This window comes from Streptosporangium sp. NPDC049046 (assembly GCF_040649155.1).
Taxonomy (GTDB): Bacteria; Actinomycetota; Actinomycetes; order Streptosporangiales; family Streptosporangiaceae; genus Streptosporangium.
This window is the reverse complement of sequence record NZ_JBEZEZ010000024.1, coordinates 1-57,671: the sequence shown is the minus strand read 5'-3', so window position 1 is coordinate 57,671 and position 57,671 is coordinate 1. Positions and strand designations below refer to the sequence as shown.

The 57,671-nt window shown below is 69.8% G+C and carries 45 protein-coding genes and 1 tRNA gene (1 of these 46 running past the window's edge); 19 read left to right on the top strand and 27 right to left on the bottom strand.

Annotated elements, in window-relative coordinates; genetic code table 11:
* On the top strand, positions 1-385 hold the end of the coding sequence (hisC, locus tag AB0B96_RS29590) for a histidinol-phosphate transaminase (protein ID WP_350942408.1). 677 nt of this gene lie to the left of the window's left edge; 385 of the gene's 1,062 nt are visible here — the last part of the coding sequence; its start codon lies off the left edge, out of view; it ends in the stop codon at positions 383-385.
* 164 nt (positions 386-549) lie between these two features.
* On the opposite strand, the gene AB0B96_RS29585 is transcribed toward hisC, so the two are convergent.
* The 5 genes from AB0B96_RS29585 to purD all read right to left on the bottom strand — a co-directional run bounded on the left by AB0B96_RS29585 (position 550) and on the right by purD (position 7,477).
* Positions 550-1,500 carry an EamA family transporter gene (locus tag AB0B96_RS29585; RefSeq protein ID WP_362903851.1) on the bottom strand — a complete coding sequence of 317 codons (951 nt, stop codon included), beginning with the start codon at positions 1,498-1,500 and terminating at the stop codon, positions 550-552.
* 507 nt (positions 1,501-2,007) lie between these two features.
* Positions 2,008-3,297, bottom strand: a complete 1,290-nt coding sequence (locus AB0B96_RS29580) for a GTP cyclohydrolase IIa (RefSeq protein ID WP_362903849.1) — start codon at positions 3,295-3,297, stop codon at positions 2,008-2,010.
* Between the two features lie 225 nt (positions 3,298-3,522).
* On the bottom strand, positions 3,523-4,791 hold the full coding sequence (murA, locus tag AB0B96_RS29575; RefSeq protein ID WP_350942413.1) for a UDP-N-acetylglucosamine 1-carboxyvinyltransferase: 1,269 nt from the start codon (positions 4,789-4,791) through the stop codon (positions 3,523-3,525).
* 177 nt (positions 4,792-4,968) lie between these two features.
* Positions 4,969-6,003: a hypothetical protein gene (locus tag AB0B96_RS29570; RefSeq protein ID WP_350942415.1), complete on the bottom strand. Its 1,035-nt coding sequence runs from the start codon at positions 6,001-6,003 to the stop codon at positions 4,969-4,971.
* Between the two features lie 238 nt (positions 6,004-6,241).
* Positions 6,242-7,477: a phosphoribosylamine--glycine ligase gene (gene purD / locus AB0B96_RS29565; protein WP_362903846.1), complete on the bottom strand. Its 1,236-nt coding sequence runs from the start codon at positions 7,475-7,477 to the stop codon at positions 6,242-6,244.
* 562 nt (positions 7,478-8,039) lie between these two features.
* Here purD and corA point away from each other — a divergent pair.
* Positions 8,040-9,194 carry a magnesium/cobalt transporter CorA gene (gene corA / locus AB0B96_RS29560; protein ID WP_362903844.1) on the top strand — a complete coding sequence of 385 codons (1,155 nt, stop codon included), beginning with the start codon at positions 8,040-8,042 and terminating at the stop codon, positions 9,192-9,194.
* A 108-nt stretch (positions 9,195-9,302) separates the two neighbouring features.
* Here corA and AB0B96_RS29555 read toward each other — a convergent pair whose 3' ends face one another.
* The 4 genes from AB0B96_RS29555 to fbaA form a co-directional block, all read right to left on the bottom strand.
* On the bottom strand, positions 9,303-10,229 hold the full coding sequence (locus AB0B96_RS29555; protein WP_362903842.1) for a glycerophosphodiester phosphodiesterase family protein: 927 nt from the start codon (positions 10,227-10,229) through the stop codon (positions 9,303-9,305).
* An 85-nt stretch (positions 10,230-10,314) separates the two neighbouring features.
* The gene (locus AB0B96_RS29550) at positions 10,315-11,598 is read right to left on the bottom strand and encodes an adenylosuccinate synthase (RefSeq protein ID WP_350942422.1); all 1,284 of its coding nucleotides are present in this window, start codon (positions 11,596-11,598) and stop codon (positions 10,315-10,317) included.
* 207 nt (positions 11,599-11,805) lie between these two features.
* Positions 11,806-12,225: a DUF3151 domain-containing protein gene (locus AB0B96_RS29545; RefSeq protein ID WP_362903839.1), complete on the bottom strand. Its 420-nt coding sequence runs from the start codon at positions 12,223-12,225 to the stop codon at positions 11,806-11,808.
* Positions 12,226-12,326: 101 nt separating this feature from the next.
* Positions 12,327-13,349 (bottom strand): class II fructose-bisphosphate aldolase, encoded by a 1,023-nt coding sequence (gene fbaA / locus AB0B96_RS29540; RefSeq protein ID WP_350942425.1) that lies wholly within the window; start codon positions 13,347-13,349, stop codon positions 12,327-12,329.
* Positions 13,350-13,751: 402 nt separating this feature from the next.
* Between fbaA and AB0B96_RS29535 the strand changes: the two genes are divergently transcribed.
* Positions 13,752-14,171: a hypothetical protein gene (locus AB0B96_RS29535; RefSeq protein WP_362903836.1), complete on the top strand. Its 420-nt coding sequence runs from the start codon at positions 13,752-13,754 to the stop codon at positions 14,169-14,171.
* A gap of 156 nt (positions 14,172-14,327) precedes the next feature.
* Here the strand turns inward: AB0B96_RS29535 and pyrE are convergent, their stop codons facing one another.
* Positions 14,328-14,864 carry an orotate phosphoribosyltransferase gene (gene pyrE / locus AB0B96_RS29530; RefSeq protein ID WP_350942429.1) on the bottom strand — a complete coding sequence of 179 codons (537 nt, stop codon included), beginning with the start codon at positions 14,862-14,864 and terminating at the stop codon, positions 14,328-14,330.
* A gap of 170 nt (positions 14,865-15,034) precedes the next feature.
* Here pyrE and AB0B96_RS29525 point away from each other — a divergent pair, with 170 nt between their 5' ends.
* Complete coding sequence (locus AB0B96_RS29525; protein ID WP_362903833.1) at positions 15,035-17,866, top strand: zf-HC2 domain-containing protein; 2,832 nt, start codon at positions 15,035-15,037, stop codon at positions 17,864-17,866.
* 457 nt (positions 17,867-18,323) lie between these two features.
* The gene (locus AB0B96_RS29520; protein ID WP_362903831.1) at positions 18,324-19,565 is read left to right on the top strand and encodes an NYN domain-containing protein; all 1,242 of its coding nucleotides are present in this window, start codon (positions 18,324-18,326) and stop codon (positions 19,563-19,565) included.
* Positions 19,566-19,810: 245 nt separating this feature from the next.
* On the opposite strand, the gene AB0B96_RS29515 is transcribed toward AB0B96_RS29520, so the two are convergent.
* Both AB0B96_RS29515 and AB0B96_RS29510 read right to left on the bottom strand, forming a co-directional pair.
* Positions 19,811-20,443 (bottom strand): response regulator, encoded by a 633-nt coding sequence (locus AB0B96_RS29515; protein WP_362903829.1) that lies wholly within the window; start codon positions 20,441-20,443, stop codon positions 19,811-19,813.
* Between the two features lie 3 nt (positions 20,444-20,446).
* A complete protein-coding gene (locus AB0B96_RS29510) occupies positions 20,447-24,619 on the bottom strand; it encodes a HAMP domain-containing protein (RefSeq protein ID WP_350942435.1) in 4,173 nt (1,390 codons plus the stop codon).
* A 120-nt stretch (positions 24,620-24,739) separates the two neighbouring features.
* Between AB0B96_RS29510 and AB0B96_RS29505 the strand changes: the two genes are divergently transcribed.
* Positions 24,740-26,278, top strand: a complete 1,539-nt coding sequence (locus AB0B96_RS29505; RefSeq protein ID WP_362903827.1) for a PP2C family protein-serine/threonine phosphatase — start codon at positions 24,740-24,742, stop codon at positions 26,276-26,278.
* A 217-nt stretch (positions 26,279-26,495) separates the two neighbouring features.
* Here the strand turns inward: AB0B96_RS29505 and AB0B96_RS29500 are convergent, their stop codons facing one another.
* The 3 genes from AB0B96_RS29500 to rho form a co-directional block, all read right to left on the bottom strand.
* Positions 26,496-28,262: a prolyl oligopeptidase family serine peptidase gene (locus AB0B96_RS29500; RefSeq protein ID WP_362903825.1), complete on the bottom strand. Its 1,767-nt coding sequence runs from the start codon at positions 28,260-28,262 to the stop codon at positions 26,496-26,498.
* Positions 28,263-28,438: 176 nt separating this feature from the next.
* Positions 28,439-29,269: a putative RNA methyltransferase gene (locus AB0B96_RS29495; RefSeq protein ID WP_362903823.1), complete on the bottom strand. Its 831-nt coding sequence runs from the start codon at positions 29,267-29,269 to the stop codon at positions 28,439-28,441.
* 63 nt (positions 29,270-29,332) lie between these two features.
* Positions 29,333-30,556: a transcription termination factor Rho gene (rho, locus tag AB0B96_RS29490; protein WP_362903821.1), complete on the bottom strand. Its 1,224-nt coding sequence runs from the start codon at positions 30,554-30,556 to the stop codon at positions 29,333-29,335.
* A 178-nt stretch (positions 30,557-30,734) separates the two neighbouring features.
* Here rho and AB0B96_RS29485 point away from each other — a divergent pair, with 178 nt between their 5' ends.
* Positions 30,735-31,481 carry an MBL fold metallo-hydrolase gene (locus tag AB0B96_RS29485; protein ID WP_362903819.1) on the top strand — a complete coding sequence of 249 codons (747 nt, stop codon included), beginning with the start codon at positions 30,735-30,737 and terminating at the stop codon, positions 31,479-31,481.
* Positions 31,482-31,581: 100 nt separating this feature from the next.
* On the opposite strand, the gene AB0B96_RS29480 is transcribed toward AB0B96_RS29485, so the two are convergent.
* Entirely contained in the window at positions 31,582-32,805 is a 1,224-nt protein-coding gene (locus AB0B96_RS29480) for an MFS transporter (RefSeq protein ID WP_362903817.1), read from the bottom strand.
* 170 nt (positions 32,806-32,975) lie between these two features.
* Complete coding sequence (locus tag AB0B96_RS29475) at positions 32,976-33,491, bottom strand: hypothetical protein (protein ID WP_362903815.1); 516 nt, start codon at positions 33,489-33,491, stop codon at positions 32,976-32,978.
* Positions 33,492-33,836: 345 nt separating this feature from the next.
* On the opposite strand from AB0B96_RS29475, the gene AB0B96_RS29470 reads away from it, so the two are divergent.
* Together AB0B96_RS29470 and AB0B96_RS29465 are read left to right on the top strand one after the other, a co-directional pair.
* A complete protein-coding gene (locus tag AB0B96_RS29470) occupies positions 33,837-34,505 on the top strand; it encodes a response regulator (protein ID WP_362903813.1) in 669 nt (222 codons plus the stop codon).
* A 109-nt stretch (positions 34,506-34,614) separates the two neighbouring features.
* Positions 34,615-35,340, top strand: coding sequence for an HNH endonuclease family protein (locus AB0B96_RS29465; protein WP_362903811.1), 726 nt, complete (start codon positions 34,615-34,617; stop codon positions 35,338-35,340).
* A gap of 22 nt (positions 35,341-35,362) precedes the next feature.
* Here AB0B96_RS29465 and AB0B96_RS29460 read toward each other — a convergent pair whose 3' ends face one another.
* A complete protein-coding gene (locus AB0B96_RS29460) occupies positions 35,363-36,247 on the bottom strand; it encodes a DUF4429 domain-containing protein (RefSeq protein WP_362903809.1) in 885 nt (294 codons plus the stop codon).
* A gap of 319 nt (positions 36,248-36,566) precedes the next feature.
* Here AB0B96_RS29460 and AB0B96_RS29455 point away from each other — a divergent pair, with 319 nt between their 5' ends.
* On the top strand, positions 36,567-36,971 hold the full coding sequence (locus AB0B96_RS29455) for a hypothetical protein (protein WP_362903807.1): 405 nt from the start codon (positions 36,567-36,569) through the stop codon (positions 36,969-36,971).
* A gap of 177 nt (positions 36,972-37,148) precedes the next feature.
* Here AB0B96_RS29455 and AB0B96_RS29450 read toward each other — a convergent pair whose 3' ends face one another.
* Both AB0B96_RS29450 and AB0B96_RS29445 read right to left on the bottom strand, forming a co-directional pair.
* Positions 37,149-37,490, bottom strand: coding sequence for a hypothetical protein (locus AB0B96_RS29450; RefSeq protein ID WP_362903805.1), 342 nt, complete (start codon positions 37,488-37,490; stop codon positions 37,149-37,151).
* Between the two features lie 1,608 nt (positions 37,491-39,098).
* Complete coding sequence (locus AB0B96_RS29445) at positions 39,099-39,968, bottom strand: hypothetical protein (protein ID WP_362903803.1); 870 nt, start codon at positions 39,966-39,968, stop codon at positions 39,099-39,101.
* Positions 39,969-40,698: 730 nt separating this feature from the next.
* Between AB0B96_RS29445 and iscB the strand changes: the two genes are divergently transcribed.
* The 5 genes from iscB to AB0B96_RS29420 all read left to right on the top strand — a co-directional run bounded on the left by iscB (position 40,699) and on the right by AB0B96_RS29420 (position 45,352).
* Complete coding sequence (gene iscB, locus AB0B96_RS29440; RefSeq protein ID WP_362903801.1) at positions 40,699-42,102, top strand: RNA-guided endonuclease IscB; 1,404 nt, start codon at positions 40,699-40,701, stop codon at positions 42,100-42,102.
* A gap of 35 nt (positions 42,103-42,137) precedes the next feature.
* Positions 42,138-42,902, top strand: coding sequence for a 2,3-dihydro-2,3-dihydroxybenzoate dehydrogenase (locus tag AB0B96_RS29435; RefSeq protein WP_362903799.1), 765 nt, complete (start codon positions 42,138-42,140; stop codon positions 42,900-42,902).
* Between the two features lie 51 nt (positions 42,903-42,953).
* Positions 42,954-44,135, top strand: coding sequence for an isochorismate synthase DhbC (gene dhbC / locus AB0B96_RS29430; RefSeq protein WP_362903797.1), 1,182 nt, complete (start codon positions 42,954-42,956; stop codon positions 44,133-44,135).
* Positions 44,136-44,322: 187 nt separating this feature from the next.
* Positions 44,323-44,991, top strand: a complete 669-nt coding sequence (locus AB0B96_RS29425) for an isochorismatase family protein (protein ID WP_362903795.1) — start codon at positions 44,323-44,325, stop codon at positions 44,989-44,991.
* A gap of 79 nt (positions 44,992-45,070) precedes the next feature.
* Entirely contained in the window at positions 45,071-45,352 is a 282-nt protein-coding gene (locus tag AB0B96_RS29420) for a metal-sensitive transcriptional regulator (protein WP_350942464.1), read from the top strand.
* A gap of 235 nt (positions 45,353-45,587) precedes the next feature.
* Here the strand turns inward: AB0B96_RS29420 and AB0B96_RS29415 are convergent, their stop codons facing one another.
* From AB0B96_RS29415 to modA, 4 genes are all read right to left on the bottom strand, one after another.
* Positions 45,588-46,865: an MFS transporter gene (locus AB0B96_RS29415; protein WP_362903793.1), complete on the bottom strand. Its 1,278-nt coding sequence runs from the start codon at positions 46,863-46,865 to the stop codon at positions 45,588-45,590.
* The gene (locus AB0B96_RS29410) at positions 46,862-48,169 is read right to left on the bottom strand and encodes a PLP-dependent cysteine synthase family protein (RefSeq protein ID WP_362903791.1); all 1,308 of its coding nucleotides are present in this window, start codon (positions 48,167-48,169) and stop codon (positions 46,862-46,864) included. The genes AB0B96_RS29415 and AB0B96_RS29410 overlap by 4 nt, the downstream gene beginning before the upstream one ends.
* Positions 48,170-48,305: 136 nt before the next feature.
* The gene (locus AB0B96_RS29405) at positions 48,306-48,776 is read right to left on the bottom strand and encodes a hypothetical protein (RefSeq protein WP_362903789.1); all 471 of its coding nucleotides are present in this window, start codon (positions 48,774-48,776) and stop codon (positions 48,306-48,308) included.
* 275 nt (positions 48,777-49,051) lie between these two features.
* Positions 49,052-49,843, bottom strand: coding sequence for a molybdate ABC transporter substrate-binding protein (gene modA / locus AB0B96_RS29400; protein WP_362903787.1), 792 nt, complete (start codon positions 49,841-49,843; stop codon positions 49,052-49,054).
* A gap of 402 nt (positions 49,844-50,245) precedes the next feature.
* Here modA and AB0B96_RS29395 point away from each other — a divergent pair, with 402 nt between their 5' ends.
* Together AB0B96_RS29395 and AB0B96_RS29390 are read left to right on the top strand one after the other, a co-directional pair.
* Positions 50,246-51,817, top strand: coding sequence for an aldehyde dehydrogenase (locus tag AB0B96_RS29395; RefSeq protein ID WP_362903785.1), 1,572 nt, complete (start codon positions 50,246-50,248; stop codon positions 51,815-51,817).
* Between the two features lie 15 nt (positions 51,818-51,832).
* Positions 51,833-52,339, top strand: a complete 507-nt coding sequence (locus AB0B96_RS29390) for an SRPBCC family protein (RefSeq protein ID WP_362903783.1) — start codon at positions 51,833-51,835, stop codon at positions 52,337-52,339.
* 324 nt (positions 52,340-52,663) lie between these two features.
* Here AB0B96_RS29390 and AB0B96_RS29385 read toward each other — a convergent pair.
* Together AB0B96_RS29385 and AB0B96_RS29380 are read right to left on the bottom strand one after the other, a co-directional pair.
* A tRNA-Pro gene (locus tag AB0B96_RS29385) sits at positions 52,664-52,737 on the bottom strand.
* Between the two features lie 35 nt (positions 52,738-52,772).
* Positions 52,773-53,696 carry a metallophosphoesterase gene (locus AB0B96_RS29380; RefSeq protein WP_350942472.1) on the bottom strand — a complete coding sequence of 308 codons (924 nt, stop codon included), beginning with the start codon at positions 53,694-53,696 and terminating at the stop codon, positions 52,773-52,775.
* Between the two features lie 80 nt (positions 53,697-53,776).
* On the opposite strand from AB0B96_RS29380, the gene AB0B96_RS29375 reads away from it, so the two are divergent.
* Positions 53,777-54,235, top strand: a complete 459-nt coding sequence (locus AB0B96_RS29375; RefSeq protein WP_350942474.1) for a GatB/YqeY domain-containing protein — start codon at positions 53,777-53,779, stop codon at positions 54,233-54,235.
* A gap of 227 nt (positions 54,236-54,462) precedes the next feature.
* Here AB0B96_RS29375 and AB0B96_RS29370 read toward each other — a convergent pair whose 3' ends face one another.
* The gene (locus tag AB0B96_RS29370) at positions 54,463-56,748 is read right to left on the bottom strand and encodes a transglycosylase domain-containing protein (protein ID WP_362903780.1); all 2,286 of its coding nucleotides are present in this window, start codon (positions 56,746-56,748) and stop codon (positions 54,463-54,465) included.
* A gap of 266 nt (positions 56,749-57,014) precedes the next feature.
* On the opposite strand from AB0B96_RS29370, the gene AB0B96_RS29365 reads away from it, so the two are divergent.
* Positions 57,015-57,311: a WhiB family transcriptional regulator gene (locus tag AB0B96_RS29365; protein WP_012887233.1), complete on the top strand. Its 297-nt coding sequence runs from the start codon at positions 57,015-57,017 to the stop codon at positions 57,309-57,311.
* Positions 57,312-57,671 lie beyond the last annotated feature (360 nt).

The following is a 57,671-nucleotide window of genomic DNA, read 5'->3' as shown; positions in this document are numbered from 1 at the left end:
GGTGGGCTACCTGATCGCGAACGAGCCGGTGGCGTCCACCGTCCGCAAGACGATCGTGCCGTTCGCGGTGAACCACCTCGCCCAGGCGGCGGCGATCGCCTCGCTCGCCGCCGAGGACGAGCTGATGGAGCGGGTCGACGTGGTGGTCAAGGAGCGCGACCGGGTCCGTGAGGCGCTGATCGGCCAGGGCTGGGAGGTGCCGGTGAGCGAGGCCAACTTCGTCTGGCTGCGGCTGGGGGAGCGCACGCTCGAATTCGCCGGGGCGTGCGCGACCGAGGGTGTCGCGGTACGGCCCTTCGCCGGGGAGGGCGCCCGCGTCTCCATCGGCGATTCCGAGGCCAACGACACCTTCCTCGCCGCCGCGGCCGCCTTCAGAGGCGCCTGACCCGCCCGTCTTCCCCGGTCCACTCGGCCCGACCCGCTTCGTCAGCTCCGCATGCCCCATGACCAGCGGGTCCGCGTGACCACCCTGACCTGTCGAATCCACGTGGCCCGCGTGACCGGCTCGACGTACCGATTCCGGCCGATCCCGCGCCGGGCGCCCGCGGCCTACACGGCCGCGGGCTCCGGCTCCGGCCTCGGCTCCGCGGGCTCCGGCTTCTTCCGCCGTTCCGTGGAGACCACCAGGGCCACGCCGACGACGATCACCACGCCGGCCGCGACCATCGAGCCGGTGACCGGCTCGCTCAGCACGAGGGCGCCCAGCACGACCGCCACGACCGGGTTGACGTAGGCGTAGGTGGAGACCAGCGAGATCGGGGCGTTGCCCAGCAGCCACACGTACGCCGTGAAGCCGACCAGCGACCCGACCATGATCAGATAGATCAGCGCGGCCCACGACCGTGCGGAGACGGCGGCGACGTCGAGGCGCTCGCCCATCGCGGCGGCGGTGAGGGCGAGCCCGACACTGCCCGCCGCCATCTCGACGACGCTCGCGGCGAAGGGGTTCGCGGGCATCGGGATGCGGGAGGCGAGGAACGAGCCGACCGCCCACGACAGCGACGCTAGCAGGATGATCACGACTCCGACGCCGTCGGCCACGTTGCTCCCGCCGCTCAGCGACAGCACCGCCACGCCGCCGAACCCGATGAGCACTCCCACGAGCGTCAGCGCCCGCGGCCGGTCCCTGAACATGATCCTGAAGATGACGAGCCAGAGCGGGGTCGAGGCCACCAGCAGCGCGGCCAGGCCGCTGGAGATGTGCTGCTCGGCCACGGCGACCATGCCGTTGCCGCCGTTCAGCAGCAGCAGGCCGACCAGCGTCGCCCCGCCCGCCTCCCTCCAGGTCATCCGGAAGGCGTCGCGCCCCTTCACCAGGAGCACCACGAGGCCCAGCACGAGCGCGGCCGTGACGAACCGGACGGCTCCGCTGAGCAGCGGCGGGATCGTCTCGATCGTGATCATGATCGCCAGGTACGTGGAACCCCACACCACGTACACGATCGCCAGCGCTCCCCAGACGAGGAGCGTCTTACGGCTGTAAGCACCGTCTTTGCTCATAGCTCATGACAATAGTGGTTGACACCGACAATCCGCTCGCGAGTTTCGGACCTTGAGACGCGCTTCCGCGGGGCGTGATCCGAAGGGCTTTCCTTGACGCTGCGCCGACGCCGCGCCGACGCCGCGCCGACGCCGCGCCGACGCCGCGCCGACGGATCCGCGCCGGGGGGATCGCGGCACCGGGGCCCTCGCCGTGTCCTCGGCGTGCCGGGGGGACCGTAATTCCCGGGCCGTAATGAACGCCGTAATGAACAGGATGCTGTGAACAGGCAAAAACAAACAGGCCGGAATGAACAAGTCGCAGTGAACACGTCCCGGTGAACGAGCCGCGGTGAACAAGATTTAGTGAACACACGGCGACGGGTCGATGACACTACGTCACACCGTGCCACGTCGGACGGTCCGGGCCCGCCAGGTCACGCCACGCCGGGATCGACGTGCCGTGACCTGGGAGGTTCCGCCGCCCGGGCGCGGCGGAAACCCTCCGTGCCGATGGAGGCGCAGGGCTCAGCGGGCGCCGAGCTTCTCCACGATCAGCCGGTACAGCTGACGGGGACGCCCCGGCTGGGGTGTCCGGTTCGGCGGAAGCGGCCACGCGAGTCCCTCGTCTACCAGCGTGCGCAACAACCGTCGTGCCGTACGCGGGGTGACGCCGAGCATCTTGCCCGCGCCCTCCGCGTCCACCACCGTGTCCCCACCCTCCAGTTTGGCCGCGAGCCGGGCCAGGACCTCCACGCCCTTCGGCTTCAGCGCTCCCGCGCCCTGAGGAGGCATCCTGGGGGCCGGGATGAGCGCCCTGCCCTCACGGTCCACCGCGAAGCCTTGGGCCTGCTTGCCCGCCTGTGTGCGCGCGAGCGCGGCCCTGGCGTGCGACTCGGCGTCGTGGGTGGTGCGGCCCATGCCGACCCCCACCTCGACCGCGAGGCCTAGCTCGTCGCGGACCCGCGCGGCGAACGGCAGCACCCGGAAGCCCTCGGTGGCCGCGGCCACCGAACCGCGGGTCGCGGTGACCATGTAGCTGTGGTCGTCGACCGCGGTGACCGACGCGTTGATCCGGTTGGCCTCCTGCACCAGCAACCGGTGCAGGGACAGCCGGAGCTCGTCGCGCCAGTAGCGTGGCGCGGCACGGCGAACCGGCTCGCGCAGCGTGGGCACCTCCACCAGGACCACGGTGAGCTGCGACTCCTCCAGCCTGTGGTGCGCTCCCAGCAGGGCCGCCGTGTGCAGCGCCGTGCGCACCGCGGCGGAGGTGGGGCGGATCCTGACCACGGGCACCCCGGCCGTCTGAAGGCGGTCGGCGACCGCGGGCAGGCAGGTGAGCGCCCCGCTCGTGCTGCCCTGGCGGGCGAGGCGTTCATGGAAGGCCGCGATCGTACCGGTGGCGCCCGGTTCGTCGCGGCTGTGCACATCCACTGCGGGAAGACTCAAATCGTGGTACGCCTCCTCGACCTCCGCCCTGCTCAGCACGTCGACGCTGACCCTGCGCGGGTCTATCCGTTCGTCCAGCGCGGCCCTCGCCAGCGCGGCGATCAGCGCGGCGCCTCCGAGCTGGACATACGTCGCGGGCATCGTCAGCACCCCCGATCGCCGTGCCAGCTCGTAGGGGACCGGGCTGGCGAACAGGCACGCGTCCACCCCTGCTCCCAGGCGGGTGACCTTGTCGGCGGCCTCCTGCTCGTCGCGGTATGCCGCCGCCACCAGGCGGCAGGGTAACGGGGCGGCCGCATGCCCCATCAACATCACCCGTTCAACGAGGTCATGGGGGCCCACCACACCGATAGTGAGGTCCGGTGTCATGGCACCCGGGCGTGACACTCGTGGCGCTTCTTCGGCCCGCTCGACCAATGTTCGTCCCATCATGCCGTCCGTTTGTTTTCGGCTCTCTTTTGGAACGATCGCTTGCGAGGGCCGTAATGTCACGCCCGATTTGCGGCCAATTCCGGAAGCCACTTCCGGGTTAAAGCCATGACTGGCATCGTTTACACAGGTCAGAGCGGTTTTTGAGCGTCTCAAACCCGCTCATTATGAAGCTGAAATCTCTCGCCGCACGTCGGCCCCCAGGGACTGCATGCGCTCGGCCAGATAAGAGTGCCCGCGGTCGATGAGATAACCCGATCCGATGACGGTCTCCCCCTCGGCGGCGAGGCCGGCGAGCACGAGCGCGATTCCCGAGCGCAGATCGTGAGCGGTTACCTCTGTTCCGGTGAGCGGAGTGGCGCCGCGAACGACAGCACTGTTCTCTTTCACTTCAATGTCGGCGCCCATCTTGTTCAGTTCTGAGGCGAGAGCGAAACGCCCATCGAAGATGCGTTCATGAATGTAACTCGCGCCGTCGGCGAGGCACGCGACCGTCATGATCGGCGACTGCAGGTCCGTGGCGAAGCCGGGGTAGGTGTCGGTGATCACGTTGATCGGGCGCAGCGGGCGGTCCCTGCGCACGTGGAGCACCGCGCCGTGGTCGGCGAACTCCACCCCCATCTGCTCCAGCTTGTAGCGGACCACGCCGAGGTGGTCGAGGTCGGCGCCGACCAGGTTGACCTCGCCGCCGGTGACGGCGGCGGCCATGGCGAACACACCCGCGTCGAGGCGGTCCGGCATCACGGTGTGCTCGACGGCCTGGAGCTCCTCCACGCCCTCCACGGTGATGAACCCCGTGCCGCCGCCGCTGATCTTCGCGCCCATCCGGGTCAGCATCTCGATCACGTCGAGAACCTCGGGCTCCAGCGCCGCGTTCTCGATCACGGTGGTGCCGCGTCCGAGGGCGGCGGCCATGATCAGGTTTTCGGTGCCGGTGTGCGAGGGGGTGTCCAGGTACAGGGTGGCGCCGGTGAGCCCCGACGACTTGACGTGGATGACCGAGTCGCCCTCGTCCACGATCGCGCCCAGGCGCTTGTAGCCCAGGTAGTGGAAGTCGAGGTTGCGGCTGCCCAGGTTGCAGCCCCCCACACCCTCGATCACCGCCTCACCGAGCCGGTGCAGCAACGCGGGAACGAACAGCACGGAACCGCGGAAGCGGCGGGCGATCTCGGCGGGCAGGACCGGGCTGCTGAGCGTCGAGGCGTCGATCACCAGCGTGCGCTCCGCCTCGTGGAGCTCGACCGTGGCGCCGACCCTCTCCGCCAGCTCGACCGCGCGGCGGACGTCCTCGATGATGGGCACGTTGCGCAGGACCGTCCGGCCTCGGGACGCCAGCAGCGCGGCACCGATCATGGGCAGCACGGCGTTCTTGGCACCCTGGATGAAGGCGGTTCCACGAAGTGGGTTGCCACCGCGCACGCGGTAACGGACCATGCGTCATGCTCCTTGAAGTGATGTGGGTGATTCGTGTGGCGCGGGGCGGCAGCCGAGGTTTATCCGGCCAACAGTAGTCGTTGGATGCCCCTGAACCGGCCACTTCGCGGGGGAACTACCCCTCGAATGCCCGATAATCCTTGGCCTCCCGCCGCGTCCGCGCCACCCGTCGGCCCGTTACCTGCCCTTCGGGCCGCCCGCGGTGGTGAGGGGGGAGGCGGCCGAGAGGAGGTTGTCGGCCCGCTGGTCGACGAAGCGGGTGACGACCTGCTGGCCGTACCCGAACGCCATCGCCCAGACCAGGATCGCGGGCTGCGAGCCGAGCCCGGCGAAACCCGGCACGAAGCCCGAGTTCAGGATCAGCAGACCGAGCACCGAGGTGGCCACCCCCGCCGGGGCCTTGAGAAGGTTCTGCACGACCGCGAGCGAGTATCGGGTGGACAGCTCCGAGCGGGTCGAGAGCGAGGCCGCGGTGGCCAGCGCCGCGCCCAGCATGCCGATCAGGGCGACGAGAGGGACGTCGCCGTGCCCCGGCCGCAGACCGCCCGTCGGGCAGATCTGGGCGGGCATCAGCCCCTGGGTACGGATCACCGACTGGTCGCCGCACATCGGGATGACGTTCGGCCAGATCGCGCCGATGACCACCACGCTCAGCACGATCAGGGACAGCATGACCACCCCGCCGAGCAGCAGGTTGCGGAAGCTGCGCACCCGCCCGGTCTCCATCGCCTGCGCCGTGTACGCGGCCCGCAGCACCGACTGCATCAGCGGCCTGTCGTTCTCCGACAGGTCCCCCGCCGCGAGCCTGGCCTGCAGATGGACGAGCCGGGGGTCGTCGCCGGGCAGGTAGGCCCGGCCGATCGCCACCACCTCCGGGGCCCGGCCGCACAGCTCCGCCGCCGGCAGCACGCCGTACAGCATCACGGTCGCGCTGTTCACGTTGGACCAGGCGCCCTCGATGGCCTGGCCGGTCAGCCAGCGCCGTACGCCGTGCGTGCTGCGCGCGTACGTCTCCGCCCGCGCCAGGTGCGTGCCGATGCCCTCGCCCACTGAGGCGAGCTGCCCCGCCTCGTCGCGCATCGTGAGGGCCCGCTCGGTGTCGGCCCTGATCTCCTCGCTCCGGGTGGCGACGTACACCCGCCAGGTGCCGGGCCAGCGCAACACGCCGGTGTCGCCGATCCGCTCGGGGGGCATCGCGGGATCGAGCGACATCGTTCCTCCGGGGGGAGCGGCCTGGGACGGGCACCGACTGCCCCAGGCTTATCGCGACATGCCGATCAGGCGCTACACATCCCGCCGAAAACCAGGGCTCGGGCATGCCGGCCAGGCGTGCTGTGCCCCTTTGGAGAAGTCAGGGCTCGGGCATGCCGATCAGCGCGCTGTGCGCCTTTGGGAAAACCGGGACCCGGACGTGCCGGTCAGGTCCCGCGCACCCCCGGCGAACCGGGGCTCAGAGGTCGCCGCGGCTCGCGATGTCGGTGCGGTGGTGCGCGCCGCGCATCCGGATGCGCTCCACGGCCTCGTAGGCCGCCGCCCGCGCCGCGGGGACGTCGGGCCCCGTGCCGACCACGCTGAGCACCCGGCCCCCGTTGGAGACGATCCGGTCGCCGTCGAGGGCGGTGCCGGAATGCAGCACGTAGGCGTCCTCGACCGGGTCGGACAGTCCTTCGATCACGTCGCCCTTCACCGGCTCCGCGGGGTAGTTCTCCGCGGCGATCACCACGGTCACCGCGGCGCCTTCGCGGTAGGAGAGCGGCCCGAACCGGTCGAGCGTCCCGGTCGCGCAGGCGAGCAGCAGGCCCGCGAGGGGCGTCTCCAGCCGGTCCAGCACGACCTGGGTCTCCGGGTCGCCGAACCTCGCGTTGAACTCGATCACTTTCGGACCCTTGGACGTGAGGGCGAGCCCCACGTACAGCACCCCTGTGTACGGCGTGCCGCGTTTGGCCAGCTCGGTCACGGTCGGCATGACGGTCTCGGCCATCACCTGCTCGGAGAGGTCGTCGGGCGCCCACGGCAGCGGCGTGTAGGCGCCCATCCCGCCGGTGTTGGGGCCCTGGTCGCCGTCGTAGGCGCGCTTGTGGTCCTGGGCGGGCTGGAGCGGCACGGCGGTGGAGCCGTCGCAGAGCGCGAACAGCGACACCTCGGGGCCGTCGAGGAACTCCTCGATCACGACCCGCCCGCAGGCGGCGGCGTGCCGGAGCGCCTCGTCGCGGTCGTCGGTCACCACCACGCCCTTGCCCGCGGCCAGGCCGTCGTCCTTGACCACGTACGGCGTGCCGAACTCGTCGAGCGCGGCGGCGACCTCCTCGGGCGTGACGCAGGTGTGCGACCGGCCGGTGGGAACGCCCGCCGCGACCATGACGTCCTTGGCGAAGGCCTTGGAACCCTCGATCAGCGCCGCCTGCCGCGAGGGCCCGAAGCAGGGGATCCCCGCCTGTCTGACGGCGTCGGCGACCCCGGCGACCAGGGGCGCCTCGGGGCCGATCACGACCAGGTCGGCTTCGAGGCTCCCGGCCAGCTCGGTGACCGAGGCCGGGTCGGTCGGCGTCACCGGGTGCAGGGTCGCGACCTGCGCGATACCCGCGTTTCCGGGAGCACAGTGGACCTCGGTGACCTGGGGGTCGGCCGCCAGCGACCGGCACAGGGCATGCTCACGCCCGCCGGATCCAATCACAAGAACGCGCACTCGTCAGAGCCTATCGTCCCTGCGGGGGCGCCCTCGGGCCCGTGCCCCCGGGAGGGGGTCTGCTCCCGGGGGTCCTGTGGGCCGGGAGTCTCGCGTTCCGGGCGGTTCACGCTTCGGGAGGTCCTCGCTTCGGGCGGTTCACGCTCTGGAAGGCCCCATCTCCGGGACGTCGGCGCTTCCGGTGGACCCGTGCCCGTGGCGGATTCGAGGACTTGTCCACAGCCTGTGGACAAGTCGGAGCGCGCTCGGGTGGGAGAGGTGCCGTAAAGGGCGTGTGAATTTTGTCTGGTTACGCATGATCGACAGTTGAACCTGGGAGTAAGCTGAAAGTCGTCCCCCCAATCGTGTTACTTTTGGGTGGCTTTGCGTGTCTATTGCTGATTGGAGGTGGTTCGGGATGTCCTCTGGCGATCCCAGCAGTACGTGCCCGCGCACGCCTGCTGTGCGCACCCTCGACCACCCCATCTCGGTGCCCGACCGGCACCACACGCATCACCCTCCTCACCAGGGGTGACATCGCATCGCGTGTGGATCCCGCCAGGTTGGGCGGGAAAGGCTCGCCATGCGCTCCTCGCTTCTCTTTCCTCGCATCAAGCACACCCGGACGATCCGTGCCGCGCACACGCCCGCCGTCTCGATCCGTGAGCGGATGACCGGCGTCTGCGTACCGCCGAGCGACTCGCTCGTCGAGTACGCCGCGTACATCGGCGGCAAGAAGATCGACGCCCTGGGCATCCCCGACGCCCTGGAGCTCGTCCGTGCCCACAACGCGGCCCACAACCAGGGCTCCGAAGCGGCCTCCGACGGAGGTACCGGCAAGGGGAACGCCTTCGTCTGGGTCGGCCTGCACGAGCCCGACGCCCCCGAGGTCGAGTGGCTCGCGGAGGTCTTCGCCCTGCACCCGCTCGCCGTCGAGGACGCCGTCAAGGCTCACCAGCGGCCCAAGGTCGAACGCTACGGCGACTCGGTGTTCGTGGTCCTGAAGACCGTCGCCTACATCGACCACGAGGTGCTCACCGCCACCAGCGAGATCATCGGCACCGGCGAGCTCATGATTTTCGTCGGCCCCGACTTCGTGGTGACCGTGCGCCACGGCAGCCACTGCCCCCTCTCGGAGGTGCGCGCACGCCTTGAGGACAAGCCCAAGCTCCTCAACCGCGGACCCACCGGCGTGCTGCACGCGATCGCCGACCACGTGGTCGACAAGTACCTCAACGTGGCCGACCGCATGCAGGCCGAGCTGGAGGACGTCGAGGCCATGGTCTTCGCCGACGTCAGCGCCCGCGACATCGGCCGGATCTACAACCTCAAGCGCGAGATGATCGAGATGAAGCGGTCCGTGATGCCGCTCCAGTCGCCGATGTCCACGCTGGCCCAGCGCCGGATGATCCCCTCGGAGATGCGCGAGTACTTCCGCGACGTCGTCGACCACCTGGCCCGTGTCTGCGAGCAGGTCGAGTCGTCCAACGAACTCTGCAACTCCATACTGCAGGCGGCGCTCGCCCGCTCCAACGCGCTCGCCAACGAGGACATGCGGAAGATCTCCTCGTGGGTCGCGATCATGGCCGTCCCCACGATGATCGCCGGCATCTACGGCATGAACTTCGAGCACATGCCGGAGCTCGACTCCGTCTTCGGCTACCCGGTGGTGATCGGCGTGATGGTCATCGCCTGCACGCTGCTCTACCGGGGCTTCCGCCGCAACGGCTGGATGTGACCGGGGTTCTCCCGTCGGCCTCGCTCCACCGTGGCTCTCTCGTCGGCTTCGCTCCACCGCGGTTTCCGATGCGACGTCTGGATATGACCCGATCTCTCCCGTCGGCCCTCAGGCGCTCAGCGGTCGCGCGGGGGTGACCGGCCGGGGGACGGGCATGCCCCGCTCGGTCCACAGGGCGATCATCCGGTCGGGATAGTCGGTGACGATCGCGGCCACCCCGAGATCGAGCAGCTCACCGGCCCGGCCGGGCTCGTTCACGGTCCACACGGCCATCGGCAGGTCGGCCTTCTCGGCCCGCCGGGCGAACTCCCGGTCGACCATCACATGCTCGGGGGAGAGCGTGCTGCCCCCCGCCTCGACGGCGGCGGCCGGGACGTCGCCGCCGAAGTCCTCCAGACGGAGGCCGTCGAGCCACGCGCTGTCCATGGTGGCGCGCTCGATCAGGGCGTACCTCGGGGTCGCGGGGGTGAGCGAACGGGCGATCCGCAGGACGCGCCAGTCGAAACTGAGGATCGCCGCCCTGTCCAGCCTGCGGTGCCGGTCGAGCTCGGCGACGACCATCTCGGTGAACTCGGCGGGGTCGGCGCTCAGCTCCGGCCTGGTCGGATCGGACTTCAGCTCCACGTGCACCCGCACCCCGTCGGCGCCGTACGCGTCCATCAGGCCCAGCACGGAGGCCAGGGTCGGCATCCGGGTGTTCGGCACCGGCACCTGCGTCGCGGCGAAACGGTCCTCGGGGTGGCGCGGCACCCGTATCCCGCACTCCAGCGTGCGCAGCTGCGCCAGCGTGAGCGCTCCGATGGGCCGGCCCACGTACGGGAAGGCGGGGTCGCCGTGGAAGGCGGGACGGACGTCGGCGCTGGTCACCGGGGAGACGGTGAGATCGTGCGTGAGCACCAGCCGCCGGTCGGCCGTGAGCGCGACGTCGAGTTCGAGCGCGTCGACACCCAGTTCGAGGGCGTGGGCGAAACCGGGCAGGGTGTTCTCTGGACGGAGCCCGCGAGCGCCGCGGTGACCGTGAATCTCGGCATGCACACAGGGACCTTATCCACCTCGCGCGCCGATCGTCCGGTACGGCTCGCGTCTCGGTGACGCCGTTCGCGAGCCGTACCGGTCCGAACTAGATCAACGAGTGGATCTGGAGCGTTTCGGTACGGCCGGGGCCGACCCCGACGGCCGAGATCCTGGAGCCGCTCATCTCCTCAAGGGCCTTCACGTACGCCCGCGCGTTGGGGGGCAGATCCTCGAAGCTCCTCGCACCGGTGATGTCCTCCTTCCAGCCGGGGAACTCCTCGTACACCGGCTTGGCGTGGTGGAAGTCGGTCTGGGTCATCGGGATCTCGTCGTGGCGGACACCGTCGATCTCGTAGGCGACGCAGACGGGGATCTTGTCCAGGCCGGAGAGCACGTCCAGCTTGGTGAGGAAGTAGTCGGTGACGCCGTTGATCCGGGTCGAGTAGCGGGCGATCACCGCGTCGAACCAGCCGCAGCGGCGGTTGCGGCCGGTGGTCACCCCGTACTCGCCGCCGGTGGTGCGCAGCCACTCGCCCATCTCGTTGTCGAGCTCGGTCGGGAACGGGCCGGCGCCGACGCGGGTGGTGTACGCCTTCAGGATGCCGATCACGCCGGTGAGCCGGGTCGGCGGGATGCCGGAACCCGAGCAGGCGCCGCCGCTCGTCGGGGAGGAGGAGGTGACGAAGGGGTAGGTGCCGTGGTCGATGTCGAGCAGGTTGCCCTGCCCGCCCTCGAGCAGCACGACCTTGTTCTCGTCCAGCGCCCTGTTGAGGACGAGCGAGGTGTCGGCGATGTGCGGCGTGAGGCGCTCGGCGTAGCCGAGATACTCCTCCAGGACCTTGCCCGCGTCGATCGCCCGGCGGTTGTAGATCTTGGTGAGGATCTGGTTCTTCTCGCCCAGCGCGACCTCGATCTTCTTCTGCAGGATGCCCGGGTCCAGCAGGTCCTGGACCCGCACGCCCATCCGGTAGATCTTGTCGCCGTACGCGGGACCGATGCCCCGCCCGGTCGTGCCGATCTTGGCCTTGCCGAGGTAACGCTCGGTGACCTTGTCCAGGGCCTTGTGGTGGGGCATGATCAGGTGCGCGTTCGCGGAGATCAGCAGCCGCTCCGCGGAGACTCCCCGGGCCTGAAGCCCGTCGATCTCGCTCAGCAGCACCCCCGGGTCGATGACGACGCCGTTGCCGATCACGGGGACGACGTTCGGGGAGAGCACTCCCGTGGGAAGCAGGTGCAGCGCGTACTTCTGGTCGCCGATGACGACCGTGTGGCCCGCGTTGTTGCCTCCCTGGTATCTGACGACGTAGTCGACCTGGTCTCCAAGCAGGTCGGTCGCCTTACCCTTGCCCTCATCGCCCCACTGGGCACCAACGAGAACGACAGCCGGCATCGTGAATCTCCCACCACAAAAACGAAAACCCCTGGCGCAATCGCGACAGGGGCTCTTGCGTGGAGAGAATACCCGACCGCGCCCGAAATGGGGATCTCCCACCTTGGGAAAGAGGGTTCGGCGGGAGATCCCAGGGACGAATCGGAAGCTGACCCGCGGCTCAGCGGGACAGATCAGCGGCGGAGTCGAGGGTCGAATACCCGCAGGTCAGCGGCTGTTCAGCTCCTCGGACGCCTCGGCGCTCGAATCCTTCAGAAACTGGAAGCACCGCTCGGCCTCCTCCTTCTCCCCGATGCTCTGGGCGGCGCGGGCGAGCGCGTGCAGGCACCGCAGGAACCCCTGGTTGGGAAGGTGCCCCCACGGGATCGGGCCGTGCCCCTTCCAGCCCGCCCTGCGGAGCTGGTCCAGGCCCCGGTGGTAACCGGTGCGGGCGAAGGCGTACGACGTCACGGCGTGTCCCGCCGCGAAGGACTCGTCCGCGAGTACGGCCCAGACGGCCGGGTACGCGGGGAAACGCGCGGCGACATCGGATGCTTTGGCGCCGGTTTCCAGTGCCTCCCTGGCCTCCGGTAGGTCCGGTAGCAGGGTGGGCGGCGGGCCGGCGAGGAGGTTCTCGTGCGATTCCATGACGACAGTCCTACCCGGTGGACCCGCGTCAGGCCAAGATCGGCCCCCGGAGTCTTTCCGGAAGCCGATCTCGTTGTCTCTGCTGTGACCCTTTTCTGGGCTTAGGAGAGCTTGGTGCCCGCGGACTTCAGGTGCTGGGCGGCCTCGACGATACGCGCCGCCATCGAGGCCTCGGCGGCCTTGCCGTACGAGCGGGGGTCGTACGCCTTCTTGTTGCCGACGTCGCCGTCGACCTTGAGAACGCCGTCGTAGTTCTTGAACATGTGGTCGACGATCGGACGCGTGAAGGCGTACTGCGTGTCGGTGTCGATGTTCATCTTCACCACGCCGTAGGCGATGGACTCGTGGATCTCCTCGAGCAGCGAGCCGGAGCCACCGTGGAAGACCAGGTCGAACGGCTTCTCCGCGCCGTACTTGGCGCCGACCGCGTCCTGGATCTCCTTGAGCACGCTCGGGCGGAGCTTGACGTGGCCCGGCTTGTAGACGCCGTGCACGTTGCCGAAGGTCGCGGCGAGCATGTAGCGGCCACGGTCGCCCAGGCCCAGGGCCTCGGCGGTCGCGAGGGCGTCCTCGGTGGTGGTGTAGAGCTTCTCGTTCATCTCGCCGACGACGCCGTCCTCCTCGCCGCCGACGACGCCGATCTCCACCTCAAGGACGATCTTCGCGCGGGCCGTCTTCTCGATGAGCTCCCGCGCGATGTCCAGGTTCTCCTCCAGCGGCACGGCGGAGCCGTCCCACATGTGCGACTGGAAGAGGGGGTCCTCGCCCCTCGCCACCCGCTCAAGGGAGATGTCGAGCAGCGGGCGTACGAAACCGTCCAGCTTGTCCTTGGGGCAGTGGTCGGTGTGCAGGGCGACCGTGACGGGGTAGTTCGCCGCGACGACGCGGGCGTACTCCGCCAGCGCCACCGAGCCGGTCACCATGTTCTTGACCGTGGTGCCGGAGAGGAAGTCGGCGCCGCCGGTCGACACCTGGATGATGCCGTCGCTCTCCGCCTCGGCGAACCCCCTGAGCGCCGCGTTGAGGGTCTGTGATGAGGTCACGTTGATGGCCGGGTAGGCGAAACCGCCTGCTTTTGCCCGGTCGAGCATCTCGGCGTAGACCTCTGGAGTAGCGATAGGCATCGTGTCATCTCCCTGGAGACGGCTATGAACAGCTGGCGCGGCTATGAAGACATAGCCCGCAGGCCAGTATTCCGGAGTTTCTTCCCGGCCGGATAGCTCGGGTACCACTTCGGCGCGTACCGAGGTGTCTCCGACCGTCTCCCCAACGGTATCCCCGGCCCCGTTCCCGCCGGATGGCCGGGACCCGCGGCCCTCCTCGCCCCCCTTCCCACCAGGCAATCCCCGGCGCGGCGCTTTTCTGCCCCTTTCCCCGCGGGGGACTCGGCGGCCGTGGCACGACCCGGACGAGGCGCGGATGGTCTGCCGGAACACACCCTCCCTGACGGATCCGACCAGGTGGGTCGTGAAATCTCCTCACGAACCGCTAACCTCCACAGTGTGGGACGCCACAGGTCTGACCCCATGGGCATCGCGCGCCTGGTCCTCGTCGGGCTCGCGGTGTCGGCGGTCGTCGTCCTGATCGTGCTGGGGGTCCTCTCGCTGGCGGGAAGCCTGGGCTCCGGCGCGCCGACGGCGTCGCCCGCCCCCTCGGACGCCGTCTCGTCCGCCGTCGCCTCCCCGCCGCCGTCCGCCACCCCCGAGCGCGTCCCGACGGTTCTCGTCGAGTGCCTGCGGGAACGGTGCCCCACGGTCTTCGTGAAGATCACCGGAGGTGACGTGCTCCTCGACAGGGAGATGGAGCTCGGGGAGCAGTTCCGGTCCTTCGACCCCAAGGTCGATGTCGTCCTCGCCGACTCCGCCGCCGTCCGCGTCGAGGTGAACGGTGCCGTCCGCTCCCCGGGGAAGGCGGGCGAACGCCAGGAGTTCACGGCCTCCCGCTAGCCCCGCCTCCCGCATCGTCGCAGGCGGCAAGCCGTACCGACCCGGGGCGGTCGGGAGGGCGTGCGGAACGCGGGGCCATCCCGTTTCCCGCCAAGGCGGAGCGCGGGGCTGCCTCGTTTCCCGCTGAGGCTGAGCGCGGGGTTGGCCCGTTTCCCGCTAGGCGAGGCCGAGGTCGGCCAGGGTGTAGGCGGTCAGGTACGGCAGTCCGGCCTCGGCGATCGCCGAGGCGGCCCCCCGGTCCACGATCGTGGCGACCGCCACGACCTCGGCGCCCGCCTCGCGCAGCGCCTCCACCGCCGTCAGCGGGGATCCGCCGGTCGTGGAGGTGTCCTCCACCACCAGCACCCGACGCCCCGACACGTCCGGACCCTCGATCCTGCGCTGCATGCCGTGGGTCTTCTGCGCCTTGCGGACCACGAACGTGTCGAGCCTCCCGCCTCGCGCGGCCGCCGCGTGCGTCATGGCGGCCGCCACCGGGTCGGCGCCCAGCGTGAGACCGCCGACCGCCTCGTAGTCCAGATCCTTGGTGATGTCCAGCATGACCCGCCCCACCAGCGGCGCAGCCTGCCCGTCGAGAGTCACCCTGCGCATGTCCACGTAGAAGTCGGCCTCCATGCCCGAGGACAGCACGACCTTGCCGTGCACCACGGCCTTGCCCTTGATCTCCGCCAGCAGGCTCTCGCGATCGCTCATGGCACAAGGTTAGGACGACCGGGGAGCCCGCCCGATCGGGGCCCCGCCTACGAGCAGGCCGGCCGTAACGTCGATTTCGGCCCGTGATGGCAAAAGTGCGATCCGGGTTTACTCGCGGCGCGGACTGCGGGATTATCCGGCAGGCAACTCCGGGTAATGGTGAGGTCACAATGGGTGCGGAAACATCTCAAGGCGACGCCGAGCTCCTGGCTGCCACCAGGAACGGCGACGTGGCCGCCTACCGGCTGCTCCATCGGCGACACGCCCCCGCGACGCGTGCCCTCGCCCGCCTGCTCCTGCCGGGGGAGAGCGAGGCCGAGGACCTCGTAGGGAAGGCGTTCGCCGAGATCCACCACGTGATCGCCCAGGGACACGGCCCGGAACAGGCGTTCCGTGTCCAGCTGTTCACCGTCCTCCGCCGTATCGCCGACGACCGTTCCGGTACGGCCGGAGGCACACCGGCCGTACCGGAACGGTCGCCGGGGGAAGCCCTCAAGCGGGCCGACGGCGAGGACAAGGCCGATGAGGGGGTCGTGGAGCGGGCGACCGGTGCGGTCGCGGATGAGCCCGACGAGGGAGATGAGGGAGCTGTCGGGCGCGCGACCGGTGAGGTCGAGGGTGGGGCGGAAGAGGAGACCGTCGAGCGGACGGTCCCCGCGACCGGGGAAGGAGCGGGTGGGGAGACCGGTGAGCGGCCCAGTGGTGAGTCCGGCGGCGAGGTGGGCGAGGAGACCGGTGAGCGGTCCACCGACGGTGAGACGGGCAGGGCGGACGGGGAGACCGACGAGCGGGCGGACGGCGAGGCAGGGCCCTTCGATCCGCGCGCGTTTCTCGTGGACCCGTCACTGCGGGGCCTGGAACGCTCGCCGGTGGCGAGGGCGTTCCTCTCCCTGCCCGAGCGGTGGCAGTTCGTCCTGTGGCACGCCGAGGTCGAGAGGCTCAGGATCGAGGACGTCGGGCTCCTGCTGGGGCTGACCGTGAACGGCGCGGCCGCCCTCGCCCACCGGGCGAAGGAGGGGATGCGCCAGGCGTGCCTGCGCATCCACCTGACCGAGACGTCCGCCCCCGAGTGCCGGCCCGTGCTGACCAGGCTGGGCCCTCACACGCGTGGCGACCTGGACAGGGAACGGAGCAGGGTCATCGAAAGGCACCTGGAGGGCTGCTCCGGCTGCCGCGCGGTGCTCACGGAACTGACCGGCATCGGCCACGGCGTCCGCTCCGTCATCGGCCCGCTCGTCGCCGGTCCCGCGTTCCCCGCCTACCTGACGGCGCTCGCCAGGATGGGCGCCACGGTGGGGGGCGGCGGACTGTCCGGCCGCTGGCGGAGGGCTCCCCGATCCGTACGGCGCGCCGTCGCGGCCGGTGCGATGGCCACCTCGGTCGTGGTGGCCGCGGCCCTCGTGCTGGTGTCGACGGAAGAGCCCGTCCGATGGCCGAGCACGGCCTCCGAGCCGATCGTCGTGGCCCCGGTGCCCGACTCGCCGGACCCGGAGGTGCCGGAGATCTCCGAAGCCCCCGTACCGTCACCGTCGGGTCGGTCGGCGGAATCCGGCCGGGGACCCGAGGAGACCGGAGTGGTGCCCGGATCCGTTGCCGGCGCGCCCCTCGACGGAGAGTCCGTCGAGACGGGCCCCGGGGACAGGGCCGGTGGGTCCGAGGGGGGCGCGCCGGCCGGAGCGGGGCCCGGAGGGGGGCAGGGCGGCCGGACGGGTGCCTGGCTCGCTCCCCGCCTGGTGGCCAGGATCGACGCGCTCGGCGCCCTCGTCAGGTCCGAGGCCGGAATCGTCGTGGTGCGGCTGCGCAACGCCGGCCGGGGGCAGAGCGAGGAGGTCGTCGCCGACGTCGGGCTGCCGCGAGGTGTGACGCTGCCGTCCGGGTCCCGCCGAGGAAACGCCGTCGGTGGCGTCACACCGGTGGGTACGGTCGACGGCTGGTCCTGCCGGGCACGAAACCGGGGTGCCCGGTGCGTCCGCGGCCCACTCCCCGCGGGCCGGGCCACGGCGGTCTTCCTGAGGGTCCTGGTGTCGGATGAGGCGGTCTACGGGACGTCGCCCTCGGTCACGGTCACCACCGCGGGGACGCGGGTGGAGGCGAGGTCACGCAGCAGGGTACGGGCGACGGGGGCTCCGGCCAGGTTCGCCACCGACGGCCGGGTCGCCGTCTCCGCGATCGGCAACACCCTGGTGGGCTGCGCGCCCTCGGAGCCCGCGTGCGAGGCCGCCCGCTCCCGGCGGGGTGGCAGGCGCGACAACAACAACTGGGAGATGCGTCCCATCGATCATGACGGGGATCCGTCGACGAGCAGTTCGAGCGCCGCCCGGCTCGCCCTGCCGGCGGCGAGCAAGGTGGTGTGGGCGGGACTCTACTGGTCGGCGAGCGCGCCACCAGGCGGGCGGATCAAGCTCAAGGTGCCGGGTGAGGAACGGTACCGGCAGGTCAGGGCCACGCAGGTGGTGGAGAGAGAACTGCCTGCGGGGCGCGGTTACCAGGCGTTCGCCGATGTGACGCGTTTGCTGGGCAGGGTTCGCGGGACGTACTGGGTGGCCGACGCCTCGGTGCGGTCAGGTGTGGCGCGTCACGCCGGGTGGAGCCTGGTGGTCATCGTCGCCGACCCGCGCCGGCCGTACAGCCAGGCCGTCGTCGTCGACACCACAGAGGTGCTGGACGGGGAGAATCGCTCGGCGCGGATACCGCTCGAAGGGCTGACGCCCTCCGGCGTGCCCGCGAGGATGTCCCTGGTGACCTGGGAGGGGGACGCGGGCGTCGGGGGCGATCGGGTGAGGCTCGGCGGCCGGACCCTGCGGCCCGCGGGCGGGGAGCGGGACCCGGGCAATCCCTTCGACGGGTCCGCCGCCGGGGCGCGGGGCACCGGTACGACCTTCGGCACGGACGTGGACCGCTTCCGAGCGCCTCTCGGCCGTGACCCGGTGCTGGAGATCAGTACGCGCGAGGACGTTCTGCTGTTCGGCGTGGCGGCGGTGAGCGTGCGGACCGCCCCGTGACGGCCCTCGGTGGTCGGCGACGCGGTGGAAGTGGAAGGTGAGTCGTCGGCGGTGCCGTGAAGGGAGTCGGCGGCGCCGTGAAAGGAGGGGGCGGTCGTACACCTGACGAGGCGTATCGCCGACGGAAGAGGAGTCGTATCCCCGGCGGAAGGGCGCACCACGCCTGCGGGTTCGTTGTGCGGTGAGGGGGTGGTGTGAAGGGTGGGGAGGCCGGGGCGCGATGGGGGAGAACCAGAAGTGATAGCACCTCGCCGAACGGGTTCACGAACGGGACAAACTGGTACGGTCTGCGTGAACGATCCAGCGTATGGTCGAGCGCGGGTGGAATCGTCGGGATTCACCCTCGGATGGTCAGCTGCTTGATTACCCTGAGGAAGGGCCGTCTGTCCGGTCTCTGAGGGGTTCTTTCAGGCTTGTCTGAACCGAAGGATCGGGCCACGTAGGAAGGCGGTGTCGTGTGGATCGTTGCGCGCTGTTCGTGGACGCCGGCTACCTGCTGGCCGACGGCGCGATGGCGGTGCACGGTACCCGCCACCGCGAGTCCGTCTCCTGGGACTACCCGGGGCTGCTCCAGCTGCTCAACAAGTTGTCGAGAGAGCGCACCGGGCTGCCGTTGTTGCGCTGCTACTGGTACGAGGCGACCGTGGAGGGCCGCCGCACCCCGGAGCACGACACGCTGGCCGAGATCCCCGGCCTCAAGCTCCGCCTGTCGCGCATCCGCCCCGGTCGTCGCGAGGGTGTCGACGCCCAGGTCCACCGCGACCTGATGACGTTGGCCCGCAACGGCGCGGTCTGCGACGCGGTCGTGGTCAGCGGTGACGAGGACCTGGCGCAGGTCATCTGCGACGCCCAGGACCTCGGCATCCGGGTCACCGTGGTGCACATCGGCGCCGACGGCAACTGGGCCGTCTCCCGTACGCTCCGCCAGGAGTGCGACGACCTGATCGAGATCGGCGCCGGTCAGCTGCGCCCCCACGTCAGCCTGCTGAGCGGCGACACACCCGCCCTGGTGGCCAACGGCCACCAGCGCGCCGCCAACGGCCAGCCCGTCTCCGCGCGCGGCACCGGGGGCAGCGGCGGAAACACCGGGAGCATCGGTGCGAACACCGCCCCGGCCACCAGTCCCATCCCCGCGGTCCAGCCGTCCCGCGCGGCTCACGCCCAGCCCGCGCTGCCCTCCGCCTATCAGAGCTACACCCAGGAGTCACCGGTCGTCCCGGCCGCTCCCGTCACACCGCCGTCACCGTCGTCGCCACCGCCGCCCCCGCCCGCCTCCCCGCCCTCGCACGCGGCCGTCAGCACCCAGACCGGTCCGCTGCCCGTCGCGCCGCAGTACTCGCTGGGCAACACCGGCGGCATGCCGAGCTATCAGTCCCCGCAGCAGCAGATGGGCGCCTACACCGGTCCCCAACCGGCTCCGGTGCCGACGCAGAGCACCGGAACCGGTGCCGCGACGACCCTCTCCGACGCGGTGCAGGCCGCCCACAAGGAAGGCCACGACTTCGGCGAGTCCGTGGCCAAGGACGCGCCCGCCCTGTGGCTGGAGGCGGTCCTCGCCCGCAAGCCCCGGATGCCCTCCGACCTGGAGGCGCGCCTGCTCCAGGGCTCCTCACTGCCGATCGACTTCCTCCTGCACGACGAGGTCCGTCACGCCCTGCGCCGCGGCTTCTGGGACGCCCTGGAGCGCGCCCGCCGCTGAGAGACGCACAGGAGACGTACGGTCGGCTCGGAAGGAAACCGCGGTGTGAGATGATCGCGCCGCGGAGATCCCTCAGGGAGGCGCGGAGACGCCCTCAAGTGACGCGGAGATCCCTCGGGGAGGCGCGGAGACGTCCCTCAGGTGGGCGCGGAGAGGTCCGCCGGGTGACTGCGGGGCACCCCAGGTGACCTCGAAGACGCCCGGATGACCGCGTGGCGCCCGTCAGGTGACCTCGAAGACGCCCCTCAGGTAAGGGCGTCGAAGCCCGCGCGCAGGTGGTCGAGACGATTGGACAGGTCGGTCAACGGCCCCGCGAGACCGGGGTCGCCGCTTTTACGGGCCAGTTCCACGACCCGGCCGACCTCCTCCTCGACGGCGGCCAGGCGCCTGGACAGCTCGGGCAGCACGGCCGCCTGGTCGGCCGCCTCACCGGGCGGCAACTCCGTGGCGAGGCGTTCGCGAAGCATGGTGGCCTGCTCGGCGAGCCTGCGGTTCATGTTGTAGAGCTCCACGAACACCGCGACCTTGGCCCGGAGCACCCAGGGGTCGAAGGGCTTGGTGAGATAGTCGACGGCGCCCGCCGCGTAGCTGCGGAAGGCGTAGTCGGGCGCGCTGTCGACCACGGTCAGGAAGATGATCGGGATGTTGCGGGTTCGTTCGCGGCGTTTGATGTGGGCCGCCGTCTCGAACCCATCCATTCCCGGCATCCGGACGTCGAGCAGGATCAGGGCGAACTCCGTGCCGAGCAGCGCCTTCAGCGCCTCCTCCCCGGACTTCGCCCGGACGGGGATCAGATCGAGCGAGCTGAGAATGGCCTCAAGCGCGATGAGGTTCTCCTCCCGGTCGTCCACCAGGAGGATCTTGGCTTTGTCCGGCATCGATCACACGCCTTCGTCGGGGTCGGCGGCCGGCTTGCCCCGGGTGAGCCAGCCGCGCAGCCTTTCCAGCAGGCGGTCGACGTCCACGGGCTTGGGCACGTAGTCGGAGGCGCCGGAGGCGATGCTCTTCTCCCGGTCGCCTCGCATGACCTTAGCGGTCAGCGCGATGATCGGCAGGTCCGCGAACTGGGGCATCCGGCGGATCGCGGAGGTGGTGGCCCAGCCGTCCATCTCCGGCATCATGATGTCCATCAGGACGAGGGCGACGTCCTCGTTGCGTTCGAGCTGCTCGATGCCCTCGCGACCGTTCTCCGCGTAGATCACCGTGGAGCCGTAGCGTTCGAGCACGCTGGTCAGCGCGAACACGTTGCGGATGTCGTCGTCCACGATCAGGATCTTCGCCCCGGTGAGCGGATCGTCGCCCTTCCACGGCTTGCCCTCGCCCTGCGGGAACTGCGGCAGGGGCATGTCGTCGTTGAGCGTCAGCTCCGGCAGGTCGCCGGGCTCCTCGAGCACCCCGATGAGCGTGGTGTTGCGGGGGGAGGAGGGAGTGCTCGCCCCGCCGTCGCGCGAGGACAGCGGGCCGCCGTACGACGGGGGCAGGTAGAGGGTGAAGGTGCTGCCCTCGCCGACCTCGCTGACCACGTGGATCTCGCCGCCGAGCAGGCGGGCGATCTCGCGGCAGATGGACAGGCCGAGACCCGTCCCCCCGTACTTGCGGCTGGTGGTCCCGTCGGCCTGGCGGAACGCCTCGAAGATGACCTCCAGCTTGTCGGAGGCGATCCCGATGCCGGTGTCGACCACCTCGAAGGCGAGGATGCCGTCGGTGCCGCGCAGGGTGTCGTCCACGAAGGCGACGGCGCGCCTGGCGTGGATCACGCGCAGCCGCACCTCTCCCTTGGGGGTGAACTTGATCGCGTTGGAGAGCAGGTTGCGCAGCACCTGCTGGAGGCGCTGCTCGTCGGTGCGGAGCTCCTGCGGGATCGACGGGTCGATCTCGACGGTGAACGACAGGCCCTTGTCCTGGGCGAGCGGCGCGAAGGTGGCCTCGAAGTAGTCGACGAGCTTGGGCAGGGAGATCTGCTGGGGATGGATGTCCATCCGGCCCGCCTCGACCTTCGACAGGTCGAGGATGTCGTTGATCAGCTGCAGCAGGGCGGAACCGGCGCCGTGGATGGTCCTGGCGAACTCCACCTGCTGTGCGGTGAGGTTGCCGTCGGCGTTCTCGGTGAGCAACTTGGCGAGCACGAGCAGGCTGTTCAGCGGGGTGCGCAGCTCGTGGGACATGTTGGCGAGGAACTCCGACTTGTAGCGGGAGGAGACCGCGAGCTGCTCGGCGCGCTCCTCCAGCGTGCGGCGGGCCTGCTCGATCTGGAAGTTCTGGATCTCGATCGCCCGGTTCTGCTTGGCGAGCAGCGCGGCCTTGTCCTCCAGTTCGGCGTTGGAGCGGCGCAGCTCCTCCTGCTGGCGCTGGAGCTCGTCGGAACGCTCCTGCAGCTCGGTGGTGAGGCGCTGCGACTCGGTCAGCAGGTCCTCGGTCCTGGAGTTGGCGATGATCGTGTTCATCGTGACGCCGATGGTCTCGACGAGCTGGTTCAGGAAGTCGTGGTGGACCTCGCTGAACTCGCTGAACGAGGCGAGCTCCAGGACGCCGAGCACCTGTGTCTCGAACAGGACGGGCAGCACGACGATCTGCGCGGGCGTGGAGGTGCTGAGACCGGTGTCGACGGTGAGGTAGCGGGCGGGCACGTTGCCGAGGATGATCCCCCTGCCCTCCAGCGCGGCCTGGCCCACGATGCCCTCGCCGGTGGCGAACCGCTGCCGGGGTCCGCTGCCGGGGCGGGCGCCGTACCCGGCGATGAGGAGCAGGTCGCGGTCGCCGGTGGGTTCCGCGAGGTAGAAGGCGCCGTAGTGTGCCGACACCAGCGGGGTGAGCTCGCTCATGATGAGCTTGGCGACCTCCATCTGGTCGCTGTGGCCCTGCATGAGGCGGGAGATCCTCGCCAGGTTGGACTTCAGCCAGTCCTGCTCCTGGTTGGCGGTGGTGGTGTCGCGCAGCACCGCCACCATCATGTTGATGTTGTCCTTCAGCTCGCCGATCTCGCCCTCGGCGTCGACGGTGATGGAGCGGGTGAGGTCGCCGGTCGCGACGGCGGTGGTGACCTCGGCGATGGCGCGCACCTGGGTGGTGAGGCGGGCGGCGAGCTCGTTGACGTTCTCGGTGAGGCGCTTCCAGATGCCCTCGGCACCCTCGACGCGGGCCTGGCCGCCCAGTTTGCCCTCCGAGCCGACCTCGCGGGCGACGCGGCTCACCTCGGAGGCGAACGACGACAGCTGGTCGACCATGGTGTTGATCGTGGTCTTCAGCGCGAGGATCTCGCCCTGGGCGTTCACGTCGATCTTGCGGTTCAGGTTGCCCGACGCGACGGCGGTGGTGACCTCGGCGATGTTACGGACCTGGTAGGTCAGGTTGTTCGCCATGGAGTTGACGTTGTCGGTGAGGTCCTTCCAGACGCCGGAGACGCCGCGTACGCGGGCCTGGCCGCCGAGCTGGCCTTCGGTGCCGACCTCGCGGGCGACGCGGGTGACCTCGTCGGCGAACATCGACAGCTGGTCCACCATGGTGTTCAGGGTGTCCTTGAGCTGGAGGATCTCGCCCTGGGCGTCCGCGGTGATCTTCTTGGACAGGTTGCCCTGGGCGACGGCGGTGGACACCGCGGCGATCTGGCGGACCTGGGTGGTGAGGTTGTTCGCCATCACGTTGACGTTGTCGGTGAGGTCCTTCCAGGTGCCGGAGACACCGGGCACCTGCGCCTGACCGCCCAGCTGACCCTCCGAGCCGACCTCGCGGGCGACGCGGCTCACCTCGGAGGCGAACGACGACAGCTGGTCGACCATGGTGTTGATCGTGGTCTTCAGCGCGAGGATCTCGCCCTGGGCGTTCACGTCGATCTTGCGGGTCAGGTCTCCGTTGGCGACCGCGGTGGTGACCTCGGCGATGTTACGGACCTGGTAGGTCAGGTTGTTCGCCATGGAGTTGACGTTGTCGGTGAGGTCCTTCCAGACGCCGGAGACGCCGCGTACGCGGGCCTGGCCGCCGAGCTGGCCTTCGGTGCCGACCTCGCGGGCGACGCGGGTGACCTCGTCGGCGAACATCGACAGCTGGTCCACCATGGTGTTCAGGGTGTCCTTGAGCTGGAGGATCTCGCCCTGGGCGTCCGCGGTGATCTTCTTGGACAGGTCGCCCTGGGCGACGGCGGTGGACACCGCCGCGATGGCGCGGACCTGGGTGGTGAGGTTGCCCGCCATCACGTTGACGTTGTCGGTGAGGTCCTTCCAGACGCCGGAGACGCCGCGCACCTGCGCCTGACCGCCCAGCTGACCCTCGGTGCCGACCTCGCGGGCGACGCGGGTGACCTCCTCGGCGAACGCGAGGAGCTGGTCGACCATGGTGTTGACGGTGTTCTTCAGCTCGAACATCTCGCCGACCGCGTCGACGGTGACCTTGCGGCTCAGGTCGCCCCGGGCGACCCCGGTGGTCACCGCGGCGATGTCGCGGACCTGCGCGGAGACGCGGCTGGACATGGTGTTGACGGCCTCGGTGAGGTCGCGCCAGCTTCCCGACATGCCGCGTACGTTCGCCCGGCCGCCCAGGCGTCCCTCGGTCCCGACCTCCCTCGCCACCCGCGTCACCTCGGAGGTGAACAGCGACAGCTGGTCGACCATGCCGTTGATCGCCTTGCCGAGGCGGCGCACCTCGCCCCGGGCACCGCGGTCGAGATCGATCCGGCGGGAGAGGTCGCCCTTCGCCACCGCGTCGATCACGTCGGCGGCCCCGCTGACCGGGCCCACGAGCGCGTCGATCAGCGTGTTGACCGAGTCGACGCTCTCGGCCCACGAGCCCACGCCGGGGCCGGGGGTGAGGCGCTCGCCGAAGCGGCCCTCCTTGACCACCTCGCGGCGGACCCGGTGCAGCTCGTTCGCGAGGTGCTCGCGGCGGTCGGCGACCTCGTTGAGCAGCAGGCGGATCTCGCTGAGGATCCCGGGAGGTGCGTGTGGCACCCGGCGGCGGAAGTCACCGTCGCGCCAGGTGATGAGCGTCTGAAGGATCGGTCGTAGATCCGATTCGCTGTAACGTCGCTCCTCGACGTCGGACACGGTATTGACCGTGGTCATATGACCTCCCTGACTCCCGGGGGCGCGGCCGTGAGTCACCCCAGTCTGTCACGGTGCGCAATGTGTAGTCCCACCTTCGATTCACCCCATGTCAGCGGGAAGTGTGGTAGTCACGGAACAGTGACCAGTGCTCCCCGCGCCGTTCTGGCGGCGACCTTCGCCCCAGGAGACACGGCCGTCCCTGCCGCCAGGCGGTTCACCATCGAGGTGATGACCGCCTGGGCCGCCGCGTCCGTTCTGGCGGTCGCCGAACGGCTGGCCGCCGACCTGTCGTCGCAGGTCACGGACGTTCCCTTCGAGATCGTCTGGAGCCATCTGGGTGATGGCCTGCGGATCGAGGTGCGCCAGAGGCAGGCTCCCGACGAGAGCCCCGGCGCACCGTCCGTACCGGTGGAGGAATGGGGTGTCACCTTCGCCGGCCAGCAACGCACACACTGGGCCAAGATCCGCCTGGCCGGCTCCTCCGGCCGTCCGTCCTCGGAGTGGGCCACCGAAGAGCCCAGTCGCGGGCCGATATGGATGGGTTTTCTCGCCGATGCGAGCGACCTGCTGGCAGGCACTCTCGACCCCGACATGGTGCCCGCGATCATCTCGCAGATCGTGGTGCCGCGGCTCGCCACCTGGTGTGCCGTCTATACGTGGAGCAACGGCGGCGGTCCGCAGCGTCCAGCCTACCTCTGGCACACCGACGAGCGGCGCATCGACGAGCTCAGGGAGGAGCTCGCCGACGCCCAGATCCCGCAGGGCGGCGGGTCCATGCAGCTCGCCGACTCGCAGGTGCTGGTCATCCCCCTCCTGGCGCGCGGGCGCACGCTGGGCGCGATGTGCCTGGGGCGGCCCGACCGGTTCGCCGAGGACGTGTTCCAGTACGCCGAGGACATCGGCCGCCGCGCCGCGCTCGCCCTCGACAACGCCCTGCTGTACGCCACCCAGGCGGCGGCGAACCGGGCACTGCAGCGCAGCCTGCTCCCTCCGGACGAGCCGGGCGAGATCCCCGGTCTCGACCCCGCCGTGGTCTACGAGCCCGCAGGGGAGACCAACGAGGTCGGCGGCGACTTCTACGATCTTTTCGCGGCCGGTGACAGCGCCTGGCGGTTCGCGGTGGGCGACGTCTGCGGGACCGGCCCCGAGGCCGCCGCGGTGACCGGTCTGGCCCGCCACACCCTGCGCCTGCTCGCGCGGGAGGGGTACGGGGTGGCGGCCGTTCTCGAACGCCTCAACCAGGCGATCCTGGACGAGGGGGATCGTGCCCGCTTCCTGACGCTGCTGCACGGGGAGATCACGCCCGTGCCGAGCGGACTGGACGTGGCGATGGTCTCCGCGGGGCACCCGGAGGCGCTGCGGCTGCGGCCCAACGGTGACGTGGAGGCCGTGGTGACCTCCCAGTCGCTGCTCGGGGTCTTCCCCGAGGCGACCTTCAAGGCGGAACTCGTCCACCTCGACCCCGGTGACGTGCTTCTCGCGGTGACCGACGGGGTGACCGAGCGCCGCAGGGACGGGCGACTGCTCGACGACGACGCGGGGCTCGCCAAGCTGCTGGCCGAGTGCGTGGGGCTGTCGGCACGGGCGGTCGCCGAGCGGATCCGCCGCGCGGTCCAGGACTTCGCCCCCGAACCGAGCGCCGACGACATGGCGATCGTGGTCCTGCGGGCCCGCTGACGGGCTCCGACCGGTCGGAGCCCGTCCATCGGCCCGCTCACCGGCCAGGCAGGGCCGTCGTCACCTCACGGGAGACCGTCGCCCCACCTCGGGGGGAAGGGCGTCACCTTTTCACGGGGAGACCGTCGTCACCTCACGGGAGACCGTCACCCCTTTGACGGAGGGCCGTCACCCCTTCATGAGGTGAAACCGTCGCCCTCCGACAGCGGAGTGTGCGCTAAATATTGGTCTTCACGTGTTTTCTGGCGAACTCCAGCTGTGCCGACATCTGCGCGATGCGCTCGGAGACGACCAGGGAGCCGTGGCCCGCGTCGTAGCGGTACACCCTGTGCTCGTGGTCGCGCTCGGCGAGCCGGGCCACGTACGCCTCGATCTGCCTGATCGGGCAGCGCGGGTCGTTCTCCCCGGCGAGGATGAGGAGCGGCGCCTCGACCTGGTCGACGTAGGTGATCGGTGAGCTGTGCACGTACCGCTCGCGCTGTTCCTCGGGTGAGCCGCCGATCAGCGCGCGGTGGTAGGAGCGCAGCGCCTCCGTCTCCTCCTCGTAGGCGGCGATGTGGTCGGCGATCGGCACCGTGGCGATGCCCGCCGCCCACATCTTGGGCTGGGTGCCCAGGCCGAGCAGCGTGAGGTAGCCGCCCCAGGAGGCGCCGGACAGCACCAGCCGGTCGGGATCGCAGACGCCGCGGTCGACCAGGGCGTCCCTGACGGCGGCCACGTCGGCCAGCTCGATGTGCCCGACGTCGCCGTGGAGGGCGTTGCGCCAGGCGGAACCGTAGCCGGTGGACCCCCGGTAGTTGACCCGCACGACCGCGAAGCCGTGATCCACCCAGGCGGCCACCTGGGGCACGAAGGAGTCGTCGTCCTGCGCGGTGGGCCCGCCGTGCAGCATGAAGACCGTGGGGAAGGGGCCGGAGCCGCGCTCGGGACGCGAGACCAGGGAGTGGATGCGGCCGCCGGGTCCTTCCACGTCCACGTCCTCGACCGGGACCGACGGGGGTGAGGTGGGGCCGCCGTGGTTCATGACCACGTGGCCGCTGGTCGATCGGATCAACGGCGGGTGGGCGCCGCTGGACCAGGAGTACTCGACGGAGCCGTCGGGGCGGGGCGCGGCGGCGTCGATCACGCCGTGCTGGGTCTCGATCGGGAAGAAACCGCCGCCGGGAAGGTCGTAGCGGGTCAGGTAGGTGCGGCCCCGGTTGCCTCGCACGACGAGCAGCGAGCGGCCGTCGTCGTACCAGTCGGCGGTGATCTCGCCCGGGTCGCGCAGCCAGATCTCCCGCTGCTCGCCGGTCTGCGGGTCCCAGACGAGGGGCTCGCGGCGGCCCCTGCGCTCGTGCAGGATGAGCAGGCGGCGGTCTCCGGACACCGGGGCGAAGCGCAGGCCGATGAGTCCCTTGCCGGGGCCGTCGTACAGGTCGCCGACGAGCGCGCCGTTGCGCCGGAGCACGCGCAATCCGGGGTGCCGGGCGTCGCCGCGCTCGCTGTGGCTGATCGCGATCAGCGAGCCGTCCGGGGAGACCGCGGCGACGGCGGCCGCCTCGGTGTGCTCGTAGATCGTCCGTGCGGGCTCGCCCGGCTGGACGAGATGGATGGTGAAGCCCTGTCCGGGCCTGGCCATGCCGATGACCGCCTCGCCCGTCGCGGAGAGCCCGAGCCCGGCGGGGAAGCCGGGGTCGAGGTCGATCGGCTGGTCAGGGCCGCCGTAGAAGGGCTGGCGCATCCACCGGCCCCACTCGTCGCCGTCGGTGTCGTCGAACCACCAGATCCACTGCCCGGTGGGATCGATCGCGCCGTACGAGGTGCCCTTGGGCCGGGAGGTCGCCTGGCGGGTGGAGCCGCCCGCGCGGTCCCAGGCGTAGACCTCCCACGCCCCCGAGGCGTTGCTGCGGTAGACGGACCGGCTGGGAGCCTGGCCGGCCCACACGGGCAACGTCGCGCGCGGCGCGCGGAACCTGGCCTGCCAGCGCTCCTCCGCCTTCATGTGGCGCTTCCCTCCGTCAAGGCGTCAGCTTCTCGCGCCCGGGCGCGGGCTCGCTGAATTGCGGTCCAGTATGTCGTCTTCACCGGCTAATTTCTTGGGGAATGTCTGGGAATTTCGGACTAAAAGTCACATCAGTAACAGGTGTCTCGAAGGTGACTGTCAAGCACACGGCTTGCTCACCGGCGACGCTTAAAGGTAGACATACGAAAAGAAGCCTCCACGGGGCTCATTTCCGGAAGCCCTCCGATCCTGCCTCGCATAACTTCCGTATCCGTATGCCAGGCGCTGGGTCCCATTCCCACGACCGCCTCGACCGCGTCGTGCCCCAGGCGCATCTCGAACGCGAGAAGGCTTCGATCCGTCTCGACGAAGTGCTCGTTCAGGCTTTCCGTCACCCGCCGCTCCTTCGAATCGTCCACCGAAAGGAGCCCCAGCCGCTCCACCAGTGGCGCGAGGTGCCGCGGGGTAGGCGTGACCACTACGAGCTCACCGTCCCCCTTGAGCACTCGTGCGAACTCTGCCCCATTTCTAGGGGCAAACACATTGAGAAGCACATCTATCGTGCCATCTCGCAACGGCAGTGGCCGCCACACATCGGCCACCACCGCCCCCACCCGGGCATGTGCCCGCGCCGCCCGCCTGATCGCGTGCTTGGAGACGTCCAGTGCCACCCCCGCGGCCCCGGGCAGTCCGTCGAGCGCCCGCGCGAGATAGTGACCCGTCCCGGCCCCGGCGTCCGCCACCACCTTCGCGCCGGTACGGCAGGCGCCGGCCACCGCCTCCGCCAGCGGGGCGTAGTGCCCGGCGCCGAGGAACGCGTCCCTGGCCGCCACCATGGCCGCGCTGTCGGCCGTTCCCGGCACCCGCGACCCGGTCAGCAGGCTGACGTATCCCTGCCTGGCCACGTCGAAGCCGTGCCCCAGGGCGCACCTCAGGACCCGCTCTTCGAGCTCCAGGGAACCGCGGCAGACCGGGCAGGCGAGGTGTTCGACGACATCGTCCAGCATCTCCCCATCATCTCGCGCCCCGCCGAGGGGGAATTGTCATGGTGAGCGGGAGGTCGCACCGGCTCAGGTGGTCTGCTGGATCTGCTGGAGAAAAGCGGCGTTGGACGGGGTCTCGCTGAGCCTGTCGGTGAGAAGCTCCAGCGCCTGCTGCCTCTCCAGGCCGCCCAGCGTGCGGCGCAGCCGCCAGGTGAGCCGCCGCTCCCGGGGGTCGAGGAGGATCTCCTCGCGACGGGTGCCCGAGGCGTCGAGGTCGACGGCGGGATAGAGACGCTTGTCGGCGAGGGCGCGGCTGAGGCGCAGTTCCATGTTGCCGGTGCCCTTGAACTCCTCGAAGAGGCTGTCGTCCATCCGTGAGCCGGTCTCGACCAGCGCGGTCGCGAGGATGGTGAGCGAACCGCCGTCGCGCAGGTTGCGTGCGGCGCCGAAGAAGCGGCGAGGGGGGAGCAGGGCCGTGGCGTCGATGCCTCCGGCGAGGGTGCGCCCGCCGCCCGGGGCGAGGTTGTTGTACGCGCGGGCGAGCCGGGTGAGGGAGTCGAGGAGGAGGACGACGTCGTGCCCGTCCTCCGCGAGGCGCTTGGCGCGCTCGACGGCGAGTTCGGCGACGGCGGTGTGGTCGCGGTCGGGACGGTCGAACGTGGACGCGGCGACCTCGCCCTGGATGGACTCGCGCATCTCGGTGACCTCCTCGGGGCGTTCGCCGACGAGCACGACGATGAGGTGGCAGTCCGGGTGGTTGGCGGTGATCGCGGCGGCCAGGTCCCGCAGGACCATCGTCTTGCCCGCCTTGGGCGGGGCGACGATCAGCCCTCGCTGGCCCTTGCCGACCGGGGCGAACAGGTCGACGACCCTGCCGGTCAGCGATCCGGTCTCCAGGCGGAGCCGGTCACGCGGGTGGATCGGGGTCATGTCCGCGAAGTCGGGCCTGTGCCGCCGGGCGGCGGCGCCGTTCACGCTCTCCACCCCCTCCAGCCTCTCGTACGGGGCACGTGCGGTGGCCACGACGTGGTCGCCGGGGCGCAGGCCGTACTCGGAGATCTGGGAGGGGGGAACGCGGACGTCGTGCGGTGACGGCAGGTAGCCGCGGGTCCGGATGTGCCCGGTACGGTCGCGGATGTCGAGCAGGCCGGTCACGGTCTCGACGGGAGCGTCGCGCCCGGGGGACCGGCCGCCCGCGGTCGTGCCGTTTCCGCGGGGGGTTTTCCCCGCGCCGCCCGCACGGGGACGCGGGACCTTCCTGGTGGTGATCTTCTCGACGCGGGGTTCTTTGAAGACGGGTTCCGTGGTCATGAGTGACCTTTCACGGGAGATACGGGAGATGCATGAGACGGGGACCGCACGCCTGAGACAGGGGCGGTGAGAGAGAAAAGCGAGAAACGGGGGCGGATCATCGCACGCGGCCTAGCCAGCGGTGCGTCACGCCCGGTATCACGGTAGCACCGTTGCCTCATCCCGAACAGGAGAGCGGATGCTACATCGGTCTATAACGGTCGCCGGGGTCGAGGTGTTCCCGCTGTGTGACGCGGTGGGGGCGATGGGCGAGTCGATCCGGCGCCCGATGGCGCAGATGTTCCCCGGCGGCTGTCACGGCGAGTCGGACGAGTGGATCCTGCACTTCCACTGCTATCTGCTGCGCGACGCGGCGGGCCGTACGGTGCTGGTCGACACCGGCATCGGCCCCCGTGACTCGCTCGCGGCGGGCTGGGCGCCGGTGCCGGGCTCCCTGGGCGCGGAGCTGGCCCGGGTGGGGACGGCTCCCGAGGAGGTGGACGCCGTGGTCATCACGCACCTGCACAGCGACCACGCGAGCGGCGCGGTGGTCGCGGGGGCGCCGGTCTTCGCCAACGCCCGGCACCTTCTGCAGCGCGCCGAGATCGACGCGGCGGGCGAGGAGGTCCTCGACCGCGTCGTGCGGCCGCTGGGCGATCGGGTACAGGCGGTGGCCGGCGGGGCGGAGGTGCTGCCCGGCATCCGGGTGCTGCTCACGCCGGGGCACACCCCGGGCCACCAGGTCGTCCAGGTCGGCGATCTGGTGCTGACCGGCGACGTGGTGCTGCATCCGGTGCAACTGGAGGACCCGCGAGTGCCCTACCTCTACGACGCTGATCCCGAGCTCGCCACCCTCACGCGGGTGGAGCTGCTCGACAAGGTCAGGGCGGCGGGCGGGATGATCGGCACCGCCCACTTCGCCGAGCCCTTCACCAGGATCGCCTGAACCCAGCCCTTCCCCGGCCCTTCGGAAGGTCGGTCCGCACCGGAGGCGCCGGGGGAGGACGAGCACGAGAGGAGCGATCTTCGCCGTACCCGGCAGGTGGTCAGGGGTTCGTCCGGGGAGCCGCGAGCAGGTTGCGGCGTGCCTTGCGCCGGTAGCGGATGACCTGGAAGGCGCCCAGTGCCCAGATCGGGTACTGCGTGGCGAGGGCCCAGCGGAAGGCGTCCGGGCCGTTGTCGCCCCTGAGGTCGAGGGTGACCCCGATCAGGGCGATCACCAGTATGGACGCGACGAAACCGCCGCCGTTCACGATGCCGGTGGCCGCGCCGATCCGGGTGGCCGGGTTGAAGGTCCTGGCGTAGTCGAAGCCGATCATCGACCCCGGCCCGTTGGCCGCCAGCACCGCCATGAGCACGACCAGCAGCCAGAGTGGTGCCCGTCCCGGCCAGAGCAGTACGACGGTCCACGTCCCCGCGGTGGTGCCGATCACGACGAACACCATCCGGGAGCGGTGGAAGGGGAACCGTCCGGCGAGATAGCCGAGCAGCGGCCCGCACACCATGCCGCACAGGGTCAGCGTGGTGAGCAGCACCCCCGCCGTCGAGGGGGTGAGCCCCTGCCCCTGGACCAGGAACGGATATCCCCACAGCAGCAGGAAGGCCGCGGCCGAGCACTGGGTGGCGGCATGGGTCCACATGCCCAGCCGGGTGCCCGGTTCCGCCCAGGCCGCCTTCAGGCTCGGTGGCTCCCCCACGACCTGGGGGAGGGTGTCACGCAGGACCGTGATCAGCAGGAACGCCGAGACCACGCCCACGACGGCGGCGATCAGGAAGGTCGGCGTCCAGCCGTAGGTGTGCAGGGAGTGGATGAGGGGCACCGCGGAGGCGATCGCGCCCAGCTGGCCGAGCAGGCCGGTGAGCTGGACCATCAGCGGGTTGCGGTGGGCGGGGAAGGAGAGGCGGACCAGCCTGATCACGCTGATGAACGTCATCGCGTCCCCGCACCCGATCAGCGTCCGCCCGGCGATCCCCGGTAGCAGTCCTTCCGCGAGAGCGAAGACGAGCTCGCCGCCGGCCATCACCAGGGCCCCCACGATCAGCATCCGCTTGGAACCGAGCCGATCGACGAGCACTCCCACGGGCACCTGCATGCCCGCGTAGACCAGCAACTGGCACATGGCCAGGATCGAGAGTCCCGCCGCGCCGACGTCGAGCCTCGCCGCCGCCTCGATGCCCGCCACACCCAGCGACTGCCTGTGGAAGACGGCGACGATGTAGGCGAGTACACCGGTGGCCCAGAAGAAAATCGCCCTAGACCGTGGTGTCATGGGGCGAATATTACTTTTTGGGGGTTTTATCAATACGGGCGGGGTCGTGAAGAGCCGGGATCCGCCTCACCCGACCGGTCGCCCCGCGCTCCGGAGGGCGGCGAAGGGGGTCCGGGCATGCCTCAGCCGGTGTGACCCGGGGGTCGCACCGGCTGGGGAAGGCGTGGCGCTTAGCGGTGGTCCGAGCGCCCGTGACGACCGGCCACGAGCTGGTCGGTGGAGGCCTGACGGGGCACGTCGACCCGGGGGTGGGGTGCGGTGTCCTCGACACGGTCGTCGACGCCGTCGCGGTCGCGGTCGACCACGGGGGTCGTGGCGGTCGCGGGAGCGGCGGAGGCGGGAGTCCCGGGGGTCCCAGGGGTCCCAGCGGTCGCCGGAGTCTTGGGAGCCTCTTCGAGCTTGCGCTCCAGCTCCCGCTTCTCCTCCTCCAGGCGGGTGACCCGGTCACGCGCCTCGATCCGCGAGGCACGGAGCCTGCGGCGGTGCGCGGCCGAGCGTCGCATACCCGCGAACAGCATCCCCAGGCCGAGCAGGAAAACCGCTCCCGTGGCGACACCCGCGAAGAAGAGCTCCAGCTGGGACAGCTGGAACAGGCGGTCGAAGACCGTGAACGAAGCGGTGGCGGTCGATGTCGTGGTCTCGTCCCAGGAGACCGCGATCACGGCCGCACCCGCGACTACGATCAAGAGAAGTCCCAGCGCTATCATGTGTGACCTCACCTCAGACTTGGGCTGTTGTGGTAGCCCTTGCTGCCCTCGACGAGCGGGATTATTCATCGGATCCCGATGGGTGTCGGAGAATATGACGGACAGGCTTCCTGAAGGTGCCGCCGATATCGACATTTGCCTCGATATCACCATTAATAGCGCAGGAAGCGGCTTTTCGCCGCGTACCCACCGGGCCGCTCCTGGCCGGACTTCACGGTGCTCAACCGCTCCCCGGCCCAGCGGCACGTAGCGGTTCCGTTCACCGGGGCACCTGATCGGCCAGGGAGCCGCCACCGTAGCCTGGTCTCGACCGAGGAGGACCCCGTGACGCGCATCCTCGTCGTCGACGACGAGCCCCAGCTCCTGCGGGCGCTGCGCATCAACCTGGCCGCGCGCCGGTACGAGGTGGCTGTGGCCGACGACGGCGCCGCCGCCCTGCGCCAGGCCGCCGACTGGCACCCCGACCTGGTCGTGCTCGATCTCGGCCTGCCCGACATGGACGGGGTGGACGTCATCCACGGGCTGCGCGGCTGGACGAATGTCCCGATCATCGTGCTGTCCGGCAGGGCCGAGAGCCGCGACAAGGTGGAGGCCCTGGACGCGGGCGCGGACGACTACGTCATCAAGCCGTTCGGCGTCGACGAACTGCTCGCCAGGATCCGCGCGGTGGCGCGCCGGGTCTTCGCCACCGAGGAGGAACCGGCCCGGTTCGTGATCGGCGAGCACGAGGTGGACCTGGCGGGCAAGACCGTCTCCGGCGGCGTACGGCTGACCCCCACCGAGTGGCGCCTGCTGGAGATCCTGGCCCGTAACCCCGGCAAGCTGATCACCCAGCGCCGTCTGCTGAACGACGTCTGGGGCGCCGCCTACGGCAAGGAGACCCACTACCTTCGCCAGTACATGGCCCAGATGCGCAAGAAACTGGAGCGCGACCCCGCCCACCCGGTCCACCTGCTCACCGAACCGGGCATGGGTTACCGCTTCCAGCCCTGACCTGCCCCTTCGCCGGAGCCGGTCTCAACCAGCGGACACCCCCGTGTCAACCATGAGATGACCGGGAATCGGTCAGGCGTGAGTCCGTAGACCCTTTCTGGAGGCATGGTTGAGCACGCGGGGGGTGGTCACCGTGATGCTCGGCGCCGCGGTGCTCTTCTCACTGTCGACGCAGGGCGAGGACACGCGTGCGAGGGCCGCGCCCGCCCGGGTCGCGCCACTGGACAATCCGGACGGCGTGCGTCCCGGCCTGGCGCCCGTCAGATCGGCCGGGGATCGGGGAGCCGCCGTCAGGCTGATCGGCAGACTCAAGGTCAGGCCGATGGGCTCCAAGGCCGGCTACAGCAGGGCCAGGTTCGGCGAGAACTGGGCCGACACCGCCAAAGGAGTGCCGTACGCGCGCAACGGCTGCCGTACCCGCGACGACCTGCTGGCCCGCGACGGCGAGGACGTGCGCTACCGCCGAGGGTCCGACTGCGTGGTCGTCTCCATGAAGCTGCGCGACCCCTACACCGGCCGGATCGTCCGCTGGACCAAGAAGCGCTCCGACGAGATCCAGGTCGACCACGTGGTCCCGCTCTCCTACGGGTGGCGGATGGGAGCCTCCCGCTGGCCGATGTCCAAGCGCAAGCGCATCGCCAACGACCCGCTCAACCTCATCCCGGTGTACGGCGCCGCCAACGAGGCGAAGGGCGGCTCGGGACCGGCGTCCTGGCTCCCTCCCGTACGCGGGGTCCGCTGCGCCTACGTCGTCCGTTTCGCCCAGGTCGCCGTGAAATACGACCTGCCGGTCACCCGCGCGGACAAGAAGGTCATGCTCGCCCGGTGCAGGTGACCTCCGCTCGACCGCCCCGAGGTCAGAAGCGGCGGATCAGGGCCTGCTTGGCGGTGGTGAACTCCTCGTCGGTGAGGATGCCGTCCCTGTGCAGGTCGCCGAGCTCGCGCAGGCGGCGCAGGAGCGAGTCCGGGTCGTCGTCGGCGGCGGGTGCCGTGGCGGCCTCGATCGAGAGGGGTTCGGCGGGAGGCGGGTGGGCGCCCGAGGGGTGCGGCAGCCTGGCGAGAACGGCGGCGACGAGCAGGGCCGTGGTGCGGATCTCCTTGTCGAATCCCCACAGGACCAGGCAGTTCGGGTCATGCTTGGGAGCGAAATTGTGGGATGCCGTGCCCTTCACATGGAAACGCAGGCAGCCGTTCTCCATGCCCGTGGCCGGGAACCACTCCACGCCGTTCAGGTCCTTCAGCGCGAACCGCTGGGAACCCGTCGACTTCTTGACCCCCTCCGCGGCCCAGTTCCATTCGAGACGGATCGACTCGCCGTCGAACGTGGCCGTGCCGTCGCCGGCCGGGACCACCACGGGGAGTTCGGGGCCGGGCATGAGGTAGCGCTCCGAGGGACCGTCCGGTACCTGCTCGATCACCAGTGCGTTGCGTACCTCGGTGACGAAATACTCGGCGGCGCCGGTGCGGTTGGTGTCGACGACCAGCTGGTAGGGGTCGGCGTTGTCGGCGATCCGCCCGCGCGTCGCCTGACTGAACGGGTCGGCGCCCTCCCGCAGGCGCAGTCGCAGCCTGCCGCCCTTCTTGCCGGGTTCGTACGCGATGCCGGCCACCGCCTCCAGCGGCACCCGCACCTCTCCCAGCAGCTGTCGCAGTTTCTTCACACTCCGGTCGTGGCCGGGCACGATCCGCAGGATCTCGCCGTCGAACGTCCAGGTTCCGTCGCGCACCATGACCTCCGCCATACGGCGATCGTATGGCAAAGGTCACGGGGGGCTCGCGATCGAGTGGGTTGAGTCATCCCGGACCGGTTCTCCGTCGTCCCGGCACGAAAGCTCCGGTCGTCTTCGGACTCTCCACCCGGGTGCGCCTTGTCGCCGCGAAGAGGCTTCCGGCGGGCGCCCGCCGGGGCCGAGAACGGCGTAAAGGAACGTCGGGAAAGGGTGAAGAAAAGATACTGACATTGGCGTTCTGGCATTTCCCGGGATTTCATGGAGGGGCGGAGTCCACCCCTCGGTAAATGCCTGTTCAGCAACAAATGTCCGTTATGTGAAGGGGGTAGGTGTGAAGTCCGGGATCGAACCGGTGGGGTTCTCGCTCGCCGGGGGGTTCGTCACCGTCGTCGCCACGGCCGCGACCGCCTCGCTGCTCCTCGCTTCGGCGGAGACCGCCGGCCGCGTACTGATCATGACGATCGCCGTGTGCGCCTACGCCGCCCGCGGGGTCCGGGCCGGGGTCGCGCTGGCGACGGCCGTCATGGCGTGGTTCTTCGGCACCGGATTCCTGGTCAACGGTGCCGGGGAGCTCAGCTTCGGCAGGCAGGACCTGCTCCGCCTCGGCCTGTTCACGATCGTCGCGCTGGGCACGAACGCGTGCGTCGCCGGGTGCCGGATGGTCGCCGCCAGGCGTCGCCTCCGCGTCCCGCTGCCGGGAGAAGACCCCTCGCGTCTGGTCCTCGCCCGCAACTGACGCGCCGCACGGCCCGAGGGCCGGGTGATCGTGGGGCGCGGGAGGCCGTGCGCGTTCGAGGGATTCGACATCGTTCGAGGGATTCGACATGGAGAATGCCGCGCCCGGCCGGTGCCGGGTACGGCATTCTCTTTTGATGACATTTTTTCATTTGTCAGGCTCGGAACTCGGCGAGGTTCAGAGCGGCGGTGTCTCGTCGGTGAACTTGGCGCAGTTCGCGGGGTAGGCGGGAGGTCCATGAGGTGTTCCCGGAGCGAAGAAGCCTCCCGTCCGGGGAACCGGCCGCCCGAGAAGACACTTCGTCCGGGCGACCTGACCGGACGAACTCTGGACCGTGAGGTGAAGGTACGGAAGGGCGCCGTCATGGAGGATCGTCGTCGCGACGTCCACCACGTCGGTGGGATGACCGGGGATCTTCGAAAGATCGTGCCAGAGCGGAGTCGTGCGCGGATCGCGGAGTTGTGCCGTCCCGTCGTTCCTGACCGACGCGGTGATCGGTTCGAAAAGCAGGTACGACACCGAGACGGCGGAGGTCGGCGCCGCGGGGCCGATCGGTCCCGCGGGTCCCTCGGGTCCAGGTGCTCCGGGCTCGCCCGCGGCTCCGGTGGCGCCGGTCGGTCCCACCGGTCCGGTGGCGCCAGGTTCGCCGGCAGGGCCGGCGGGTCCCGAAGCGCCGTCCGCACCCGCGGGCCCGGGGGCGCCGACCGGACCTTCCGGGCCCATCGGCCCGACGAGGCCGACCGGTCCTTCCGGGCCGATCGGCCCCGCGGGTCCTTCAGGGCCGATCGGCCCCACCGGCCCTTCCGGGCCGATCGGCCCTACCGGTCCCGCGAGTCCCTGGGGACCTGCCGGACCCTTGGGTCCTTCCGGGCCGATCGGGCCGGTGAGCCCGTCCGGACCCTGGGGGCCGATCGGTCCCGCGGGTCCCATCGGTCCCACAGGACCGGTGGCACCCGTCGCGCCCGCGGGTCCCATCGCGCCCGCCGGGCCCGGTGCCCCAGGAAGGCCGGGGGCACCGGTGTCGCCCTTCGGACCCGTCGCTCCTGTCGGTCCTGCGGGGCCGGGAACTCCCTTGGGGCCTGCCGGGCCTGCCGGTCCTGCGGGGCCCACCAGAATTGCGGGCCCTGCCGGATTCGCCAGGCCTGCCGTGTCCGTGGATCCCGCTGGTTTCGCGGGTCCTGCCGGTTTCGCGGGTCCCGCTGATTTGGCAGGTTCCGCTGGTTTCGCGGGTCCCGCTGATTTGGCAGGTTCCGCTGGTTTCGCGGGCCCCGCCGGTTTGGCCGGGCCGGGTAGGCCGAGCGGATCGAGTGGAACATCTGGAAGATCCGTTTTGGCGGGATTTTCTTTAGCGGGATTCGCCGGGATCGCCGATTCCGACGGCAGTTCGAGACTCGACGATTTCTTTCCGCGGTCCCGGCCGCTCCTGCCCTTTCCGCTGCCCCGATTCTTGCCGGGACGATCGCGGTCACACACGCAGTGCTGTCCACGGCACTTGCAGTCTTCCCGCCCAAGGGTTCCGATCAGGGAGAAGCTCGCGCCCCCGGGCGCGCCGATCGTCCTCCCGACCGGGACGGTCTCGCTACCCGCGGCTCGCGTGCTGAGGAGAACGACTCCCGTGGTGTCGGTCACGGCGCCGGCCGGCGCCTGGCAGGAAAGTGCCAGAATGGCGCCGATTGCTGTTGTCGCGACGGACCGGTTTCGAGCGTGTTGGCTGGAATTAATGTTTTGAGCCCGTCTTCTACCGCTAAAAGTCATCGCATTCCATGTCTTTTGTGATTTCAGGAGATCGGATTGCTTGAACCGCGACGATGGCGGCAAGCAGGAGTTACCCGATGATCGACATGGCAAAGCGTGACCCTCGTTAAGAAGGTTTAAACGGATTCGTCAATGGCGGGGATATGTCCAGGTTGCTGGATTCCCCGCCGTACGGTCGCGGCAGAGGGTGCTCTCTCGATTCGCGTATCCGAGTCTAGGCATTTTTGTTGCCCGTAATGATTTTTGAGATGATTATTCGGGCCAAAATCAGTGACGTGCGTCGTGTCGTCCCCGGCGGCGGGACCGAGAGCGCCGGATCCCGCCGCCGACAGGTGTCGTGGGTGAACCCGGTGGACGCCCTCTCGGTCGTGTCTACTGGCCTTCGCTCGCCTGTGCCTCTCCCTGCTCGGCGAGCGTGCCGCACTTGTAGCCCGGCTCGCGGTCCGGCTGCAGCTGGACGTTGCCGAGGAGCGTGCCGTCGATCGGGCGCCGGAAGGTCTCCAGCTTGTCGCAGTCGTAGAAGACATAGGTGCCCTGGCTCTCGCCGAGCAGCATCATCCACCGGCCGTCGTAGAGGGGCTTGTTGTCGTCGGCGTTCTTGATGACGGCCCACTGGTCCTGGAAGCCGACGTAGGGGAGGAGGTCGTTGGCCCGTCCCGTCTCCTGCATCTCGATCGCGCCCATGGTCATCTGCAGGATCAGCAGGAATCCCAGGCCGATGCCCGTGAGGGCGCCGGTGAGCACCTTCAGGCCGGCGCGGCCGACGGGCTTGCGGCGCAGCAGCCGGAACGGCACCAGGAACGTCAGCACGCCCAGCCCCACCGCGACGACGACCATGACGGCGATGTCGAGGTCGCCCACGAGGTTCAGCAGACCCCAGTAGGTCGCGCCACACCACAGCGCGGCGATCAGGGCGGCCACCCAGGGGCGGCTCCGTACGGCCGTCATGACTTTTCCGACCGCGCCGAGGGTCATCTTGTCGGCGATCCAGCCCACCCCGACGACGAGGCCGAGGAGCGGCGCGATGAAGAGCAGAAGCAGGATCAGCGTCCCCATCAACCGGCCGAGCAGGACGGACTGGTCGATTCCCGCCTGCTGGGGGCTGATGCCGAACACGCCGTACATCTGCTCGACGCCGAGGTAGAGGACGGCGTAGAACGCGACGCCGATCGGGACGATGATCGAGCCGATGCGCTCGATCATCGCCAGCACGCCGCTGCCCTCCTCCTCCGTGGGTTCCACGGGCTCTGCGGAGGTTTCGGCGGGAGGCGCAGGGGGGATATATGCCTGTCGCTCTGAAATATCCTGACTTGTCACGAAGGATGATGGTAGGTCATGGCGATTGACGCGACGTTGACTATCTGTAAACGCGTCGAATCCGCCCTTCACCTGGGCGGGAGCAGTGGAGACCGGCTCTCCTCGGAAAACCGTCATCGGGGAACGAATCGCCCGCCCGAGGTTCCCTCGCTCGCAGTGTCCCGCAGTCCGGAGTGGTCCCACTAACCTCCGGGATGTCCTCCTGATCTGTGAAAAGTAACTATAAGTTTTTGCTGCGCGACCTAAAGTGATGGAGCTAGCCTGCCTACCGACACAGGCGGACCGTGGCGAGGGCGACGGGAGCGCGAGCGAACGGCGAGACACGGCGAGACACGGCGAGAGACGGTCGACGACCCCCTCCTGAATGCCTGAAGGAGGGGGCTTGAGGTGCCGCCTGGTGCCTTGAGCCCGTATTGACCAGCCCCAGCCATCACGAACAGGAGGTGCATCCTCGATGGCTACGTTCACCGCAAGACAGCAGACCCACCAGCCCGTGCTTCCTCAGCGGGCTGCTCTGGAATCCGTGGGAGCAGACAACCCGGGTCGGGACGAAACGGCTCACGGACGCGGCTTCGCCGCACCTGGCGGTGGACATGGGCGAGGGGAGACCGTACGGCACGCACCGGCCGTTCGGCGTCACCCCCAGGGCACCGAGGTGTCCGAGGGAGCCAACCGTGAGGTTCACCCGGCCGTGTTCGTCCTCGACGTCCACGGCCACCCGCTCGACCCGTGCCATCCCGCCCGTGCCCGCCGCCTGCTGGCGGCCGGGCGGGCGGTGGTGGTGCGCCGCACCCCGTTCGTTATCCGCCTCAAAGACCGGCTGGTGGCCGACTCCACCGTAAAAGGCGTGCACGTCGGTATCGACCCCGGCTCCCAGCACACCGGCATCAGTGTGTTCGCCGACCGTGACGGGAGCCGCACCGGCCTGTTCGGCATTCAGCTCGACCATCGGGGCGGGCGGATCCGCGACAGGCTCAGCGCGCGGGCCGCGTTGCGCCGTGGCCGCAGGTCGCGGAACCTGCGCTACCGCGTCCCCCGCTTCAACAACCGCACGAAACCTCAAGGGTGGCTGGCGCCGTCGCTGCGACACCGCGTGGACACGACGATGTCGCAGGTGGCGCGGCTGGCCCGATGGGCGCCCATCACCGCCGTCCACGTGGAGGAGGTCTCCTTCGACACCCACACCCTCGTCGCGGGCAAGCCGCTCGAAGGAGCCGAATACCAGCGGGGCACCCTCGCCGGGTACGAGGTCCGCGAATACCTGCTCGCCAAGTGGGGGCGCATCTGCGCCTACTGCGGCGCGAGCGGCATGCCGCTGAACCTCGACCACATCCATCCCCGCAGCCGGGGCGGCTCCGACCGCGTCAGCAACCTCACCCTGGCCTGCATCCCGTGTAACCAGGCCAAGAACGCCACCCCGATCGAAGAGTTCCTCCAGGCCAAACCCGCACTCCTGGCGAAGATCCTCAAGCAGGCGAAAGCGCCGCTGCGCGACGCCGCCGCCGTCAACGCCACCCGCTGGGTGCTGTGGCGGGCACTGCAGGCGACCGGCCTGCCGGTCGCGACGGCCTCGGGCGGGCGCACCAGGTGGAACCGGTCGCGTACCGGCGCCGCCAAGTCGCACACGTTGGACGCCCTGCACGTCGGCCACCTGGAGACCGTGACCGCCTGGCCGTCCACGATCCTGCTGGTCGCGGCGACCGGGCGCGGCACCTACGCCCGCACCACCCCCGACCGCTACGGCTTCCCCCGCCTGGTGCGGCCACGGATCAAACGCCACCACGGCTTCCAAACCGGCGACCTGGTCCGCGCGGCCGTTCCGGCGGGCAAGAAGGCCGGAGTCCACACCGGGCGAGTTCTGGTCCGCTCTTCCGGCTCGTTCGACATCACCACCCGGCACGGCCGCATCACCGGGATCAACCACCGCCATGTCCGCCATCTTCAACGCGCGGACGGCTACGGCTACACGACACAGAAAGAAGCCGATCTCAATGACCGACCGATCAGGACACGCTCGGGCCTCGGCGGCCCTCCCGCCCCCGACTCCTCCCCAGCCTGAAGGCCGGAACATCCTGGGGAGGTTCCGGTGAAGGCATGGTGATGGAAGGCGCGGTGGCCGTGGTCACCGGTGCGGCACAGGGCATCGGCGAGGCCGTGGCGCGAGCCCTGACGGCGACGGGCACACGTGTCGCCGCGCTCGACGTGAACGCCGAGCGGGTCGCGCGGGTCGCCGCCGACCTCGGCGTCGCGGTCGCCTACCCCTGCCAGGTCACCGACAGCGCCGCCGTCGACGACGTGGTCGCGCGGGTCGAGGCCGATCTCGGCCCGATCGGGCTGCTCGTCAACGTCGCAGGGGTGCTCTGCTCGGGACCCGCCGTCGCCATCAGCGACGACGACTGGGCTCGCACGTTCGCCGTCAACACCGGCGGAGTCTTCCACCTGTCCCGCGCGGTCGCCCGCCGGATGATCCCCCGCAGATCCGGGGCGATCGTCACCGTGGGGTCCAACGCCGCGGGCGTGCCCCGGACCAACATGTCGGCCTACGCCGCCTCCAAGGCCGCGGCCGCGCAGTTCACCAAGTGCCTCGGCCTGGAGTTGGCGCAGTACGGCATCCGCTGCAACGTGGTGTCGCCCGGCTCCACCGACACTCCCATGCAGCGCGCCCTGTGGGCCGGCGGCCACGACGCCAGGACGGTCATCGACGGCTCGCCGGCCAGTTTCCGGGTGGGCATTCCCCTCGGCAGGCTGGCCGATCCCGCCGACATCGCGGACGCCGTCATCTTCCTGGCCTCCGACCGTGCCAGGCACATCACCATGCAGGACCTGTACGTCGACGGGGGCGCCACGCTCCGGTCGTAGTACGGCACACCCCCCGTTCCTGGATTTCTCCCGACAGGAGACCTCTTAGCCATGTCGTCGAACGACACCAGCACCATGTTTCGAACGCCCGACCTTCTGGGAGATTACGAGCCCGGTACCTTCTTCTTCACCTCGCCGACCAGGACCCTGCTCGCCAGAGGGGTGGTCCAGGAGGTCCCCGACTCCGGGACGACGAGCCTGCAGGGGCGCGTCGCCTCGGCCCTGCGCGACGCACGGGATTCCGGTCACCCCAATCCCGTGGTGGTGGGCGCGGTTCCCTTCCGCGACGACCGTCCCGCGCGCCTGCTGGTACCCGCCACCGTCTGCTGGACGAGTCCGCCGACCGGCCTCTCCGCCGCCCCCGAGCAGGTCACGGGGACGTTCACCGGGGTCGGTCCGGTCTCCGATTCCGACGACTACATGCGCGGTGTGGAGAAGGCGCTGGTCAAGCTGACCGCCGGAGAGCTCCAGAAAATCGTGCTGGCCCGGACCCTGGACATCACCATGGGCGCACCCGTCGACGTCGGCCGCATCCTGCGCAACCTCGTCCGGCGCGATCCGCAGGCCTACGGTTACGCGGTCGACCTGCCGTCGAGCGACGACACGGCCCGTACCCTCCTGGGAGCCAGTCCCGAACTCCTCGTCTCCCGCTCGGGCCGCCGGATCACGACGAACCCGCTCGCGGGGTCCGCGCCCCGCCACCCCGACCCCGTCGTCGACCGCGAACGGGCCCGCGCTCTGCTCGCCTCGGACAAGGACCTTCGCGAGCACGCCCTGGTGATCGAGAGCATCGTGGAGGCACTGCGCCCGTACTGCAGGAAGTTGTCCGTCCCCGCCGGGCCCTCGCCGCTGTCCACCGCCTCCATGTGGCACCTGTCGACCCGGATCACCGGCGTGCTGGACGACCCGACGGTCACCTCGCTGGAACTGGCCACCGTGCTGCACCCCACCCCCGCCGTCTGCGGCACGCCCGCGAGCGCCGCGCGTGAGGCGATCGAGGAGATCGAGTCGTTCGACCGTGGTCTGTACACCGGCCTGGTCGGGTGGGGTGACGCGACGGGCGACGGCGAATGGGTCGTGACCATCCGCTGCGCCGAGGTCGCCGACCAGACCCTGAGGCTGTTCGCGGGCGCGGGGATCGTCGCGGGGTCGGTACCGGAGACCGAGCTCGCCGAGACGACCGCCAAGTTCCAGACCATGCTCCGCGCCGTCGGCCTGGACCAGGACCGCTGACCCGCCGGCACGGGAAACGATCCGTCGTCACGGGCGATGATCCGCCACGGGGAGACGACTCGCCGTCACGGAGGAGGTTCACCGTCGCGGGAGGCGGTCCGCCACCGCGAGAAGGTTCCGGCACCGCAGAGAAACCGCAGAGAAACCGCAGGAAACCCACGAAAACCGAGGAAAGGAGACAGTGCCCGTGGCCCTTCCCCAGATCGCCTCCTACCCGCTGCCGAGGGAGAACGACCTGCCCGAGAACCGGGTGAGCTGGCGCCCTGATCCGCGCCGCGCCATCCTGCTGGTCCACGACATGCAGAACTACTTCCTCGCCCCCTTCGCCGCCGACGCCTCCCCGCTGACCGGGCTCATCGCCAACATCGGTCACCTGCGCGACGCCTGCGCGGAGCTGGGGGTTCCCGTCGTCTACTCGGTGCAGCCCGGCGGCCAGAGCAGGCACGAGCGCGGCCTGCTCCAGGACTTCTGGGGGGCGGGCATCCCCGGTCCTCGCGAGAGCGAGATCGTCCCGAGCCTCCTTCCCGCGGAGTCCGACATTCTGCTCACCAAGTGGCGCTACAGCGCCTTCCACCGGACCGACCTGCGTACCCGGATGGACGCGATGGGACGCGACCAGATCATCGTCTGCGGTGTCTACGCGCACATCGGCTGCCTCATGACCGCCTGCGACGCCTTCATGCAGGACCTTCAGCCGTTCCTCGTCGCCGATGCCGTCGCCGACTTCTCTCCGGAACATCACGCCATGGCCCTCACGTACGCCGCGCAACGCTGCGCGGTCACGATCGCCACCCGTGGGCTGGTGGGCGGGTGGGAGCCGGTGCCGCCGCCCGCAGAGATGGTCGGCGGCATGTAGGCGGCCGCGGTCGGCGAGGCTGCCTTGAATACTAGCGGGGGGTATCCTTTCGCAGGGGAAGCCGAGCGGAGGGGGCGAGATGTACGGATACACCGCCAACAAGCAGGACCATGTGCGGCGGCTACGTCGGATCGAGGGACAGGTGCGGGGCCTGCAGCGGATGGTCGAGGAGGACAAGTACTGCATCGACATCCTCACCCAGGTGTCGGCGGCCAACCGGGCGCTGCAGTCCTTCGCGCTGTCCCTGCTGGAGGAGCACCTGGCGCACTGCGTGGCCGAGGCCACCGCCAAGGGCGGAGCCGAGGCCGAGGAGAAGGTGAGGGAGGCGTCCGACGCGATCGCCCGCCTCGTCCGTTCCTGAGCGAGTCGTGATGGGCGGCGCCGTTCCTGAGCGCGTGGTGATGGGCGGCGCCGGTGGGTGGAAGGCCGAACAGGCCGGACGCGCGTGCCGGACGATCCCTCCTGGCCGTGACGCTGTCCGCCGCGACCGAACGCCGACCCCGGACGACCGGCGGGGACGGGCAAGCGCGGAGTCTCGGTGAGATGCTCCGCCCCCGCCCCCGCAGATCGTCAGGGCCGGACCGTCCTTTGCCGCCTCACGCCGTCGCCGGAGCGGCCCTCGGCGGGGTCGCCAGGCGCCCCGATCGATCCAGAACGGCGACGGCCGTGGCGCAGCCGAGGCCGATCAGTGCCAGGACCAGCCACGGCAGGCTCGGCAGGCCGACCCGCGTGCCCAGATCCAGGGCCGACCCGGTGAGCAGGTTGCCCACGGCGATACCGACGCCGGCCAGGGTGCTGTAGAGCCCGTAGTACGTCCCCACCATGTGCCGGCCTCCGAAGGTGGCGACGGTCGCCATCTCGAACGGATAGATGATCATGGTGGCCAGGCTGAGCAGCACCGTGGTCCCCAGGACGGGGACGAGCGCGAGCATCAGGGCGGTTCCGCCGGGCGGCACGACGGCGGTGCCCGCCCAGGGTGCTGCCAGGGCGAGGGGGACGAAGGCGAGTCCCATCAGGACCAGCCCCCACGCGATGGCCTGCGGCGGTCGCCACCGCCGGGTCGCCCACGCGGTGAGACGGGCCTGGCCCGCCAGGGTCATCACCGCCGAGACGGCGAACACGAGGGTGATTCCCAGCTCACCGCCCGTGGCCCGGCGGATCTCCAGCGGCAGCCCCAGGTAGATCTGGAAATTCAGCACGTAGGAGCCGATCATGGCCAGGGAGAACAGCAGGAACGGCCGGTCACCGACCACCTCGCGCCAGGCCGGCAGCACGCCTCGCCCCTCCTCGCCCTCCGGAGCGGCTCCCGAGGGCAGGGCTCGCGTCTGCGCGACCGTCAGGACCGCGAACATCACGCCCGCGACCAGGCAGACGAGCCTGAAGGCCACCGCGTTGAGCAGCAGGCCGACGAGCGGTCCGATCAGGATGCCGACCTGGGAGAAGGCGTTGAACACGGCGAACGCCTCGACCTTGCGCGCTCCGGCCTCGCGGGCGAGGTAGGCCCGTACGGCCGGGTTGAACAGCGCGCCGGCGAACCCGGTCAGGGCCGAGGCGACCACCAGCACGGGCAGGGAGTCGGCCACGGCGAGCAGCAGGAACGCGACCGTGCGCAGCCCGCAGCCCGCGACGATCATAGGCTTGTGGCCGAGCCTGTCGGCGAGTGTGCCGCCCACCAGGAACATGCCCTGCTGGCTGAGGTTGCGGATGCCCAGGACCAGGCCGACCAGTGCGGCCGGCAGCGCCAGCGTTCCCGACAGGTGACCGGCCAGATAGGGCATCAGCATGTAGAAGCCGGTGTTGATGGTGAGCTGGTTGATCAGCAGCAGTCTCACCGGCCGGTCGAAGGAGCGGGCCAGAGCGACGGTGCCTCTCACCGGAGGCCACCTTTCCCGGTCGTCTCCCCGGCGGTTTCGGCGCGGGCGCCGTCTTCCGCGGCGGCCGGCGACGTTTCCACGACGCCGTCCCCTGGGAAGCCGGCACCGTCTTCGGGGAAGGCGACCCCCTTTTCCAGGGAGACGTCGCCGTCTTTCCGGAAGGCATCGCCGTCTCTCGGGAAGCCGGCCGGGTCGGGTACGGTCGCGCATCGCGTCCAGCGCGTCACCTCGCGTTCGGCCGGATGGGCGATCTCGTCGGGGTCCGTCATCGGGGGCGCGCCGAGCAGGCCGCGTTCCGCGCAGTAGTCGTCGTTGAAGACCGTGTCGAAGTAGCGGTGCGGACCGTCTGGGAAGATCGCCGCTATCCGGGTGTATCCGGGCAGCGTGCGGGCGAGCCAGGACGCCACCAGGGCCACCGCGCCGACGCTCCAGCCGCCGGTGGCGTACCGCAGCGAGGCCAGGCGTCGGCAGGCCCAGACCGCCTCCGCGGGCGCGACCCAGTGGACCTCCCCGAAGGCCTCGTACGCCACGTTGCGCGGGTGGATGCTGCTGCCCAGGCCGCGCATGAGCCGCGGGCGCGCGGGCTGGCCGAAGATGGTCGAGCCGATCGTGTCGACGCCGACGAGCCGCAGGTCGGGATAGAAGCGCCGGAGCGCGCGATGAACGCCGGCGCTGTGACCACCGGTGCCCACACTGCACACCAGGACGTCGATCCGCCCGAGCTGACCGGCCAGCTCGACGGCGAGTCCCGCGTAGGCGGCGACGTTGTCGGGGTTGGTGTACTGGTCGGGGCAGTAGGCGTCCGGGTGCTCGCCGAGCAGTTCCCGCACGCGCTGCCGACGGGCCTGCTGCCAGCCGCCCACCGGATGCGGTTCGGTGACGACGACGACGCGGGCCCCGTAGGCCGACAGCAACCGGTGCATCAGCGGTTCCATGCCCGGGTCGGTCACCAGCGTCACCGGGTGGCCGTGCACGATGCCGGCCAGCGCCAGGCCCAGCCCGAAGGTCCCGCTGGTGGACTCCACGATGGGTGCTCCCGGTCGCAGCAGGCCGCGCTCGCGCGCCCGCTCGACGATGTAGAGCGCGGAGCGGTCCTTGATCCCACCGGGATTGCCGCCCTCCAACTTCGCCCAGAATCCGTGCCCCAGCCCCGAGGCGATCTCGGGAACCCAGAGCACGGGGGTGTTGCCGACCACGTGCTCGGGAGTGTGGCAGGTGGCTCCGGTGATCAGCCGGCCGAGTGAGGCGGTGTCGATCTGCGGCCGTTCGGCCGCTACCTGTGGTGAATTAAGTGTGTATGTCATGATCCGTTTCCCCTGGATGCGATGTGATCAACTCGCTTCTGGGCACGCTTGAGCGACGGCTCCACCGCTCATGAGGAACTCGCGAGGAGCCTCGTGAGGAGTGCGGAGTCGTTGACCGGCGGGCCCGCGGGGCGGGCTATATACGGGAAACGGATTTGAGAAGGAGTAACACCGCGCCCGGGGGCGGGCGGACCGGTCGCGCGCGGCGCCACGCGGGCGACGGCGGGGGTGCCGGGGCCTCGTCGACGGCCACCGGGTCACCGATGACCGGGCCGGTCGGCACCGGGGCGCGTGTACCGGTGATCTGCGCTCCGGCCGCCGCCCCGCACAGGTGGTGATCCTCCTCGGCGGGTGGTGGCGCCGGGCACGGTACGTGATCCGTGGGCACCTCCGCGTCGATCGCGGTGACAGGTCCCGCGGCGGTGGCCGTGATCGTGGTGGTCGCGGCGGCCGGTGACCAATGGCCGGGGGCGTGGAAGTGCCCCCGGTGCGCGGGGGCCACGACGCACAGTGCCAGATGCATCAATATGACGGCGCCGAGCGCGGCCAGTCCCAGCGCGAGGGTGACGCCTCCGCGCTGCGCGACTCGCCGCATCGACACGATCATGACCACAAACGTACATTACCGTCTGCGGTCGCATGACTCCGGGGGGTTACTTTATGTCGCTAAAGGGTGCTAGATGGGTAGTTATGGGGGCAGAGGGGCCGGTGATGCCGGTGTGAGGTATCTCGGTGGATCCGCTTCGGCCGGCCTCGCGATGGCCGGGATCGAGGTGAAGGTCCTCGACGGTGCGGGCGAGGCGCTGGACGCGCGTCCCGCGCATGGTTTCGTGTGCGGATGGGCGCGGGGGCGTCGCGTCACGGAGGGTGTCGTGGCAGCGGTCAGGGGGCTTGGAATCCGGCCTTGGTCAGTACGTCCTTGCCCTGCTGTGACAGTACGAGGTCGACGAAGCGCTTCGCCGCCTCGGGGGCGGGTGCGCCGGACAGGGCCGCGATCGGGTAGTCGTTGATCGCTTTTTCGGCCTCGGGGAAGTCGATGCCCTGGACCTTGCCGCCGGAGGCGATGACGTCGGTCCTGTAGACGAGGGCGGCGTCGACCTCGCCGAGCTCGACCTTGGTGAGGGTGGCCTTGACGTCCTGCTCCAGGGTGACGGGGGTGACCTTGAGGCCGGCCGCGTCCAGGGCCTTGACCGCGGCGGCGCCGCAGGGCACCTGTTCGGCGCAGAGGGCGACCTTGACCTTCGGGTCGGCCAGGTCGGCCAGGTCGTCGACCTTGGCCGGGTTGTCGGCCGGGACGGCGATCTGGAGGACGTTGCGCGCGAAGGTGGTCGGGGTCGTGGCCAGGGAGGCGTCGGTGACGGTCTTCATCGTGGCCGGGCTGGCGGCGGCGAAGACGTCGGCCGGGGCGCCCGCGACGATCTGCTGGGCCAGGGTGGCGCTGGAGCCGAAGCTGAAGCGCACCGTGGTGCCCGGGTTCGCGGCCTCGAAGGTCTTGCCCAGCTCGGTGAACGTGCCGGTCAGCGACGCGGCGGCGAGCACCGTCAACGTCGTGGTCCCGTCGCCGGAGGAGGCCGTGGTGGGGGCCGGGTCGTCGGAGCCGCACCCGGACAGGGCGGCGGCCAGCGTGAGGGCGAGGGGGGCCGCGACGGCCCACCGGGGAAGACGCCTGAACAACGGGAGCTCCTTACCGGCTCACCGTGCTGAGCCGAGACATCGTGAACAACCACCTTACCTTCGCATATTCCTGCTCTAAGGGCTAAATCACCTGGCAGTCATGCGGTATTGACCCCTTCTGCATCGCATGTGCGATGGTCATCCATGTCGTCGGAGCAGCGCCGGACGGACGGGGGCGGACGGATCGGCGGGGTGGCGAGTGGAGGGGCCCTGCGTCCCCCTTGGGGGGGGGGGGGGGCGCCCTGCTCGGTGCGCAGCGGTCCGGCCTCTGTTCGGCCCGAACTCGATAAGAAATGGCTCTTGGGCTTCATAAGAAGCCCTTATGACACTCCCATTGCTCCACTGGTATTGCCGCACATAGCGTGAATATCAGCCGTGGTCATATCGAGCGAAGGAGGAAATGTGAAATTTGGGATATATCCCGCTTACATCTGCGGCCGAGATGTCACCGGCGAGAACGCCCAGCTTGTTCACACGCTCGCCGCTCGGGCCCTTATCGAGGACACCTTCCCAACCCTGGGGCTCAAGCGTGATCTCGATCTGGGAGTCACCGATTCGCACACCGCGGGGGAACGTGTCGTGGGGGCGTGCGTCGTCGCCGACGAGAGCATGACGACCCTCGCCCTGGAATCGGCCGCCGCCGCCGCACCGGAATGGAGACGCGTTCCGCTCGGCGAGCGAATCGAGATCGGACGCCGCATCGCGAAAAGAATTCTTGAGCACCTCGACCCCCTCGTCGAGATCCTCGTCGCCGAGGGCACGCCGCGCTCCGCGGCCCAAGGCATGATCGGCGGGCTCCCGTACACCAGCTGGAGCCGGGAGACCCTCGAATGGTGCGCCGAGCAGATGGAGTTCCGCCGTTGGGACGGCGACCGTGAGATGATCCTGCGTCGCGTTCCGGACGGGGTCGTCTGCATCAACCCACCCCAGAACGCCGCGGCGGTCAACGCGCTGAACGGCCTCACCTCCCTCATCGCGGGCAACACCGTGGTGGTACGCGCACCGCGAGGGGTCGCTCTCAGCTGCATGTACGCGATGCGGGAGATCGTGGCGCCGGTGCTCGAAGAGGCGGGAGCCCCGCCGGGAACGATCAACGCCCTCTGCGGGCCGCCGATGCTCGACGCCTGGATGGCGAGCGAGCACGTCGACGACATCCTCTATTTCGGGGGCAGCAAGAAGGGGCTCGAGTTCGAGGGCGAGTGCATCGCCGCGGGTAAGAAGCCGATCCTGGAGCTCGCGGGCAACGACTGCTGCGTGGTGTGGCACGACGCCGACCTGGACGCCACGGTGGAGACCCTCACCCAGTTCTTCATGAACTCCGGACAGATCTGCAACGTGCCCAACCAGGTGGTCGTCCATCCGGCGATCGCGGACGAGATCATCGAGCGGCTGGTCGTGGCCACCCGGAGGATCCAGCCGGGATACCCGGACGAGGCCGGTGTGGTGCTCACCCCGGTTCTGGGGGTCGACTGGTTCTTCGGCTGCCTGGGGGAGGCCCTTTCCAAAGGTGCGAAGCTCGTCCACGGTGGCCGCCGCCTTGAAGTGGACGGATCACCGTCCGAGACGGGGTTCTTCGTCGAGCCGAGCATCGTCCGTGTCGACGGGCTCGGCAACGCCAGATCGCTCTCGGTGGTCCGCGACGAGACCTTCTTCCCGCTTCTGCCGATCATCGTCCCCGACGCCGGGACGGATGACGAGGCTCTCCTGGAGGAGGTGCTGGCCTTCGTGAACACCAACGCGTACGGCCTGCGTAACTCCGTCTGGTCGACCGGGACCTCGACGATCGAGCGGTTCCTGGAGGGGGTCGTCAACGGCGGCAACCTGAAGATCAATGATTCGCACAGTGGCTTCCTGCCCTTCCTGCCCAACCAGGGCGGGCCCGGTCTCACCGGCGGTGCCTTCGGAGAGGCGAGCCACCCCATGCTGCGCACCACCCGCCTGCAGGGCGTCAGCGTCATCCGCCCGGCGGACTGAGAAGGAGCATGCGTCATGACATCTCGCATTCTGAAGGCCACGGTGCCGGCGACGGCGGCCGAGGTGATCGAACGGCTCGGCGACGAGGCGACATTCCCCGCGTACGCCCGTGACATCGTCTCCGTCTCCGACACCGGCGACGGGCTCCGCCAGTGGGTGCTGGCCTTCCGCGGCGGTACGGCGCGGTGGGTGCAGCGCAGCCGGGGGTCCGGAGACGGCTCGCAGCCGTACCGCATCGAGTTCGAGCAGGTCAGCGGGGATTTCCAGCACCTCAGGGGGGTGTGGACGAGCACGGACCTGCCCGAGGGCTGCGAGGTCGTGTTCGACGTGAACTACAGCACGAGCGTTCCCCACTTCGCGGGGGCGATCGACTCGGCCGTCGGGCGGGTGCTGATCCGCAGTGCCCACCAGATCATGTTCGCCGTCGGAGGCCCGGTGCGTGTCACGGCCGGCGGTCACCACCTGCGGGACCTGCCGGAGGGCTTCGTACCGGAAGGGATCACGGACGACGCGGTTCGGTGACCTCCGGAGTCCCGGATCCCCGAATCTCCGGAGTCCCGAATCCCTGGAGCCCCGAACGCTTCGGCCCGGGGACGGGCCTTCGCGTTCGTCGCCACGCCGGTGTTCCGAAGCACCGTCATCGGTGGGGCGACGAAGGCGGGGGCACCCGTCGGGCCCGGAGATCAGCGGGAACTGATCGATAAAGCGGTCATTGATGGATGAAATAGGCGAATAGGGGAAATTTCGCCAGATGGTCACTCGCTTTCGCGACCCGACCGGGGTTCACAAGCAAAAAGCCTGGTCACCATTTCTGGTGACCAGGCTCTCACTTCGGGACATTCAACGTCGGGGTGACAGGATTTGAACCTGCGGCCTCTTCGTCCCGAACGAAGCGCGCTACCAAGCTGCGCCACACCCCGGTCGCACGTCCGGACTTGCTCGTGCTTGGGAAAGTCTAGCGGACTTCGTGGGTGCTTGCGTCGCCACGGCGACGGGGCACCAGGGTGAGGAGGCTCGCCTCGGGATAGCAGGAGAAACGCGCCGGGGCGTAGGGGCTGGTGCCGAGACCGGCGGAGACGTGCAGGTAGGCGGAGTCGTGGCGGCTCATGCCCTTGACCCGGGCCCGGTCGATGCCGCAGTTGGTGACCAGCGCACCGTAGAAGGGGACGCAGAGCTGACCGCCGTGGGTGTGCCCGGCGAGCAGCAGCTGGTAGCCGTCGGCGGCGAAACGGGTCATGTTGCGGGGCTCCGGCGAGTGCATCACGCCCAGGCGCAGGTCGGCCGCCGCCGGGGCGGGGCCGGCGATCAGGTCGTAGCGGTCGAGGTTGATGTGGGAGTCGTGGATGCCGCCCACCGCCACGTCGAGATCGCCGACCTTGAGGCGGGCGGTGGTGTTGTTCACGTCCAGCCAGCCCTCGGCGGCCATCGCGGCGCCCAGCTCCTCCCAGGGGAGGTTGGGGATCTTCTGCCCGTAGTCGGCCTTGGAGGTGCGCCAGAGGTAGCGCGCCGGGTTCTTCGGCCGCGGCTCGTACATGTCGTTGGAGCCGTAGACGAACAGGCCCGGGCGTGACAGCAGGGGCTCCAGGGCGTGCATGAGAGGCGCGACCGCGTCGGGGTGCGCGATGGAGTCGCCGGTGTTGACCACCAGGTCGGGGTTGAGGGCGCCGAGCGAGCGCACCCACTCGATCAGCCTCCGCCTGCCGGGGGTGAGGTGCAGGTCGGACAGGTGGAGGATGCGCACCGGCCGCTGTCCCGGCTCCAGAACGGGCACGTCGAAGCGGCGCAGCCGGAACGCGTTGCGCTCGACGACCGAGGCGTACGCGAGGCCGGCCAGGCCGACGCCGAACAGGGACAGGGGCACCGCGGCTGCTTTCCTCACCTTCTCATCATGCCCGAGATCGAGCCCTCGAACGGAAACTCGGGATACGGCGGGGCTGGTGAGGCGGCAAGATGGACATCATGAGCGCATTGAAGGACAAGCTGAAGGCCGATCTCACGGCCTCCATGAAGAGCAGGGACGAGATCCGCACCCGCACGATTCGCATGGCCCTCGCGGCCGTGAACGTCGAGGAGGTCTCGGGCAAGACGGCACGCGAGCTCAGTGACGACGAGATCGTCAAGGTGCTGGCCAAGGAGGCGAAGAAGCGCCGCGAGGCGGCCGAGGCGTTCAGCGGTGCCGGCCGGGTGGAGCAGGCCCAGGCCGAGGTCGACGAGCAGGCCGTGCTTGAGGCGTACCTGCCCGCGCAGTTGTCCGACGAGGAGCTCGCCGGGCTCGTGGACGAGGCCGTCGCCGAGAGCGGCGCCACCGGGCCGCAGGCCATGGGGCAGGTCATGAAGATCGTGAACCCGAAGGTCGCCGGACGCGCCGAGGGCGGTCGCGTCGCGCAGGCCGTACGGGCTCGCCTGGCCGCGTCCTGACCTGACGATCCGGCGGAGCTGAGCGGCCCTGCCACCGCGGCTGCCCGGCTGATCCGGGTGCGGGGCCGCACCGGCGACAACCGGTTCGCCCCGATCGAGGGGGGTGGGCCCCGGTGCGGGGCCCACGCGGCGAGAGCCCTGCTCGCCGGACCTCTCGGAGATCCGGCGAGCAGGGCTCCGACGGTTTTGAGGCCGCCTAACGGGACGGCGGGGCTTCGAGGGCGTTACTACGGGGCGACCGGGGCGACCGGGGCGCCGCCGAACGGACCGAACGGGTCACCTCCGTTGACCTCCCGGCCGTCGCCGCCCGGCCTGAACGGGCCGTTGCCGTTGTCGCCTCGGTTGTCACCCCGGCGGTCTCCGGGGCCGTCTCCGGGGCCGTCACCGTCGCGCTTCGGCGGAGGCTTGGGCTCGCACCGGCCGGCGGAACAGCCGCCGAAGCGCGACATGTTCACCGGGGTGAAGGGGGTCGCCTCGACCCCCTTGAGCGCGCCGAGCATGGAGCTCTTCCAGATCCGCCCGGAGATCGAGGCGCCGTACACGTAGCTGTAGTAGCGCCCGCCGATGGTCACGCCGGTCAGGTCGTGCTTGAAGGCGCCGCGCGGGTCGCCGAGGCTGACCGCGGAGGCGAGATCGGGGGTGAACCCGGCGAACCAGGCGGCGGTGTAGGCGTCGGTGGTGCCGGTCTTGCCCGCCGCCGGCCGGCCGATGCCGCCGACCTCGGTCATCGTGCCCTTGGTGAAGACCCCGGACATGATGTGGGTGGCCGCGTCGGCGACCTCCTCGTCGAGGACCTGCTTGCACTTGGGCTTGTAGGAGGTCTTCTTGCCGTCGCGGTCGGTGCTCTCGGTGATCACCATCGGGGTGCAGTAGGTGCCGCGGGCGGCGATCGTCGCGTAGGCGGCGGAGACCGTCACCGGGTCCATCTCGTTGATGCCGAGGGTGAAGGTCTCGAACTCCTTCAGTGGCTCGCCGTCGGCACGCTTGATGCCCAGGTTCTTGGCCATCTTGACCGTGTCGCAGAGGCCGACCTCCTGCGACAGGCGCATGAAGAAGGTGTTCACCGAGCCCAGGGTGCCGGTGGTCAGGGTCTTGAAGCCGCCGCCGCCCTCGCTGGAGTTCTTGACCTCGTGGTTCGTGTCGCCGACCACGTTGCCCTTGCAGTCGCGGAACGCGCTCCTGCTGGGGGCCTTGTAGCCGGAACCGGTGCCGAAGCCGTCGTTCAGCTTCATGCCCTGGTCCAGGGCGGTCAGCAGGGTGAAGGGCTTGAACGTGGAGCCCGCCTGGAAGCCCGCTCCGCCGCCGTGCGTCCTGTCGCCGACGAGGTTGTAGCTGATCTCGTTCTTCTTCTTGTTCCTGCCGAACTTGCGGCTGGCGGCCATCGCCTTCACGGCGCCGGTGCCGGGGACGATCATCGCCTGCGAGGCGACCGGCTTGTCGCTGGTCTTGACGTACTGCTTGATCGCCTTCTCCGCGGCCTTCTGCGCCTTCGGGTCGAGCGTCGTCTTGATGACGAGGCCGCCTCGCTGCAGCAGCCTCTCGCGCTGCTTGCGGGTCTTGCCGAAGTCCTCGTTCGTGGCGATCTCATGCCGCACGTAGAGGCAGAAGTACGGGTAGGGGCTCTCCTCGCAGCCGCCGGGGGCCTCGATGTTCTTGTAGCCGAGCTTCTTCTTCTTGGCCTCCTCCGCCTCCTGCGGCGTGATCTTGCCGAGCTCGGCCATCCGGTTCAGCACGGTGTTGCGCCGAACCAGCAGCCGGTCGCGGGAGGCCTTGCCCGCGTTGGGATCGGTCACGCTCGGGTTCTGCACGGCTCCGGCGAGGGTGGCCGCCTCCCACAGGGTGAGCTTCGAGGCGGGCTTGTTGAAGAAGCGCTTGGACGCGGCCTGGATGCCGTAGGCGCCCGCGCCGTAGTAGGAGATGTTCAGGTAGCGCTCAAGGATCTCCGACTTGGTGTACTTCTCCTCGATGGCCAGCGCGTAGCGCAGCTCGTTGAGCTTCCTGGAGAGCGTGGGAGCGATCGCGGCCTCCTGCTCCTCCTTGCTCTCCGCGGCGTTGACCAGCACGAGCTTGACGTACTGCTGCGTGATGGAGGAGCCGCCCTGGACGACCCCGCCGCCGGAGACGTTCTTCACGGCCGCGCGGAAGGTGCCCTCCAGGTCGATCGCCCCGTGCTCGTAGAACCGGAAGTCCTCGATCGCCACGATCGCCGTCTTCATGACGTCGGCGACCGCGTCCAGCTTCACCGACTCGCGGTTCTCGAAGTAGAACTGGGCGAACTGCTTGCCGTTGGCGTCGAGCAGGGTGGTCTTCTCCGCGAGCGGGGGCTCCTGGAGCTCTTCGGGGAGAAGGCGTAGCTCGTCCGCCGCCGCGTTCACCGTCAGCCCCGCGCCCCCCACCGTCGGAAGCGCCACGGCGGCGACCAGCACACCCGTGACAGTCGCCGCGCCGAGCAGCTTCACCACGTTACCGACCGCGCCGATCACAGACCGCTGGTCTTTGCCTTGAGCTTGCACGAGTCCCAGAGTACGTCGGGCAGATGACCCATACGGTAACGGAACGCCATCTTAGTTTGGCTTTGTCCTGTATCTCGGGCAGGTGACTAGTCATTCCCGGCCAGATGGCCGTGGATGACCATGTGAGAATTTGGTCCCGCCGGGGTCTGTCGGCCCGAACGTCTGGTTGCGTACGTTCTCTTTCTGCAGCAATTGAATACCGAGGCCTGACGCCCGCGCCCGTCGGCCCAAGTCACGACTGACCACCTAAAGGGGAGTGGGGTCGAATGTGGATCACGGATTGGACCTCCCGTGCGGCCTGTAAGGGTGCGGATCCTGACGCATTGTTCGTTCAGGGCGCTGCCCAGAACCGAGCGAAGCTGATCTGCCGAGGATGCCCGGTCCGGACCGAGTGCCTCGCCGATGCGTTGGACAATCGCATCGAGTTCGGGGTGTGGGGCGGGATGACCGAGCGCGAACGCCGAGCGCTGTTGCGTCGGCGACCGGATGTCGACTCCTGGCGGGACCTGCTGGAGTTGGCCAAAGAGGAGTACGAGCGGACTAACGAGCTGATCGCCGGCTGAGTTCGCGCCGATCCCGTACGGCCGGCGCCGGGCGTCGGCCGTACATGCGTATAACGATTGTATGAAGGTCAGGGAGTGTGCCGCCGGGCGCGCTCCCTGACTCGTTTTCTGCTCCCGGAGGCCGGAGGGAGGCTCCTCCCGGCGGGCGGCCGGGAGGCGCCGGGCCGCACCGGCCGATCGGTCGGCGTCCGGGCGTCCCCTAGGACCTGTTTTGTGGATCACTAGAAGGTGAATGGTGCGGCCCGCGCCTTGGGCCTCGCCGGGCCTTCGCGCTGCGCGCGTATCACGCTCGGGCTGTGGTTGATTGGGGCTTTGCCCCAAACCCCAGGCGAGGGGCCTTCCGGCCCCTCACACTCCCCG

Bases quoted from the DNA above. Each gene is read 5' to 3' on its own strand.
- AB0B96_RS29585 (WP_362903851.1), bottom strand. From the start codon at position 1,500: ATGAGCAAAGACGGTGCTTACAGCCGTAAGACGCTCCTCGTCTGGGGA.
- AB0B96_RS29580 (WP_362903849.1), bottom strand. From the start codon at position 3,297: ATGACACCGGACCTCACTATCGGTGTGGTGGGCCCCCATGACCTCGTT.
- murA (WP_350942413.1), bottom strand. From the start codon at position 4,791: ATGGTCCGTTACCGCGTGCGCGGTGGCAACCCACTTCGTGGAACCGCC.
- AB0B96_RS29570 (WP_350942415.1), bottom strand. From the start codon at position 6,003: ATGTCGCTCGATCCCGCGATGCCCCCCGAGCGGATCGGCGACACCGGC.
- corA (WP_362903844.1), top strand. From the start codon at position 8,040: ATGCGCTCCTCGCTTCTCTTTCCTCGCATCAAGCACACCCGGACGATC.
- AB0B96_RS29550 (WP_350942422.1), bottom strand. From the start codon at position 11,598: ATGCCGGCTGTCGTTCTCGTTGGTGCCCAGTGGGGCGATGAGGGCAAG.
- AB0B96_RS29545 (WP_362903839.1), bottom strand. From the start codon at position 12,225: ATGGAATCGCACGAGAACCTCCTCGCCGGCCCGCCGCCCACCCTGCTA.
- fbaA (WP_350942425.1), bottom strand. From the start codon at position 13,349: ATGCCTATCGCTACTCCAGAGGTCTACGCCGAGATGCTCGACCGGGCA.
- AB0B96_RS29535 (WP_362903836.1), top strand. From the start codon at position 13,752: ATGGGCATCGCGCGCCTGGTCCTCGTCGGGCTCGCGGTGTCGGCGGTC.
- pyrE (WP_350942429.1), bottom strand. From the start codon at position 14,864: ATGAGCGATCGCGAGAGCCTGCTGGCGGAGATCAAGGGCAAGGCCGTG.
- AB0B96_RS29525 (WP_362903833.1), top strand. From the start codon at position 15,035: ATGGGTGCGGAAACATCTCAAGGCGACGCCGAGCTCCTGGCTGCCACC.
- AB0B96_RS29515 (WP_362903829.1), bottom strand. From the start codon at position 20,443: ATGCCGGACAAAGCCAAGATCCTCCTGGTGGACGACCGGGAGGAGAAC.
- AB0B96_RS29510 (WP_350942435.1), bottom strand. From the start codon at position 24,619: ATGACCACGGTCAATACCGTGTCCGACGTCGAGGAGCGACGTTACAGC.
- AB0B96_RS29500 (WP_362903825.1), bottom strand. From the start codon at position 28,262: ATGAAGGCGGAGGAGCGCTGGCAGGCCAGGTTCCGCGCGCCGCGCGCG.
- AB0B96_RS29495 (WP_362903823.1), bottom strand. From the start codon at position 29,269: ATGCTGGACGATGTCGTCGAACACCTCGCCTGCCCGGTCTGCCGCGGT.
- rho (WP_362903821.1), bottom strand. From the start codon at position 30,556: ATGACCACGGAACCCGTCTTCAAAGAACCCCGCGTCGAGAAGATCACC.
- AB0B96_RS29485 (WP_362903819.1), top strand. From the start codon at position 30,735: ATGCTACATCGGTCTATAACGGTCGCCGGGGTCGAGGTGTTCCCGCTG.
- AB0B96_RS29480 (WP_362903817.1), bottom strand. From the start codon at position 32,805: ATGACACCACGGTCTAGGGCGATTTTCTTCTGGGCCACCGGTGTACTC.
- AB0B96_RS29460 (WP_362903809.1), bottom strand. From the start codon at position 36,247: ATGGCGGAGGTCATGGTGCGCGACGGAACCTGGACGTTCGACGGCGAG.
- AB0B96_RS29435 (WP_362903799.1), top strand. From the start codon at position 42,138: ATGGTGATGGAAGGCGCGGTGGCCGTGGTCACCGGTGCGGCACAGGGC.
- dhbC (WP_362903797.1), top strand. From the start codon at position 42,954: ATGTCGTCGAACGACACCAGCACCATGTTTCGAACGCCCGACCTTCTG.
- AB0B96_RS29420 (WP_350942464.1), top strand. From the start codon at position 45,071: ATGTACGGATACACCGCCAACAAGCAGGACCATGTGCGGCGGCTACGT.
- AB0B96_RS29410 (WP_362903791.1), bottom strand. From the start codon at position 48,169: ATGACATACACACTTAATTCACCACAGGTAGCGGCCGAACGGCCGCAG.
- AB0B96_RS29405 (WP_362903789.1), bottom strand. From the start codon at position 48,776: ATGATCGTGTCGATGCGGCGAGTCGCGCAGCGCGGAGGCGTCACCCTC.
- AB0B96_RS29390 (WP_362903783.1), top strand. From the start codon at position 51,833: ATGACATCTCGCATTCTGAAGGCCACGGTGCCGGCGACGGCGGCCGAG.
- AB0B96_RS29375 (WP_350942474.1), top strand. From the start codon at position 53,777: ATGAGCGCATTGAAGGACAAGCTGAAGGCCGATCTCACGGCCTCCATG.
- AB0B96_RS29365 (WP_012887233.1), top strand. From the start codon at position 57,015: ATGTGGATCACGGATTGGACCTCCCGTGCGGCCTGTAAGGGTGCGGAT.